The sequence below is a fragment of the Kitasatospora sp. NPDC054939 genome (genome assembly GCF_053610105.1).
Map to the genome: position 1 here is coordinate 1 of NZ_JBSGXP010000043.1, position 54,018 is coordinate 54,018.

Consider the following 54,018-nt stretch of genomic DNA (forward strand, 5'->3'; position numbering starts at 1 on the left):
GGCGCACGGCCGGTGGGCCGCGCGCGGCGCCCGTACGTCCGGGCCCCGCGCGGGGGCGGGGCGGACGCGCTCTACCGCTCGGTGTCCGGGAGGGGCGGGCGGTAGCCGGGCTGTCCGAGGCGGCTGTGGCCGCGGCCGTACAGGAAGTAGACGACCAGGCCCAGGGCCAGCCAGGCCCCGAAGCGCCACCAGGTCTGCACCGGGAGGTTGATCATCAGCCAGATGCAGGCGAGGACCGAGGCGATCGGCAGCCACGGCACCCAGGGGCAGCGGAAGGAGCGGGGCAGGTCGGGGCGGGTGCGGCGGAGGACGATGACACCGATCGAGACCACCACGAAGGCGAACAGGGTCCCGATGTTGACCAGCTCGGACAGCTCCTCCAGCGGGATCAGCCCGGCCAGCACGGTGACCACCAGGCCGAGCAGCAGGATGGCCTTGGACGGGGTCTTGTAGCGCGGGTGCACCGTGGAGAAGACCCGCGGCAGCAGGCCGTCGCGGCTCATCGCGAAGAAGACCCGGCTCTGGCCGAGCAGCATGATCATGGTGACCGAGGTCAGACCCGCCACCGCGCCGACGTTGATGATGTCGGCGAAGACCTCCTGATTGACCGCCTTGAAGGCGTCGGACAGCGGTGCGTCGCTGGACAGCTCGGTGTACTTCTGCATACCGGTGACCACGATCGACACCGCCATGTAGAGCACGGTGCAGATGAACAGCGAGCCGAGGATGCCCCGGGGCAGGTCGCGCTGCGGGTTCTTGGTCTCCTCGGCCGCGGTGGCGACGATGTCGAAGCCGATGAAGGCGAAGAAGACCACGGCGGCGGCGGTGAAGATGCCCATGACGCCGAAGTCGGTCGGGGTGTACCCGAACAACGCCTGTACCAGGGGGCTCTCCCCGCCGGATGCACCGACGGTCTCCTGGGCCGGCGGGATGAACGGCGAGTAGTTGTCGGCCTCGACGAAGAACAGGCCGGCGATGATGACCACCAGCACCGCGGCGACCTTGATCGCCACGATGACCCGGGTGATCTCCGCGGACAGGTGCATCCCGAGCAGGATCACCGCGGTCAGCACCGCGACCAGCAGGGCGGCGGGCAGGTTGAAGCTCCATCCGCCGGTGTCGGCGCCGGTGAGCGCGTGCGGCAGGGTCCAGCCGGCGCTCTCCAGGAGTGACTGCACGTAGCCCGACCAGCCGACCGCGACCACCGCCGCGCCGAGCGTCAGTTCCAGGACGAGGTCCCAGCCGATGATCCAGGCCGGCAGTTCGCCGATGGTGGCGTAGGCGAAGGTGTACGCCGAGCCCGCCACCGGGACGGTGGACGCGAACTCGGCGTAGCAGAGCGCGGCCAGCGCACAGACGATGCCGGCCGCGGCGAACGAGAGGGCGACGGCCGGCCCGGCATTGTTCTTGGCCGCGGTCCCGGTGAGGACGAAGATGCCGGTGCCGATGATCACACCGACGCCGAAGACGGTCAGGTCCAGGGCGGACAGTGAGCGGCTTAGCGAGTGCTCCGGCTCATGGGTGTCGGCGATCGACTGTTCGACCGCCTTGGTGCGGATGAGGTCACGGGTCACTGACCGCGACTCAGGTGTGCTGCTCATACGGGCCTCCGATGGTCATCGGGGTCACCTTTACCCAGGATCGTCCGCTGTCGGCCCGATTTGGCGCAATTGCAGTCGGAAGGCCCTGCGCATGGCGGAGCGCGAGCACTCCGGACGGGCTCCGGACCGTTCGGGCAGGCGCCCCGGACGGGCTCCGCCCGGCTCGCGGGGGAACGCCCCGGACACACCGGAGGGCCGGGCCCGGGAACGCCGGAGGGCCGGGCCCGGACGTGGTGTCCGGACCCGGCCCCGGGTCGGTGCGTGCGCCGCCACGCCGTCGGCGGGTCAGCCCTCCGCGGGCGGCGTCCGGAAGCCCGCCAGGATCCGTTCCGCCGCGAGCGCCGCCGGCAGCGCGCCCTCGCGGACCTGCCGCTCCAGCTCCGGCACGATCGAGCGCACCACGGGATGGGCGTGCAACTGCGCCAGCAGCTGGTCGTGCACCATCGCCCACGTCCAGTCGACCTGCTGGCCGCGCCGCTTGGCCTCCAGCGCACCGGTGGCGTCCAGCACCTTGCGGTGCTGCTGAAGCCGCTCCCACAGCGTGTCGAGGCCGCTGCCGTCCCGGCCGCTGCAGGTCAGCACCGGCGGCGTCCACGGGGCGTCGGGGGCCTGCAGCAGCCGCAGCGCGCCCGCCAGCTCCCGGGCCGCCGCCCGGGCGTCCGTCTCGTGCGGGCCGTCCGCCTTGTTGACCGCGACCACGTCCGCGAGCTCCAGCACGCCCTTCTTGATGCCCTGGAGCTGGTCGCCCGTCCGGGCCAGGGTCAGCAGCAGGAAGGAGTCGACCATGTCGGCGACCGTCGTCTCCGACTGCCCGACGCCCACCGTCTCCACCAGCACCGCGTCGTAGCCGGCCGCCTCCATCACCACCATCGACTCCCGGGTGGCGCGGGCCACCCCGCCGAGCGTCCCGGAGGTGGGGGAGGGGCGGACGAACGCCGCCGGGTCCACGGCCAGCCGCTCCATCCGGGTCTTGTCGCCCAGGATGGAGCCGCCGGTCCGGCTGGACGTCGGGTCGACGGCGAGCACCGCCACCCGGTGGCCGAGACCGGTGAGCATGCTGCCGAAGGCGTCGATGAACGTCGACTTGCCGACCCCCGGCACCCCCGTGATGCCCACCCGCACCGCCCGCCCGGCGTGCGGCAGCAGCTCGATCAGCAGCCGCTGCGCCAGCTCCCGGTGGTCGGGCCGGCTGGACTCGACGAGGGTGATGGCCCGCGCGACGAAGGCGCGCGAGCCCTCCAGCACCCCGTTGACGTACTGGTCGAGATCGATCGTCCGGGCCATGGGTTCAGCGGCTCACAGCTCGTGGCCGAGGTCCGCCGCGAGCGTCCGCAGCAGGTCGTGGGCCGCGTCCGGGATCACCGTGCCCGGCGGGAAGACGGCAGCCGCCCCCGCCTCGTACAGGGCGTCGAAGTCCTGCGGGGGGATCACCCCGCCGACCACGATGGTGATGTCCTCGCGCCCGGCCTCGGCCAGCTCCGCCCGCAGGGCCGGCACCAGCGTCAGGTGCCCGGCCGCCAGCGAGGAGACGCCGACGATGTGCACGTCCGCCTCCACCGCCTGCCGGGCCACCTCGGCCGGCGTCTGGAACAGCGCCCCGACGTCCACCGTGAAACCGAGGTCGGCGAACGCCGTGGCGATCACCTTCTGGCCGCGGTCGTGGCCGTCCTGGCCCATCTTGGCGACCAGGATGCGCGGGCGGCGCCCCTCGGCCTCCTCGAACCGCTCGACCAGGTCACGGGTGCGCTGCACGGAGGCCGACGGCCCCGCTTCGTCTCGGTACACACCGGAGATGGTACGGATCTGGCCCGAGTGCCGGCCGTACACCTTCTCCAGGGCGTCCGAGATCTCCCCGACCGTCGCCTTCGCCCGGGCCGCGTCCACCGCGAGCGCCAGCAGGTTCCCGTCCAGGCCGCCGCCGCGCTGCGGACCCGCCTCGGCGGCCCGGGTGAGCGCGTGCAGGGCGTCCTGGCAGGCCGCCTCGTCGCGCTCCTCGCGCAGCCGGCGCAGCTTCTCGATCTGCCGGGCCCGCACCGAGGAGTTGTCGACCTTCAGCACGTCGATCTGCTCGTCGCTCTCCACCCGGTACTTGTTGACGCCGATCACCGGCTGCCGGCCGGAGTCGATCCGGGCCTGGGTCCGGGCCGCGGCCTCCTCCACCCGCAGCTTGGGGATGCCCGCGTCGATGGCCTTCGCCATGCCGCCGGCCGCCTCGACCTCCTGGATGTGCTGCCAGGCGCGCCGCGCGAGGTCGTGCGTCAGCTTCTCCACGTACGCGCTGCCGCCCCACGGGTCGATCACCCGGCAGGTGCCCGACTCCTGCTGCAGCATCAGCTGCGTGTTGCGGGCGATCCGCGCGGAGAAGTCCGTCGGCAGGGCCAGCGCCTCGTCCAGCGCGTTGGTGTGCAGCGACTGGGTGTGGCCCTGCGTCGCCGCCATCGCCTCCACGCAGGTGCGGGTCACGTTGTTGAACACGTCCTGCGCGGTCAGCGACCAGCCCGAGGTCTGCGAGTGCGTGCGCAGCGACAGCGACTTGGTGTTCTGCGGGTTGAACTCCTTCACCAGCTTCGCCCACAGCAGCCGCGCCGCCCGAAGCTTGGCGACCTCCATGAAGAAGTTCATGCCGATCGCCCAGAAGAACGACAGCCGCGGCGCGAAGGCGTCCACGTCCAGCCCGACGTCCAGCCCGGCCCGCAGGTACTCCACGCCGTCCGCCAGCGTGTACGCCAGCTCCAGGTCGGCCGTCGCCCCGGCCTCCTGGATGTGGTAGCCGGAGATCGAGATCGAGTTGTACCGCGGCATCTTCTGCGAGGTGTACGCGAAGATGTCCGAGATGATCCGCATCGACGGCTGCGGCGGGTAGATGTACGTGTTGCGGACCATGAACTCCTTGAGGATGTCGTTCTGGATGGTCCCCGCCAGCTTCTCCGGCGGCACCCCCTGCTCCTCGGCCGCCACGATGTACAGCGCCAGCACCGGCAGCACCGCGCCGTTCATCGTCATCGACACCGACATCCGGTCCAGCGGGATGCCGTCGAACAGCTGGCGCATGTCGTAGATCGAGTCGATCGCCACGCCCGCCATGCCGACGTCGCCCGTCACCCGCGGGTGGTCGCTGTCGTAGCCGCGGTGCGTCGGCAGGTCGAAGGCCACCGACAGGCCCTTCTGGCCCGCCGCCAGGTTCCGCCGGTAGAAGGCGTTCGACTCCTCGGCCGTCGAGAAGCCCGCGTACTGGCGCACCGTCCACGGCTGGTTCACGTACATCGTCGGGTACGGACCGCGCAGGTACGGCGCGATGCCCGGGTAGGTGCCCAGGAAGTCCAGCCCGGCCAGGTCCGCCGCGGTGTACAGCGGCTTCACGCCGATGCCCTCCGGCGTGTCCCAGACCAGCTCGTCGACGTCCTTGCCGGTGGCCTGCTGCCAGGCCGCCCGCCACTGCTCGCCGGTGGCCCCGGGAGCGGCGTCGCCGTCCAGCCCGATACCGGTGAAGTCGGGGATCATCGCGCCACTCCGATCTCGTCGAGCAGGGCGGCGAGGGCGGCGACGGCGTCGCCCCCCGCGAAGACGAACCCGTCCACGCCCGCCTGCTGGTACGCCTCACGCTGCTCACCGGGCCGCCCGGCGAGCAGCACCTGCTGCGCCCCGGCCGCCTTGAGCGCCCCGGCCACGGCCGCGGCGTGCTCGCCGTACAGCTGGTCGCTGGAGCACAGGCACGCCACCGCGGCCCCGCTCGCGGTGAACTCCCCGGCCAGTGCGGCCGGGTCGGTGCCCTCGGCGGACACCGTCTCGATGCCGCCCGCCTGGAACAGGTTGGCGGCGAAGGCCGACCGCGCGGTGTGCGCGGCGGCCGGGCCCATCGACGCGAGGAACAGCCGCGGACGGGCACCGGTGCCGGCCAGGTGCGCGTCGGAGCGGGCGCGCAGCGCCTCGTACGCCTCGGCGCGCCGGACGCGGGGCAGGCCGCCACCGGGGACCGGCGGGGCGGGCTCGCGGACCAGCGGCTGCTCGGCGAGGTGCGGGAACTCGCTGACGCCGGTGATCGGCTCGCGGCGCTTGGCCAGCGCCCTGGAGCGCTCCGCCCAGGTCGCGGCGATCCGCTCGCCGACCAGGCCGGAGCCCAGCGCGGACTGCTGGCCGCCGGCCCGCTCGATCTCCTGGAACCACGCCCAGGCGGCCCGGGCGAGGTCGTCGGTCAGCTGCTCGACGTACCAGGATCCGCCGGCCGGGTCGACGACCCGGGCGAGGTGCGACTCCTCCAGCAGGATCGACTGGGTGTTGCGGGCGATCCGGCGGGCGAAGGCGTCCGGCAGGCCGAGCGCGCTGTCGAACGGGAGCACGCTCACCGCGTCCGCGCCGCCGACGCCGGCGGCCAGGCAGGCCACCGTCGTGCGGAGCATGTTCACCCACGGGTCGCGCTCGGTCATCATCACGCCGGAGGTCACCGCGTGCTGCCGCTGGCCCGAGGCCTCGGGCGCGGCGCCGCAGACCTGCGCCACCCGGGCCCAGAGCCGGCGCGCGGCACGGAACTTGGCGATGGTGAGGAACTGGTCGGCGTCGGCCGCGTAGCGGAACTCCAGCTGCCCGAGGGCCGCGTCGACCGGCAGCCCGGCGGCGGTCAGCGCACGCAGGTAGGCGACCCCGGTGGCGAGCGAGCAGCCCAGCTCCTGGGCCGGGGAGGCGCCCGCGTCGTGGTACGGCAGGGCGTCGACGGTGAGCGCGCGCAGCCCCGGGTGGGTGCGGCCGCACCGCTCCGCCAGGGCGACGGCCTCGGCGAGCAGGCCGTCGGTGTCCGCCGCCCGGCCGGTGCGGGCCTGCAGGCCCAGCGGGTCGGCGCCCAGGTTGCCCGAGACGGCCGTGGCCGGCACCTCGCGCTCGGCGCAGATCCGCAGGAACTCCTCGGCGGCGGCGGTGAACCCGCCGCCCGCGTCGAGGACCACGGCGGCCAGGTCGAGGTACACCCCGCGCAGCGCGTCGCCGAGCGACTCCGGGGCCAGCCCGCCCGGGCCGACCTCCAGCCAGACCGAGGTGACGCCGTTCTCCAGGTCGGCGAGCACGGACTCGTTGGCCCGCCGGGCGTCGGGATCGGTGTGCCGCTGGCGCACGTCCCAGCCGGAGACCGCCGAGCCCTGCGGGCTGCCGCCCCGGACGAACGGCGGGAAGCCCGGGTAGCCCGCCTCGGCGGACCCCCCGTCGGCGGTGTACAGCGGACGCACCCGGAGGCCGTCCTGGAGTTCGGTGGTGAGCGCGTCCTCGGCCGGTGCACCGGTCGCGTGCTGCACACCAGACTTGCGCAGAACACCGTCGACGAGGCGCTGCCACTGCTCTCGGGTTGCATCCGGGAACTCGGCGGCCAGAGGAAGCCCTTCGGGCAGGACCGTCATGAGGGCAGGTTAGTGGGCGTTCGCATGGTCACAGCAGGTCCTGAGGGTGTGACCTTTCCCTCGCCCCGGCGGTTTCGCTGCACTCGGCGGCGCGCGGAGTGCAGCCGGGGCGGCCCCGGGGGCCGGTAGCGTGCCGTCATGACGATTCCCGTGGCACCCGTGACCGCAGCCGACCTCGAACGGGCCGTACGGCTCGCCGTCGACACCCTCCGGCAGGCCCCGCCGGCCACCGACTGGGACGCCCCGGCCGGCTCCCTGACCTGGACCTGCTGGGAGACGGTCGAGCACCTGGCCGACGACCTGTTCGCGTACGCCGCCCAACTCGGCCCGCGCAGGCCGCCGTTGACCGGCGAGGTGCCGTTCGTCTGGGAGGCGCGCCGACCGGGCGGACCGGCCAACGCGATCCATGCCGACCGCACCGCCGGGCCGGACGGACTGCTGCAGGTGCTGGAGGCGTCCGGCGCGTTCCTGGTGGCCCTGGTGCGCACCACCCCGGCCGAGGTCCGGGCCCACCACGGCTTCGGGAACTCCGATCCCGAGGGCTTCGCGGCCATGGGCATCGTCGAGACGCTGGTCCACACCCACGACCTGGCCGAGGGCCTCGGGCTGCCCTGGGCCCCGCCCGCCGACCTGTGCGCCCCCACCGTCGCCCGGCTCTTCCCCGACGCCCCGGCCGGCGAGGACCCCTGGCGGACCCTCCTCTGGTGCACCGGCCGGGCCGATCTCCCCGGCCGCCCCCGGCCCACCCGCTGGCGCTGGAACGGCGTCCCGGCGGCCGAGCGGGCTGGGGCCGAGCGGGCTGATGCCGAGCGGGCGGAGGCCGTGCGCGCCGACGCCGGGTGAGGCGCTGCCGGGTGAGGTGCTGCCGACGGGGGCCGGGGGCGGGGTTGGTTACGGGGGGGGTGGTTGCGGGGGTGGGGGTCGGGAGTGGGGGCGGGGGGCGGGGGTCGGGGGTCGGGGAGTGGCGCTGCGGGCCGTGGTGCGGGCCGGGTCAGCGGGGGGCGCGCGCGTCGGCGGTGCGGTGGCGCAGGGCCTCCTGGGAGTCGACGTACTTGAGCATCAGCCGGGCGAACTCCAGCCGGTCGCGCTCGGTCCAGTCGGCGGTGATCTGCTCGAAGGCCGCGCGCTGGTGACGGCGGAAGCGGTCCATCAGCTCCGCGCCCCCGGGGCTGAGGTGCAGGACGGTCCGCCGGCCGTCCTGCTGGGAGGCCGCACGGACGAGGTGGCCGGCCGTGATGCAGTCCGACACCATGCGGCTGGCCACCGACGGGTCGACGCCCAGGTGTTCGGCGACGGCGCCGACGGTGACCTCCCGGCCCTCCTCGCGGGCGCCGTCCTCGACGATCCGCAGGACCAGGGTGCGGCTCAGGTCCTTCTGCGGGATCGGGTCCTCGACCTCCAGGAGTGAGGAGCGCCGCAGCTTCCCGAACGCCGGGCCGACGGCGTCCAGCAGTTCCTCGGCCGTTCCCGCCTCGTGCTTCGTCATGGGGCCAGCCTAACCGGATGGCCTCGGGCATGCATGTGTTGACATGAAAACGTGTGCATGTGAGCATGCATATGTCTTCGAACACGGAAACGCATGGAAACCTGCAAGGAGTTCTCCTCATGACGACCCTCGTCACCGGCGCCCGCGGCAAGGTCGGCCGCGCCGTCCTCGACCGCCTGCACGCCGACGGCCACGCCGTCCGCGCCACCAGCGCCGACCCCGCCGGCTTGGACGTCCCGGCCGGCGTCGAGGTCACCGGCCTCGCCCTCGACCGGCCCGACGCCGGCGACGCCCTCACCACCGCCCTCCGCGGCGTCCGCACCGTCTTCCTCTACCCCCAGCCCGCCGGCGTCCGAGCGCTGATCAAGGCCGCCGAGGCCGCCGACGTCGAGCACGTCGTGCTGCTCTCGTCCGCCTCCGTCCTCACCCCGGACGCCGAGCACGACCCGCTGGCGCGCCACAGCCTCCTGGTCGAACGGGCCCTCGCCGACTCCGACCTGACCTGCACCTTCCTGCGCCCGGACGCCTTCGCCAGCAACGCCTTCGGCTGGGCGCACACCATCGGTCGGGGACTGCCGATGCAGCTGCCCCACCCCGACGCCCACCTCGCGCCCATCCACACCGAGGACATCGCCGACATCGCCGTCGAAGCGCTCACCGGCAGCTCGCTCACCGGCCGCAAGGTCGCCCTCACCGGACCCGAGTCGCTCACCTTCCGCGAGCAGATCGCCCTGATCGGCGAGGCCGTCGGCCGCGACATCCCCGTCGAACGGATCAGCCGCGCCGAGGCCGAGCAGCAGCTGGGCGAATACATCCCCGCCCAGGTGCTCGCCTCGCTGCTCACGTACTGGGAGGCGGCCGAGCGGGGCGGCCCGGCCACCGTCGCCGACACCACCCTGACCCTGCTCGGTCGCCCCGCCCGCACCTTCGCCCAGTGGGCCCGTGAGAACGCCGCGGCCTTCGCCGGGCGCTGACCGCCCCTCCGCCCCGCCTGCCCAGGAGCACCCCGTGGAACCCATCGGCTACTGGCTCAACCGCACCGACCGCGCGCTCACCGCCACCATGGACGCCCTGCTCGCGGACTCCGGCCTCACCCGGCTGTCCTGGCAGGTCCTCAACGTGGTCCGGGACGAACCGCGCAGCACCGACGCCCACGTCCTGTCCGTACTGGCCGCCAACGCCCGGCCCGACGCGCTGACCGCCGCCGTCGCGTCGCTGCTCGCCGGCGGCTGGGTCGAACGGCCCGCCCCGGACCGCCTCGACCTGACCGCGGACGGGCGCACCCGGCTCGGCGCGGTCTCCTCCCGCGTCCGCGCCTTCCGCGGGGCCGCGACAGCGGGCATCTCCGACGAGGAGTACCGCACCGCCGTGGACGTCCTCGAACGGATGACACGCAATCTGGAAGGTGCCGGCGGGGCCGACGGCGGCACCCGGGGCGGGGGCGGTACCGGGGGCGGGGGTGGTGGCCGTGGCGGTGCCGGGGACGGCAACGGTGGTGCGGTCGGCGGGGGCGCCTGACGCCCGGTTCGGTCCCGACTCTGGTGGAGCCGTGCGGGGGCGGCCACAATGCGGGCATGCGGAAACGGTTCGCGCTCGGCCCGGCCGTGGTGGCGGCGGCCGTGCTCGTGGCGGTGGCGGTCATGGCGGCGTGGGCGGGGTGCGGTGCAGGGGCGGAACCCCGTGCGAGCGGGCCGACGGCGCCGCCCGAACCGGTGCCGCCGCCGTTCGACCCGCTGGCGGACTGCGTCCTGGGCATCACCCCCTGGCTGCAGTCGACCGTCGGCGGCGGCACCGACCCCGGCGACTACCAGCACATGGGCCTCTCCAGCGCCCAGGGCGGCGCGCTGCGGGAACTCCAGCGGCAGGCCCGCGCGCTCATGGCGAAGGGCCCGCTGCCCTCCGGGTGGGTCGCCACGGAGGTCCAGCGGGCCTGTGCCGCGATCGTCGCGGCCCGGGCCACGGTCGGCGCGAAGCCGACGGGATGGCCGTAGGGCTCGTCTGGTCGTCAGGCCTTCAGATTTTCAGGCCTTCCGGCCTTGTGGTCTTCAGGTCGTCGGATGGTGTCAGTAGTAGTGCCGACGACCGCCCACGGCGTGTCCGACCGCCCCCATCACCCACAGCAGCAGGCCGATCAGCACCAGCACGAGGCCGATGGTCCAGAGCACACCGATGCCCGTCACCAGTCCGATGATCAGCAGGATCACACCAAGGACGATCATGGGGACCTCCTCCGTCCGACGAATCTTCGATTCTGCGAGCGCGTGTGTCCCGGATCCGTCCGCCTAAACACACAGGTGAGGCCGCTGCCTCGGCGAGCAGCGACGGATGGTGGCGGACGGTGTTCGGGGGCGCACGGCGTTCGGCGACCGGACGGCGTTCGGCCACGGCACACCGTGCGTACGGCGCACGGCGTTCGGCGACGCCACACCGTTCGGGTCCCGTACACCGTGCGCCGACCGTACGGCGTACGCAGCCCGCACGCCGCACGTCGTTCGGTCGGCGCACGCCGTGCAGCGTCCGCACGCCGTTCCGCAGCCCGCACGCCGTACGGCGCTCCGCACGCCGTGCGCCCGGCCTCAGTCCGCCAGTGCGCGGTGCAGGGCGGAGGTGAGCCCGGCGATCTGGCGCTGCGAGACCGCCGCGGACATGATGGCCTGCGAGCCGTGGAAGGTGCCCGGCCACTGGTGAAGTTCGACGGACACCCCGGCCTGCAGCAGGCGCAGCGCGTACTCGATGTCCTCGTCCCGGTTGGGGCAGTACTCGGCGGTGGCGATGTAGGCCGGCGGCAGGCCGGAGAGATCGTCGGCCCGGGCCGGGGCGGTTTCGGGGGTGCCGGGTGCGCCGCCCAGGCAGTGGCGCCAGGCGGCGGCGATCTGGTCGCTGTCGCACCACGGCACGTCGGTGAAGTGCCGGCGCGACCAGGTCCTCGGACGGTCGTCCAGGCCGGGCTGGTTGAGCAGTTGGAAGCGGATCGGCGGCCCCTGCCGGTCGCGCGAGCGCAGTGCCAGGGCTGCGGCGAGTCCGCCGCCCGCGCTGTGGCCGCCGACTGCGATCCGGTCCGGGTCGACGCCGAGTTCGGCGGCGTGTCCGGCCGTCCACACCAGGGCGGCCCAGGCGTCGTCCAGTGCCGCGGGGAACGGGTGCTCGGGCGCCAGGCGGTAACCCACCGACACCACCACGGCGTTGGCGTGGTCGGCGATCCGGGCGGCCCACGGGTGCTCGGTGTCGAGGTCGCCGTAGACGCCCCCGCCGCCGTGCAGCCAGACGAGCGCGCCCTGCGCCCGGCGCGGACGGTAGATCCGCACCGGTACGTCGGGCGCGCCCGCCGCGTCCGTGCCCTCCTCCGCGGCGGGAGCGCCGGGTACCGTGTGGTCGGTGATCTCCAGTCCGGCGGTGTCGGGCGCGGGTGCGCCGGCGGCGAGTTCGCCGAAGACCCGGCGCGCGGCGGCGGGGTCGTGCATGTCGATGCGCGGCAGGAAGGGCAGGAACGCTTCGAGTTCGGGATCCATGGCGACCATCGTGGACCGTCGCCGCCCGCCGGGTCGTCCGCCGTCCGTCGCGTACCGCGGGCGGATCGCGCACCGTTCGGCGGGCGCGTCCCGCCCTATCCTTCCGGCATGGAAGCACTGGCCGTGCGGCTCTCCGGACTCGATTCCTACGTGGACGGCGCGATCCGCATCATCGCGTTCTACGACACCCTGATGCGCCGGCGCGTGGACCTGTCGGCGCTGGTCCGGGCCTCGGCGGGGTTGGCCGAGTGCGCGGCCGGGATCCGGCTGCACGGCACCGGGCGGGTGATCCGCTTTGCGCCGGACGGCCGGTCGCCGTCGGGCCCGGAGGTGCCCGCGTCCACGACCACACCGGTCGTGCTCGACGAGGAGGAGATCGGCGCGGTCTGGCTGGAGCGGCCGGGCGCGCCGACCGCGCTCGACGACGTCCTGCTCGACCGGTTGGCGATCGCCGCCGCGACCGCCGTCGAGCGGTACGGCCCGGCCCGGACCACCATGGCCGATCCGGCGCTCGTCGAACTCGCCATCGGCGCCGACACCGACGAGGCCGCCCGGGCCCGCGCCCTGCGACTGCTGGGCTTCGCCGCCGACCGGTCGGTCCAGGTGGTGGCCGTGCGCTCGGAACTCCCGCTCGACCGGATCGGCGCCCTGGTCTGTCCGGGCCGTCCGGTGAAGGCGGCGCCGCTCGCCGGGGTGGGCGTCCTGCTGGCCGGCGCCGTGGACGAGACCCGATTCCCGCCCGGCGCCCGTGCGGGCATCGGCGCGGCCGAGAGCCCCGACCGCTCGTGGCAACAGGCCCGCACCGCCCTGCGCTTCACCACCGGGGGCCGTCCGGTCGTCCGCTTCGACGGGCTCGGGTCGCTGGCGCTGCTCGCCCGGGTGCCGGCGGACGGCCTGCGGGAGAACGCCGATGTCGCGGCGATCGCCCGGATCGCCGCCGGCCCGGACGAGTTGGAGACCCTGGAGGCCTACTGCGCCACCGGTTCGCTGCGCCGCGCCGCCGATCTGCTCCACCTGCACCACAGCAGCGTCTCGCGCCGGCTCGACCAGATCGCCAGGACGCTGGGCTTCGAACTCACCGAGCCCATCGGCCTGGTGCGGGCCACCCTCGCGCTCAACGCCTGGCGGCTGCTCGGCGACTGACGGCCGGTGGCCCACCTGGAAGGTACGGCTCCGGCGGTCGACGGCACAGGGGAGCGCCGACCGCCGACCGCCGCGCGGGCCCCGGCGGGTGTCAGGCCGCGCCGGAGGTGCGGACGAAGAGGCGGCCGCCGAGGTCCAGGCCCGAGACGCGGCCGTCCGCGTCGCGGCTGAAGAAGCCGCGCTGACCGGCCGACCGCCGCCGTCCGCCGTGCACCCCGCGTCCGACCGCTGCGCCGCCCCGCCGCGCACCCCGTGTCCGTGTAGCGGGTACGCCCGGCTCGGACCTGGGGCTCGGGCTCAGACCTGAGGCTCGGACCCCGGGGGCGGGGCGTCGGCGAGCTCCCGTTCGAAGCCGGACAGAAGTGCGTCGAGCGCGAAGTCGAAGCGGGCCGCGGCCCGGTCGTGGCCGGCCTCCCGGGCGGCGGTGACCAGGAGCGGGTACGCCTGCGGGTCCAGTGCGGCCATGCTGCCGGCCCCGTCGACGCGGCCCGCGCGGGCGGCGGCGTGTCCGACGACGAAGCTGGTCAGCGAGTAGAGGACGTCCAGGGCCCTGGGGAGCGGGAAGCCCGCCCCGTGCAGCATGCCCACCACGGCTTCCAGCGTCTCCAGGTTGCGGGGTGTCATGGCGGGCCGGGACAGCAGCACCGGGGTGGCGTGCGGGTGTGCGTCGAGCGCGGTGACCAGCGCGTGCGCGTAGGCGCCGAGGTCCTCGCGCCACGTGGCGGCGCCGAACTCCGGGGGCACGGCCTCGGCGACGACCTGCTCGATCATCCCGTCCAGCAGTGCCGTTTTGTTCGGCACGTGGTGGTAGAGGGTCATCGCCTCGACGCCCAGTTCGGCGCCGAGCCGCCGCATCGACAGGGCCTTGAGCCCCTCCTGGTCGACGAGCCGCAGGGCCGCCTCCAGGACGGCCTGCCGGGTGAGTCCCGCGCGCTGTCCGGGAGTCCTGTGGGCCGCCATGGCGCCCTCCTTCCGTGTCGGGCGCCCGGCCGCGCTCCGGTCGCGCTCCGGGCCGGGGCCCATGCCGTACGCGCGGCGGTTCCGGTCCGACCCGGCTCGACCCGATTGACGATTCTTACGGCGTAAGTATAGCGTCCGATGCAGCCTTACAGCGTAAGAATCGGGCTGCCCGAGAGGGAAGCTGCCCGAGGGGGAAGGGGACGAGAGGGCGATGAGCACCACCGAACTCGCCGAGGCGGGGGAACGGTCCACGCGGGCACCGGACGGCGTTGGTCCCGCCGGGGTCCGGCCACCGCGGGAGAAGGATGCGCGCGGGCTGCTCCGGCCGTACGCGCGGTGGTTCGCCGCCGTGGCGGTGCTGCAGGTGCTCGGCGCGCTGGCGGGGACGGCCCCCCTGCTCGCGGTCGTCGAGCTGGGCCGGCTGCTGCTCGGGCCGGGTCCGGTCGACCACGACCGGGTCCGGCTCGTGGTGGCCGCGGGCGCGGCCGGACTGCTCGTCAAGCTGCTGTGCACGGCCGCGGCGGCGGGGATCGGGCACCTGCTCGACGGACGGGTGCAGCTCGCGCTGCGCCGGCGGCTGGCCGAGCGGCTGGGGCGGATGCCGCTCGGCCGGCTGGCCCGGCACCGGAGCGGGGAGCTGGCCCGGCTGGTGGGCGAGGACGTCGGCGCCGTGCACCCGCTCATCGCCCACACCCCCGGCGAACTGGCCTCCGCCTTCGTGGTGCCACTGGCGTCGCTGGTCTACCTGTTCACCGTCGACTGGCGGCTGACGCTGATCACCCTGGCCCCGGTGCTCGCGGCGGTCGCGCTGGTCCCGCTGATGATGACCCCCGCCCGGCTGCGCGAACAGGCCGCCTTCGACGCGGCGATGGCGCGGATCTCCGGTTCCGTCGTCGAGTTCGTCCGGGGCATCGCGGTGGTCAAGGCCTTCGGCGGGGGCGAGCGCGCCCACCGCGAGTTCCGCGACGCCGCGGACGACTTCGTCGCCGTCTTCCGCCGCTGGGTGCACGGCATCTCCCCGATCGCCGCGGGGATGCAGCTGGTCCTCTCGCCCCCGTTCGTGCTGCTGACCGTCCTGACCGGCGGCGCGGCCCTGATCGCCGGCGGGGGGCTGCCACCGGCCGATCTGCCGCCGTTCCTGCTGCTGGGGCTCGGACTGACCGCACCGGTGGCGGCGCTCGGGCACGGCTTCGACGACATCCAGGCCGCCCGCCGGGCCCTCGGCCGGATCCGCGAGGTCCTCGCGGTGCCGCCGCTGCCGGAGCCCGCCGAACCGGTCGCGCCGTACGGCCACCGGGTGGAGCTGCGCGGCGTCCGCTTCGGCTACGAACCCGGCCGGGACGTCCTGCGCGGGGTCGACCTCGTGCTGGAGCCGGGTACGGTCACCGCGCTCGTCGGACCCTCGGGCAGCGGCAAGTCCACCCTGGTCCGGCTGCTGCCGCGGTTCGTCGACCCGACCGGCGGCTCGGTGCGCCTGGGCGGCGTCGACCTGCGCGAACTGGGCAGCCGAGAGCTGTACCGGCAGGTCTCCTTCGTCTTCCAGGAGGTCCACCTGCTGCGCGCCTCGGTCACCGACAACATCGCGCTGGCGGTGCCGGACGCCCGGCCGGAGGAGGTGGTGCGCGCCGCCTCCCTGGCGAACGTCCACGACCGCATCCTCGCGCTGCCGCGGGGGTACGCGACGGTGCTCGGCGAGGAGGCCGAGCTGTCCGGCGGTGAGGCCCAGCGGATCGCGCTCGCCCGCGCGCTGCTGGCCGACACCCCCGTCCTGGTGCTCGACGAGGCGACCTCCTTCGCCGACCCGCACACCGAGCAGGCGGTACGGCGCGCCCTGGACACGCTGCGGGCGGACCGGACCGTCCTCGTCATCGCCCACCGCCTGGAGACGGTCGTCGGCGCCGACAGCGTCGTGGTCCTGGAGGACGGAGCGGTCGTCGAGCAGGGCAGGCCGCGCGAACTGATCGAAGCCGACGGGAAGTTCGCAGCACTCTGGCGCTCCCGGCAGGCGGCGGACCCGGCGGCGGAGGGCGGGCGGCCGTGACGACGCAGAACCGGGCGGCCGTGGCCATGCACGCCCCGGCGGCCGCGACGCCGTACGCCCCTGCCGCCGTGGCCACGCGCGCCCCCGCGGCCGGCGTGACGTACGCCCCGGACGCACCGCCGGGGATAGCGCCACGCGCCCGCTTCCACCGACGAGGAGACGAACCCCGATGATCCGCACCCTGCTGCGCGTCCTGGGCCGCCGGCACGCCCGGCCGCTGGTCCGCACCCTCGCCCTGATGACCGCGACCGCGATCGTCGAGGGCCTGTCCTACGCCCTGCTGGCCCCCGTGCTGCGGGCACTGCTCGGGGGCACGCCCCACCAGGCCTGGCCCTGGCTGGGCGCGTTCGGGGCCGCGGTGGCCCTCTACGCGGTGCTGCGCTACCTCGGCGACCTCGCCGGGTTCCGCGTCGGCACCGCGCTGCTCCGCGGCGTGTACCACCGACTCGGCGACCAACTGGCCCGGCTGCCGCTCAGCTGGTACGGCGCGGCGCGGGTCGGGGAGGTCTCCGTCCTGGCCGGCCAGGGCGTCCTCCGGGCGATGGGCGCGATCGCGCACCTGCTGGCGCCGTTCGTCTCCGCCGCGGTGACCCCGCTGACGATCGTCGCCGTGATCCTCGCCCTCGACTGGCGGCTGGGCGCGGCCTCGCTGGCCGCCGTTCCCGTCGTGGCGGCGATCCAGGTCCTGACCCGGCGCTCGGCGGCGGCCGCGGACGCGCAGCGTGCCGCCCGCGACCGCGAGGCGACCGGACGGGTGCTCGAATACCTGCAGGCCCAGCCGGTGCTGCGGGCCGGCGGCCGGACCGCCGAACGCTTCCACCTCCTCGACGACGCCCTGCGGCAGGTCCGGTACGCCTCCCGCCGCTCCACGCTCGCCGCGCTGCCCGGTGTGCTCGGCCTGACGCTGACGGTGCAGGCGGTGTTCACCGCGGTGCTGGTGCTGGGCGCGTACCTCGCGCTCGACGGGAGCCTGGGGACCGCCGAGCTGCTGACGATCCTGGTGCTCGCCGCCCGTTGCGCGGATCCGCTGCTCTCGCTCGCCGAGCTCGGCGGCAAGCTCCGCGGTGCGCAGGGCGAACTGGCCAGGATCGACGCGGTGCTGCGGGCGCAACCGCTGCCGCAGGCCGCCGACCCGGTCGAACCGGCGGGCGGCGGGCTGGAGTTCGAGTCGGTCACCGTCCGGCACGGCGGTCGCACGGTGGTCGACGGCCTGTCACTGTCCGTCCCCGAGGGGCAGCGGCTGGCCGTCGTGGGGCCGTCGGGCGCCGGGAAGAGCACCCTGCTGCGGTTGCTCGCGCGGTTCCACGACGTGGACGCGGGCGCGGTGCGCGTCGGCGGGGCGGACGTGCGCGCGGTCCGCACCGAGACGCTGATGGCGCAGTTCGCCGTCGTCTTCCAGGACGTCCACCTCTTCGACGGCACGATCGGGGACAACGTGCGGCTGGGCCGCCCCGGGGCCACCGACGCCGAGGTCCGGGCGGCGGCGAGCGCCGCAGGGCTGGACGAGGTGATCGCGCGCCTGCCGCAGGGCTGGGACACCACCGTGGGCGAGGGCGGCGCCCGCCTGTCGGGCGGCGAGCGCCAGCGCGTCTCGATCGCCCGCGCGCTCCTGAAGGACGCGCCGATCGTGCTGCTCGACGAGATCACCTCCGCGCTGGACCCCGTCAACGAGGCCGCCGTCCACGCCGGCATCGAGAGGCTGACGGCGGGCCGGACGGTGGTGATGGTGGCCCACCGGATGCGCACCGTCCGACACGCCGACCGCATCGTCTTCCTCGACGCCGGCCGGATCGTCGAGGACGGCGGCCACGACGACCTGCTGCGCCGCGGCGGCCGCTACGCCGACTTCTGGAACCTCTCCCAAGCCCTCGCGGCGCCGGCACCGGTGGCGGGCCAGGACGCCCGACCTCATGGGTCGGCACCCGGCGCCCGCGGCTAGGTGCCCGAGCACCCGCGGACGTTCGGCGCCCTGGACAACCTCGGCCACCGGCGGGGCGGGGCCGGGGACCCGGCCGGAGCCGTGGCCGTCCTGGCGGAACCGCTGCGGCGGATGGGCGGAACGACGGCCCCGGACGACCCCGACGTCCGGTCCGTCGAACAGAGCCCGGCGCACTGGCGGTCGGCCGCCCGGGGGTCCGGACCGGGCCGGTTCCGGTCGTTCCTCAGCGCGCGCCGGCGACGGTGAGCTCCCAGCGGACCTCGCCGTCCTGCCACCCGTCGGTGGGGGCGAGTCCGGCCGCCGCGGCGACGACGGAGGAGGCCGCGTGGTCGGGGTGGACGTGCGCGACGACCGTGCACACGCCCTGCTCGCCGAGCCAGGCGACGAGGGCGCGGGCCGCCTCCGCGGCGAGGCCGCGCCGCTGCCAGGCCGCCCCCACGACCCAGGCGATCTCGGCCCGCGAGCCGTGCGGGTCGGCGGTGACGGTCGCCTGGACGGTGCCGGCGAGCCGGTCCTCGGCCCGCAGGTGCAGCACCCAGTTGCACCAGGAGACCGCGGGGTCGGGGGAGCCGGCGACCAGCCGCGCGTAGCGGGCGCGCAGTTCGTCCGGGCCGTCCGGGGCGCCGCCGATGAAGGTGTGCAGGGCGGGGTCGCCGAGTACGCCGGCCATCTCCTCGGCGTGTTCGACCCGCAGCGGCAGCAGGGTCAGTCGTTCGGTGCGGACGGTCCGGGCTTCGAGCATGGTCGGGCTGCTTCCTGGGTGCGGGGGCGGTGGTCGACGGGGCCTACAGCGGGGTGGCGGCCTTGAGGACGAGCAGCAGCGCGATCGTCGCGTTGAACGCGGAGAACGCGGAGGCCGCGGTGCCGGCGGCCGCCATCATCGCGGCGAGTCCGGCGGGGGAGTCGACGGGCGGCCAGCCCGTCGCCGGCGGCGGGGTCCGCAGCAGGGCGGCCACCCGGCGGGGGACCGGCCCGGCCTCGGCGAAGGCGGGGAGTCCGGCGGCGCCCGGGCCGGGACGGGCGACCAGGGCGGCCCGGGCGACCGCGCGGGCGGTCAGCCGGCGGTCGCCGACCGCTGCGGCGGCGTCCTCGTCGGCCCAGCGCTCGGCCCCGTAGACGACGGCGTCCTGCAGCGGGCGCAGGAAGGGGTTGGCGCAGGCGGCGAGCCGGGCGGCGAGCAGGTAGCGGTCGTGGTGGCCGGTCAGGTGCGAGCGTTCGTGGGCGAGCAGGGCGTGCCGCTCCTCGGCGGTCAGGTGGTCGTGCATGCCGGTGGAGACCACGATCCGGCCGGGGCGGCCGGGCAGCGCGAAGGCGTACGGCTGCTCGTCGGGCAGGACGGCGACGTCGGCGCGCGGGTCGACGGAGCGCAGCGCCCGCCGGGCGCGGGCCCGGATCCGGCGGTGGCGCCAGAGGGTGCGCAGGGCGGCCGTCAGCACCGCCAGGACGGCGACCACCGAGGCGGCGCCGATCACCTCGTCGAAGGGGACGGCGTCGCGGACGTCGGGGTCGGCCCATTCGTCCGGCAGCGGGTTGCCCGGGATCAGGGCGGTGCCGACGACGCCGAGCAGGCCCAGGCAGAGGGTGCTGCACAGGGCGAGGGCGGCGCCGATCACGGTGAGCAGGCGGGTGGCGGTGCGCGGGTGCAGGTGCTGTTCGGCGAGGCGGGCGATCGGCAGGGCCGTCAGCGGGAGGACCAGCGGGAGCAGGACGAACAGGCCCACGGGTCAGCCCGTTCGGCCGGGGTGGCGGTCGGGCCGCGCCGGGGCCTCGGCGGCGTCGTCGGTGCGGCGGGCCCGGTGGGGTTCCGGGTACCGGTCGGCGTGCCGGTCCGCGGGGTGGGCGCTCCGGTCCGGGTCGGGCTCCGGAGCGGCCTCGGTGAGCAGCGCGCGCAGCAGCGCCTCGTCGTCGGAGCGGAGGCAGCTGACGAAGCTGGTGAGCACCGCGCCCCGGTCGCTCTCGCCGTCCAGCACCTGGCGCATCCGGATGGCGGCGAGTCCGGCGCCGTCGCCGGCGGCCGACCAGAGATAGCCGCGGCCCTCGCGGACCCGGATCACGGACTGCTTCTCGTACAGCCGGGACAGGATGGTGATGACGGTGCTGTACGACAGGCCGCCGTCCAGCCGGTCCTGCACCCAGGTGACGGTGGCGGGTTCGGCGGCCTGCTGAAGGACCGCCAGCACCGCGGCCTCCAGCTCGCCGTGGGCGCGGCGGCGCGTCCGCGGGACTGCGCCCCCGGTCGGCTCCTGCGGCATCTGCGCTCCCCCTCCCGTCGGCGGCTGCTCGGACACCGGCCAGATCCTACCGGCGCGTCCGGCGGGCGGGCCGCCCCGCTGCGCCCGTTCCGGCCCGCGACTCGGCGCCCGCTCCGGCCTTCCCCGCTCCGCCCGTTCCGGCCCGCCGCGCCGAAGGCCCGCTGGTGGGAGGCCGTAGGATTGCTCTACAGTTTTGTAGAGATAACGCGCAGTCATCCTCGGGGCGGCTGCGCGCGATCCGGCCTGCGCGGCCCCCGCCCCGAACCCGTCCGCTGCCCGCCCCGCCCCCGCCCCCGTCGTCCCTCCCGAAGGAGAGCGTCCATGGTGTTCAACCGGCTGCTCGGCGCCCTCGGCGTCGGCGGCCCCGGTGTCCGTACCGTCCTGGACACGCCCGTGGTGCGGCCGGGCGGGGCGGTGGAGGGCCGGGTCGAGCTGGCCGGCGGCAGTCGCGGGTGCGAGGTCCGGGCGGTCGCCCTGCACCTGGCGGCCCGGGTCGACGACGACTGCGTCGAGACCGGCCCCGGGGGCCTCACCCCGTTCGGGGGCGTCCTCGCCGCCGGTCCGCTGGCGCTCGCGCCCGGCGCGGAGCTGGCGGTGCCGTTCTCCTTCGCCGCGCCGTACGGGTCGCCGCTGAGCGTGTTCGACGGCGGGCCGCTGCCGGGGGTGGCGCTGGGGCTGCGCACCGAGGTGGAGGTGGCCGGCGGCCGCGGCAGGGGCGGCACCGGCCTGCTGCACGTCTCCCCGCTGCCGGTGCAGCAGCGGATCCTGGACGCCTTCCGGGCGCGGGGCTTCCGGCTCCGGGGAGCCGGACTGCGGCCCGGCCACCTGCACGGCACCGGTCAGACGCTGCCGTTCCGCCAGGAGTTCGCGTTCCGTCCGCCGCCGCCGTACGCGGGGGTGTGCGAGGAGGTGGGGCTCACCCTTCTCGCCACGCCGTTCCGGGTGGAGGTGGTGGTGGAGGTCGACGGGCGGGGCAGCCTCCCGGGGCGCGGCGGGGAGCCGCCGAACCGCCACACCGTCGAGCACACGGTGACCGAGGCGGAGCTGTCGGAGCGGATCGACGGCTGGACGGAGCGGGCCCTGCGGCGCGGGACACGGCCGCGCGGCCCCTTCGAAGATCGGGTTTTGCCATTCGTTTACACTTTTGTAGAAGGCGGCCGCCCCGATGGGGCATGATTCGGTCACCGGAACGATCACCCTCTGACGAAGTCTGCAAAGGAGTCGCGGACCCCGCGATGGACGAGCCTCCCAGTTCCACCCGTGCCCACCCCCTCCCGACCTGCCCGCAGCCCGGGACGGGGGTGGCACGGTGACCGAAGTGCTGCTCCTGCTCCTGGCGCTGGCCCTGACCGCCGCCTGTGCGGTGTTCGTCGCCGCCGAGTTCTCCCTGACGACCGTCGAGCGCTCCGAGGTCGAGCGCGCCGCGGCGGCCGGGGAGCGCGGTGCGGCCGGTGCGCTCCGGGCCGTCAAGCGCCTCACCTTCCAGCTCTCCGGGGCCCAGCTGGGGATCACCGTCACCAGCCTGGTGATCGGCATGCTCGCCGAGCCCGCGGTCTCCGCGCTGCTGCGCGGCCCGCTGGAGGGCGTCGGCCTGTCCGCGGGGGCGGCGAGCACCGTCGCCCTGCTGCTCGGTGTCCTGATCTCCACCGTCGTCCTGATGGTCGCCGGCGAGCTGGTACCCAAGAACTGGGCGATCTCCCGCCCGCTGGCCGTCGCCAAGGTCGTGGCCGCCCCGCAGTACGCCTTCTCGGCGGCCTTCTCGCCGCTGATCGGGCACCTGAACAACAGCGCGAACCGGGTGGTGCGCCGCTTCGGCCTGGAGCCCGCCGAGGAACTCGCCTCCGCGCGCACCCCGCAGGAGCTGATCGCGCTCGCCCGGCACTCCGCCCGCGAGGGCGCCATAGAGCCGGACACCGCGGACCTCTTCGTCCGGACGCTGCGCCTGCGCGAGCTCACCGCGGAGAACGTGATGACCCCGCGGATCGACGTCCAGGCCCTGGAGGCCCGGGCCACCGCCGCCGACGTCGCCAACCTCACCCGCGCCACCGGCCTGTCGCGCTTCCCCGTCTACCGGGACAGCCTCGACCAGGTCATCGGCACGGTGCACATCAAGCACGCCCTCGCGGTGCCCGCCGAGGAGCGCTCCCGCCGCCGGGTGTCGACCCTGATGGCGCCCCCGCTGCTGGTGCCCGAGACGCTCACCGTCGACCGCCTGCTCGACCGGCTGCGCGGCGAGGAGACCCTCGCCGTCGTCATCGACGAGTACGGCGGCACGGCCGGCATCGCCACCCTGGAGGACATCGTCGAGGAGGTCGTCGGCGAGGTCAGGGACGAGCACGACCCCAACGAGATGCCCGACCTGCTCCACCTCGGCACCGGCCCCGACGGGCGGACCCACTGGGACGCCGACGGCATCACCCGCACCGACCAGCTGGAGGCGCTCGGCATGCCGGTGCCGGACGGCCCCTTCGAGACGCTGGCCGGCCTGGTCGCCGACCGCCTCGGCCGGATCCCGGTCGTCGGGGACACCGTCGAGGTCGCGGGCTGGCTGCTGCAGGTCCACAGCGTCGCCCACCACGTGGCCGAGCGCGTCCGGGTGACCGGCGCCGCGCCGGGCCGCGAGGACTCCGCCGAGGGCGACGGCCCCGCTCGCGGGGAGCGTGACCGGTGACCGCCGTCCAGCTGTTCATCGGCCTGCTCACCCTGGTGAGCAACGCCTTCTTCGTCGGCGGCGAGTTCGCCCTGATCTCGGTCCGCCGCAGCCAGGTCGAACCGCGCGCCGAGGCCGGCGACCGCCGCGCCCGCACCGTCATCTGGGGCCTGGAGCACGTCTCCGCGATGCTCGCCACCGCCCAGCTCGGCATCACCGTCTCCTCGCTGGTGCTGGGCGCGGTCGCCGAGCCGGCCATCGCCCACCTGCTGGAGCCGGGCTTCCACGCCCTCGGCGTGCCGGACGCGCTGACCCACCCCATCGCGTTCGTCATCGCGCTCACCCTGGCGACCTACCTGCACATGCTGGTCGGCGAGATGATCCCGAAGAACCTCGCGCTGGCCGCGCCGGAGCGCGCCGCGTTCCTGCTCGTCCCGCCGCTGGTCGCCACCACCCGGGCGCTGCGACCGCTGGTGTTCTCGATCAACGCCTTCGCCAACGGCATCCTGCGGCTGCTGAAGGTCGAGCCCAAGGACGAGGTCGGCTCGGTGTTCACCGAGGAGGAGCTGTCCCGCATGGTCAAGGACTCCTCGGACGCCGACCTGCTCAGCGAGCGCGACACCGAACTCCTCCAGGACGCCCTGGAGCTGGGCTCGCGCCCGGTCTCCGAGGTCGTCACCCCCAGCGCGGACGTGGTCTTCGCCCACCCCGGCACCACGCCCGAGCAGCTGGAGGAGCTGGCCGCCCGCACCGGGTTCTCGCGCTTCCCCGTGCTCGGCCCGGACAAGAAGGTCAGCGGCTACCTGCACATCAAGGACGCCCTGGAGGCCGACAGCCAGCGCGACCGGCCCTTCCCGCTGCGCGCCCTGCGGCCGATCGCCCGGGTCTCCGAGCACACCCCGCTCGACGACGTGCTCACCGCGATGCGCCGCTCCGGCACCCACCTGGCCGCCGCGGTCAGCGCCGACGGCATCGCGCTCGGCCTGGTGACCATGGAGGACGTGCTGAAGGAGCTGGTCGGCCCGGCGCCCGCCGCCGGCTGACCCGCCGCCACCGCCCGTGGGCGGGCCCGGACTCCCCGGGCCCGCCCACGGGCGTTCCGGCCCCCGAAGGAGGTCTGGACCACCGCCGGGCGATGGCCGGATCCGACCGCTGCGGACGGGCCCCCGCGGCGCCACCGTGGTGCTCCGTCCGGCCGTGCCGGCCCCCGGCGCCGGCCGTGCCGACGGCCCACCCTCACGGCGGCTGATCCGGCGCCGGCCCCGCGGCCCCGGCCGGCCGATCCGGCAGGAAGGTCACCTGCGGGGCGCCGGTGGCCGGGTGGACGGCCACCTCGGCGGCCACCCCGTAGACCTCGGCCAGCAGCTTCGGGGTGAGCACGTCCCCGGGCCGCCCGGCGGCGGTCAGCGCGCCGTCCTGCAGGACGTACAACCGGTCGCAGAAGCGGGCGGCGAGGTTGAGGTCGTGCAGCGCCACCAGCACGGTCGCGGGCAGCCGCCGCAGCAGGCCGAGGACGTCCAGCTGGTGGCGGATGTCCAGGTGGTTGGTGGGCTCGTCCAGGACCAGCAGGGCCGGCTGCTGGGCGAGGGCGCGGGCGATCAGCACCCGCTGCCGCTCGCCCCCGGAGAGCCGGTCGACCGGGCGGTCCGCCAGCCCGGCCGCGCCCACCGACCGCAGGGCCCAGCGGACGAGCTCGGCGTCCCCGGGGGTGTCCGCGTCGAGCAGCCGCTTGTGCGGGGTGCGGCCCATCGCGACGACCTCCCGGACCGTCAGGTCGAAGTCCGCGCCCGGCTCCTGCACCACCGCGGCCAGCGTCCGGGCCAGCGTGCGCACCGGCAGCCGCCAGGCGTCGGCGCCGTCCACCCGGACCTGCCCGTCCGCCGGGCGCAGCACCCGGTAGACGGCGCGCAGCAGGCTCGACTTGCCGCTGCCGTTGGGCCCGACCAGGCCGACCACCTCGCCCGGCCGGGCGGTCAGCGACACCTCGCGCACCAGGCGGCGGGCGCCGGCCGTGAGGGTGAGGCCGTCGACCCGGAGCTCGGCGGCGCTCATCGGGCCCCCCGGTCCGCGGTGCGGGCGTCGCGCCGCAGCAGCCAGAGGAAGAACGGGCCGCCGCACAGCGCGGTCAGGATGCCGACCGGGATCTCGGTCGGGGCGGCGACCGTCCGCGCGGCGATGTCGGCCCAGACCAGGAACACCGCCCCGGACAGGGCTGCGGCGGGCAGCACCCGGCGGTGGTCGCCGCCGACGAACAGCCGGACCACGTGCGGCAGGATCAGCCCGATGAAGCCGATCGGCCCGGCCGCCGCGACCAGCACACCGGTGACCAGCGACAGCAGGACGAACATCCGGGCCCGGAAGCGGGCCACGTCCAGCCCCAGGGTGGTGGCCGACTCCTCGCCGGCCAGCAGCAGGTTCAGCGAGCGGGCCTGCAGCAGCAGGACGCCGGTGCCGAGCAGCAGGGCGGCGCCCGGCAGCCAGAGGGTGGCCCACTGCACGCCGCCGATCCCGCCGAGGGTCCAGGCGAGCACGGCCCTGGCCTCGTTGCCGCGGTCGGCGGTGAGCAGCAGCAGGTCCGTCACGGCGGTGAGGACCGCGGCGCAGGCCACCCCGGCCAGCACCAGCCGCACCGGGGTGATCCGTCCGCCGGCCCGCGCAGTGGCGTAGACCAGGAGCAGGGTCAGCAGCGCGCCGGTGAACGCGGCGGCGGACAGCGAGAGCGGCCCGAGCAGGCCGACCCCGAAGACGATCACCGCCACCGCCCCCAGCGAGGCGCCCGAGGACACCCCCAGCAGGTACGGCTCGGCGAGCGGGTTGCGCACCAGCGCCTGCAGGGCGGTGCCGACCACGGCCAGCCCGGCGCCGGTGACCGCGCCGAGCAGCACCCGCGGGGCACGCACCTCCAGGACGATCGTCTCGCGGGCCCGCGACCACGAGGGCTCGACCCAGTCGGCGCCCAGGGCGCGGGTGACGATCCCCCAGACCTCGCCGGCGGGCACCGGCACCGAGCCGATGGCGAGCCCGGCCGTCAGCGAGAGCAGCAGCAGTGCCCCGAGCGCCGCCAGCGCCAGCGGGAACGGCACGCGGCCGCCCCGGCCGTCCCCGTCGGGCGCCCCGCGCGGGGCTCCGCCGCCCGCAGGGTCGGCGGGCGGCGCGTCCGCGGGGGTGCGGGCGGGGGTGCCGGCGGTCACCGGAACCGCTCGGGGTGCAGGCCCCGGGCGAGGTCCTCCACCGCGTAGGGCGGCCGGACGCCGACCAGGGTGGCGGTGAGCGGCAGCACCACGAACCGCTTGTTGCGGATCGCGGGGACGTCCGCCAGCGCCGGCTGGGCGAGCAGGAAGTCCTGCTTCTGCTGCACGGTGCCGGCGTCCGCGTAGTCGTAGACGGCGATCACCTCGGGCCGGCGCTCGACGACCTGCTCCCAGGAGGCGTCGCCGAACACGTCGTCGAGGTCGGCGAAGACGTTGCGCCCGCCGGCCAGCCGGATGATCTCGGTGCCCAGGCTCCGGCCGCCCGCGGTGAACGGCGCCTTCTCCCCGCTGTCGTAGACGAACACCGGGACGGCCGGTGCTCCCTGGACGGCCTTGCCGGCCGCGTCGATCCGGGCCCGCAGGTCGGCGACCAGCCGGTCGGCCCGTTCGCGCACCCCGAAGATGCCGCCGACGGTGCGGATCTCCTCGTAGGCGTCCTCCATCGTGACCCGCTGCTTCCCGCAGTACTCGCGGTTGAGATGGGTCCTGATCCCGGCGTCCTGGAAGGCCTTGCGGGACCGGCCCTCCTTCTCGGCGAACGCGCTGCCGTAGCCGCCGTACACGAAGTCCGGCTCGGCGTTGAGCACCGTCTCGAAGGAGGGCTCCTTCGGTGCGAGCTGCCGGATGCCCTTGAAGTCCTTCTCGTGCTGCGGCAGGACGGCGGAGTCGGGGAAGGCCGTCCCGACGATCCGGTCCCTGAGGCCCAGCGCGAGCATCAGCTCGGCCGGGTGCTGGTGGATGGTGACCACCCGGGCGGGCGGCCGGTCGTAGGTGGTGGTGACCCCGCAGTTCTCGACGGTCACCGGGAAGCCCGGGGCCGGGCCGGTGCCGGCCGCGCCGTCGGCGGCGGTGCCGGCGCCTCCGCAGCCGGCGATCAGGACCAGTGCGGCCGCGGCGACCGCGGTCCGGGTGCGGCGGTGCGGTGCGGGCGGGGGAGAAGGGAAGCCGGGCAGGCCGACGCTCACGTGATGCCTCCTGGGGAGTCCGCGCTCCTCGGAACGGGCCCGCGACAGGGCAGTGTCCTGACTCCCAGGTGCGGCGCCGCCGCCCCTGCCGTGCCGGGCACGCGGGGCGTCGGAGGGCCGCACTCCGGTCACAGTGGCGGGACCGTGCCGGATTCGCACCGGCTTCCTGATCTCCCGTCGCGGCGATGACGCGGTGATGCTACTTTTCGCCGGCCGTCCGGGGAAAGGGCGTGCGGATCAACGCCGCGCGCCCCCTGACGTGCCGTCACTCCTCCCGGACGGCCCGGACGATCAGCCGTTCGGCGTTCTCGTCGTACGGGCGGCCGTCGAAACCGCCGAACACCTCGATGCCCGCGAACCCGGCTCCGGCGAGCATCGCCCGCAGCTCCACCGCGCTGTAGACGAACCACACCAGGCTCGTCGGCGGCGCCGCGCCGGGGCAGGCGGAGGACGGCCACGCCGAGCACGCGGGATGGCCTGCCGCACCGTCGACCCAGTCCGCGGGGTCACCGTGACGAGCGCGTGCGGTCCCGCACGCGCGCAGTGGCAGGTCTTCGAACTCGCGGGCGCGGCCCCGGACGGGGGCCTCCTACCGGCCGTCGCTTCCCGGGACGGGCCCAGTGCTGAAGACGGCTGTCGTTCCCACTCACCGCTGCGGGACAGTCCCGGATTCGCACCGGGTTCCCTCTTGCGACGCGCCGCGGCGGGGCGGCGCGAACCGACTGCAGGGCCCAGCGTAGGCGCACGATCCGGGCCGCGACAGGGGGCGGAGCGCGGTTGGCCGGTTCTGGCCGGGACACGTCAATGGTCCAACCGTCGTGCGGTGGCCCGGAGTTCACCGGAGTCCCCGGGCGGGCACCCAACCGGAGGCATCGGCCCGCGTGCCGCCCGGCAGCCGGGCACCGCGCCGGTAGCTTGATCGGGGACCGGGGGCAGGCGACGACGGGACGGACCCACATGAGCAGCGGGCAACTCGATCTCACCGGACTGCGGCGGGTCTACGGCCGCCCGGGCAGCCGGCTCTTCTACGGACTGGTGTGCCGCAACGCCCGGCACTGGGGCTGGACCGAACCCGGCCAGTCCAAATGGCGCTGCTGGCGCGCCCAGCGCCGACTGGAGGACGTCCTCGGACGCAAGCTCGCGCTGCCGGTCGGCGCCTCCGTCCTCGACCTGGGCTGCGGCTCCGGCGTGGTCGCGCAGGCCATGGCCGCCCGCTTCGGCCTCCGGGTCACCGGGGTCGACGTCCTCGACTTCCACCTCGCCCAGGCCCGCCGGCTCGGCAGCCGCTCGGCCCTGGACGAGCGCACCAGCTTCCACTGGGGGGACTACCACGACCTGGAGTTCCCGGACGGCTCCTTCGACGGCGCCTACTCGATGGAGACGCTGGTCCACTCCTACGACCCCGAGCGGGCACTGGCCGAGTTCTTCCGGGTGCTCCGCCCGGGCGGCCGGCTGGTGCTGCTCGGCCCGATCGGCCGGCCGCCGGAGACCATGACCCCGCACGGACGGGCCGTCATCGAGCGCTACCTCGACGACATGGCCTTCCCCGGCCCCCGGCGCTACCACACCGGGAACCTGGGGCAGCTGCTGGAGGCCGCGGGCTTCCGGGTCGAGGAGGAGCTCGACGCGACCGACCGCTACCTCCCGACCGCCGAGGCGCTCCACGCGTACTTCCTCCTCCCGTACGCCCTGCTGGACGCCGTCGGAAGGGCCGACCGCTGGCTCGGCCTGCGCTCGGTGGTCGAGATGTACCGGGTGAAGGAGCACATCTCCTGGTACGTCCACACCGCCGTCAAACCGGGCTGACGGCGCACCGCCCCCCGCGGACCGGAGGGTGCGCGGAGGGCGGTGCGGGTGTGGCGGTGGTGGTGCCGGTCGGGCGGCCCCGGTCAGGTGGCCGAATCGGTCGGGCAGGGCGGCAGGGTCGACGGCCCGGGACCGGTCGCACAGGTCGGGGTCGCCGTCCGGGGCACCGTGGTGGTCGCCGTGGCCGCCGTCGTCGCGGTGGTCGCGGTGGCCGGGGCGGTCGCCGTGGTGGTGGTGGTCGTGGTCGTCGTGGTGGTGGTGGCGGTCGTGGGCGTGGTGCCGGTCGGCGTGCCGGTCCCGGTGGACGGCGCGGTGGTCGTCGTGGTGGTCGTGGGCGTGGTGCCGGTCGGCGTGCCGGTCGTCGTGGTGGCGCTGCCGCTGGTCGGCCCGGTCGACGTCGCACCCGAGGTGGTGCTCGTCCCGGTCGCGGAGCCCGTCCCGGAGGTGGTGCCCGTCCCCGAACCGGTCCCGGAGGTGCTGCCCGGGGCGGAGGCCGACGTGGTGACCGGGGTCATCGGCGCGGCCGGCGGGATGCCGGGCGTCAGCGGCTCCTTCGGGGCCGGCACGGTCTTGTCGACCACCTCGACGGTCGCCGTCAGCCGGGCGAAGAAGCCGCCGGTCTGGACGTTCACCAGGATCAGCTCCTTCACCGGAGCGGGCGCCGGGGCCACGATGATCAGCGAGGTCGGCTTGAAGCCCGTCCAGGCCTTCCCGGTGTACTTGGCGTCCGACACCAGCTTCGGCGGCCCCAACGGGTTGCCGCACCCGCACCGCACCCGCGGCACGCCCTGGGCGTCGACCAGGACGGCGGTGCCCGCCTGCAGGGCGGACTGGTAGCCGACCGCCGCACCGCTCTTGTAGCTGTGGTTGGTCACCCGGGTGTCGACCCGCAGGTACGCGGTGGTCAGCGAGCGCATGTACGAGGGCACCTCCGACTGCTGGATGCCCTGCGCGGACGCCCACGCCTGGCCCTTCGAGCCGGTCGACGTCTGGCTGATCAGCCGTTCGGTGTCACAGCTGGGCCGCTCCATGGTGCCCGCGTAGAGCCCGTTGGACGAGCCCTCGACGGTGCGGATGCCGGCCGCCGTCGTGGTGGTGGCCGCCCCGGGGGTGGTGGGCCCGGACGTCGGAGCGGTGGACGCCGGGGGAGCGGTCACGGCCTGGGTCTCCACCGAAGGGGTGAACGGGTCCGGACCGGCGTCCGAGGAGCTCTGCAGCGCGATCTCGTTGGCGGCGGGGATGGCGTCGCCGTCCTTGCTGCCGCTGTTGACGATCAGCACCGTGCCCACGGCGGCCAGCACCGCGACGGCGGTGACCCCGCCGATCCACCGCCAGGAGCGCCACCAGGGCGTGCGCCCGCCGGGCCCGCCCGGCGGGGGGCCTCCGGTCGGGGGCGGACCCGAGCGGGGACCCGACGGCGGTCCGGACAGCGGTCCCGAGGGCGGGCCGTACGGACGGCCGGGCCCCGACGGCGGTTGGGAACTCATGGGGACTCCGTTTCGCAGACGGTCGGCGGACGCGGCCGGAACCGGCCGCCACCGGTACTCCTTTCTGCCCCGGCTCCCCAGCGGCCGCAACAGCAGGCGCAGTTGCCCCGCACCGGCCGCGCGGACCCCGGCGGGCGCCCGGAGGCCGCCCGCCGGGAGCGGCGGCGCGGCCCCGCACCGGCGGAACCCGGCACCCCGGCACCCCCCGTCCGGGCGAACGGGACCGCCCGCGGACCGCGCACCGGCCCGTCGTGGGCGAGGCTGGGACCGGAGGGGGAACCACCGGCGGAGACCCAGGAGCCCGCATGCGCCAGGAGCCCCCCAACGAAACGGCCCGGATCGGGGCGGCCGACCCCCGCCGACCCGCAGGCACCGCCGCGGTGCCCGGCCCGCCCGGGTTCGTCCGCGGCTGGCTCGACGCCCTCGCGGTGGTCGCCGCCGGATTCGCCGCCATGGCGGCCGTCGCCGCCCTCGGCCTCTGGCTCGCCGACGCCGACCGGCTCCCCGCCGGCTCGTTCCCGTCCGTGCTCGCCGCCGTCCTCGCCCTCGCCGTCGGCGGCTCCGTCCAGCTGGACGGCGGGGCCGGCTTCTTCGCCGAGGTCGACGCCGGGATCACCGCCATGCCGCTGACGGTCAGCCTGGTCGGCGCCCTGGCGACGGTCGAGGTGTTCCTGCGCCAGCTGCGCTTCCGCGCGGTCGCCCACGGCACCGAGCTGCTCGGCCGCATCCTGCGGATCGCCGTGCTCTGGCTGGTCGCCCTCGCCCTGATCACCGCCGCCGCCCGGCGCACCTTCGTCGTGCAGCTCGGCAACGAACTCGTCGACACGCTCGGCACCGCCCTCGGCCTCACCCCCGAGATCGGCTTCCACGCCGACCCCGCGACCACCCTCGGACTCGGCCTGCTCTGGCTGCTGGTCGTCCTGGCCCTCGCCTTCGCGGTGTCCCGGCGCGCCCCGCTGCCGCCCACCCTGCTGCCCTACCAGCAGGCCGTCCGGCCGGCCGCCTCCGCCCTGCTCGCCGTCCTGCTCGCCTACGTGCTGATCGGGCTGGTCGCCGGCCTGGTCGCCGCCGGGGTGCGCGGCAACGCCCGGGAGACCGTCGCCGTCCTCCTGCTCGCCCTGCCCAACCTGGCCTGGCTCGGTTTCGGCGTCGGCCTCGGCGCCGAATGGCAGGGCCACCTCAGCGGGGCGATCGGCCTGCCGATGCCGCCGGTCCTCTCCGAGGTGCTCCGGACGGAGGACGGCCGGGAGGTGACGGTGAGCCTCGGCACCCTCGCCGAGCAGGACGCCCGGGCCTGGTGGCTGCTTCCCGTCGCGGCGGTGCTGATGCTCGGCGCCGGCGTCCTGGCCGCCCGCCGCTCGCCGTACGGCCTGCCGCTCTGGCGGCACGCCGTACGGGTCGGGCTGGCCGCGGCCGTCGCCATGCTGCTGGTGGGCGTCTGGTCACGGGTCTCGGCCGACTACGGGCTGTCGGTGCTGGGCGTCGGCACCGGTGAGGACGAAGGCGAACTGGCCGACCTGCTCGGCCTGTTGCCCGGCGGCAACACCGCCACCGGACTGGCGAACGGCTCGCTGTCGCTGCAGCCCCGGCTGCTGCTCGCGGTCCCGCTGGCGGCCGGCTGGGGGCTGCTGGCGGGCCTCGTCGGCGGTGCGCTGGCGGGCCGCAGCGGCCCGCGCGGCGAGGTCCCGCCCGCGGACCGGCAGCCGTAGGGCGTGTCTGACAATTCGCGCCCGGCGGGAATCGTCAGACACGCCGTAGGCCGCGCGGCGGCCTCACCAGGCGGGCGGAGTGGAGCTCGGGCGTATCGACGCGGGGTCGACCACCGGCGCGGCCCAGTCCGGCACCCCCGGCAGGCCGCGGGGCGCCGCGCCCACGCCGGCCGCCACGCTCGGCACCGGCTCGGTCGCCGGCCCGCCCGCCTGCCACGGCGCGGGGTGCCGGTGCCCCGGCGCGAGCGCGGCGCGCAGCTCGTCCACGAACTGCAGGCAGCTGTCGAAGCGCTGGTCCGGCTCCTTGGCCAGCGCCCGGGCCACCACCGCCTCGACCGACTCCGGCAGGCCGGGGCGGTGCGCGCGCAGCGAGGGCGGCGGGTCGTTGAGGTGGGCCCAGAGGATCGCGAGGTCGCTCTCGCGCTGGAACGGCGGCCGGCCGGCGACCATCTCGAAGACCACGCAGGCGAGGCTGTAGAGGTCGCAGCGGCCGTCCACCGGCTTGCCGGAGATCTGCTCCGGGGCCGCGTAGTCGAGGGTGCCGACGATCTGGCCGACCGTGGTCAGGCCGCTCAGCGACAGCGACTTCTTGGTGAGCCCGAAGTCCGTCAGGTAGAGGTGCTCGGGGTGCTCGCTGTCGGTGCCCGCGGCGACCAGGATGTTGCCCGGCTTCACGTCCCGGTGGACCAGCCCGTGCAGGTGGGCGGCGTCCAGCGCGGAGGCCACCTGCTGGGCCAGCCGGGCCGCCCGGTCCACCGGCAGCGGACCGTCCCGGCCGATCAGCGCGCGCAGGTCCCGGCCCTCCACGTAGCGCATCGCGATGAACAGGATGCCCTCGCTCTCGCCCGCCTCGAACACCGGGATGATGTGCGGGTGGTCGATCGCCGCGGCGGCCTCCGACTCGTGCACGAAGCGCTGGCGGAACACCTCGTTGCGGGCCAGCTCGGGCGCCAGCAGCTTCATCGCGACCGTCCGGCCGAGCCGCAGGTCCTTCGCCCGGTAGACCACCGCCATGCCGCCGCGGCCGATCTCGCCCTCCAACCGGTAGCCGGCCAGCTTGCGGCCGACCATGCCGGACGGCAGCCCGGGGAGCGGCTGCGGCTCGGTGGCGGGCGTGTCCCCGGTGGCCGCGGCCGGTGGCGGTGGCGGCGGGGGCGGGGTCTCGGCGGGCACCACGGTGACGGGCCGCGGCGGTGGCGGTGGCGGGGGTGGTTCCTCGGGGGTGACCACGGCGGTGGGCGGCGGCGGCGGTGGGGGCGGGGCGTCGGGCGTGACCACGGCGGTGGGCGGTGGCGGCGGGGCCGGTTCCTCGGGGGTCACCACCGCGGTGGGGGGTGGCGGTGCGGGTTCGGGCGGTTCCTCGGGGGTGACCACGGCGGTGGGCGGCGGGGCTTCGGGCGTGACGATGGCGGTCGGGGGTGGCGGTGGGGGCGGGGCGTCGGGGGTGACCACGGCGGTGGGCGGCGGCGGAGGGCCGGGGGCGACCACGGCGGTCGGCGCCTCGGGCGGGGTGTCGCGCGCGGGCGGCCGGTCGTCCTCCTCCGGCGGGCCCGGGGTGGTGGGCGGGTCCTCGGGGTCGGGCTCGGGGCGGATCACGGCTCGACCACCTGGGTGGCCTCGTACGCGTGCGGGGAGTCGTGGGGCGCGGGGCCGGGTCCGTTCGAGGTCGGCCGGGCGGTGGCGGCGTACGTCTGGAGCTGGAGCCCGTCGCAGTAGCACCACCGGTCGTGCACCGGGTCGAACACCCACAGCGAGTCGCCGTCGATGGCCAGGCCGATCCGCAGGCCCCGGGTGCGGTCGCGGAACGCCTCCAGGTCGGTGCCGCCCGCGGCGAGGTCCTCCAGCAGGGCCCGGTAGCGGCCGAGCGCCCGCTCGACCTCCGCCAGGGCCGGCCGGGGGTCGGCGGTGCGGCCGCGGGGCTGGGTGGCGGTGGTGGGCTCCTCGGGGAGCGAGACGAGCAGCCGGCCGTCCACCCATGCCGACCAGCCGTTGGCGCACATGATGTGCCCCCAGTCGCCCTCCCGGCCGATCAGCTGGACGGGCAGCAGCGGGTCCAGCCGGGTGGAGGGCTGCATCGGGTCGGGGGCGGTCCAGGTGGGCAGGCCGTCCCGGGGCGCCACGTGTGTGGGGCGGAAGTCGAACTCGGTCATCGGCGGGCTCATTTCCGCATGATCGCGGGCTCGTGGCGGCGCAACAGGTTGAGGATCGCGAGGCCCAGGAGGACGGAGATCCCCACCAGGATGGCCATGCTGCGCAGCCAGAGCCCGCGGTCGTGGCGGAAGAGCGGGTCGGCGGTGATGGAGTTCGGCAGGATGGCGTGCAGGTCGACGGTGCCGGCCATGGCGGCCAGGCCCCAGCGGGACGGGACCAGCCAGGCGAACTGCTCCAGCCCGGGCACCGCGTACAGCTTGAGCATCGCGCCGCTGAAGACGATCTGGACCACCGAGAGGAGGACCAGCATCGGCATGGTCGCCTCCTCCTTGGCGACCATGGCGGAGACCAGCAGGCCGAGCATCATCGCGCTGAAGGACAGCATGGCGACGGCGAGGATCAGTTCGGGGAGCGCGGGTAGGAAGACGCCGCTGTCGACGGCCACGCTCAGGTCCACCCCGAACAGGCCGACCGTGGTGAGCACCGCGGCCTGGACGACCGTGATCACCCCGAGCACCACCACCTTGGAGACCAGGTACGCCGATCTGGACAGGCCGACGACGCGTTCTCGCTGGTAGATGGCGCGTTCCTTGACGATTTCGCGGACCGCGTTGGCGGAGCCGGTGAGCAGGCCGCCGATGCAGAGGGTGAGCAGGCAGTTCAGCGCGTTCTCGGGGGTGAGCCGGCCGCCGGTGATCACCCGGCACATCGCGCCGACGATGAACGGCAGCGCGACCATGACGGTCAGGAACAGCTTGTCGGCGGCCAGCACGGCCGAGTAGCGGCGGATCAGGGTGCCGAGCTGCGAGCCCCAGCTCTGCGGCTTGGCCGGCCCGAGGTACGCCTCGCCTCCCGGGGCCGGCTGCGGGACGGGGGACTCGGTCGCCGCGGCGACGTACTGCTCGTACTGGGGGGACTCGCGGAACCGGCGCTGCCAGGTCTCGTGGTCCTCGTTCTCGAAGGCCTCGAAGGCCTGCGGCCATTCGGTGAACCCGAAGAACGGCAGCGCCTCGTCGGGCGGACCGTAGTAGGCGGTCCGGCCGCCCGGGGCGAGCACCAGCAGCCGGTCGCAGACGTCCAGGCTGAGCACGCTGTGGGTGACCACGACGACCGTGCGGCCGTCGTCGGCCAGGTCCCGCAGCATCTGCATGACGGAGCGCTCCATGCCCGGGTCGAGGCCGGAGGTCGGCTCGTCGAGGAAGAGCAGGGACGGCTTGGTGAGCAGTTCGAGGGCGACGCTGACGCGTTTGCGCTGGCCGCCGGAGAGGCTGGAGATCACCAGGTCGGCGCGCTTCTCCAGGCCCAGTTCGTGGATCACCTCGGTGACCCGGGCGGCCCGTTCGGAGGCCGCGGTGTCGCCGGGGAAGCGCAGTTCGGCGGCGTAGGTGAGGGCCCGCCGGACGGTCAGCTGGGTGTGCAGGATGTCGTCCTGCGGCACCAGGCCGATCCGCTGGCGCAGTTCGGCGTAGTCCCGGTAGAGGTCGCGGCCGTCGTACAGGACGGTGCCCTCGTCGGCGGGCCGCAGCCCGGTGAGGGCGTTGAGCAGCGTGGACTTGCCGGCGCCGCTGGGGCCGGCCACGGCCAGCAGGGCCTTCTCGGCGAGCGGGAAGGAGACGTCGTCCAACAGGACCCGCCGGTCCTTGCCGACCCGTACGAACAGGCCCTGCACGTTGAGCGAGATCTCGCCGGTGTCGACGTACTCGACGAGCCGGCCGTCCACCAGGCAGAGCGCCGAGTGCCCGATGCCGACGATGTCGGCGGGCCCGACGACGGCCTGCTGCACGGGGCGGCCGTTGAGGTAGGTGCCGTTGTGGCTGCCCAGGTCGACGATCTCGTGGGCGCCGTCCGGCAGGCTGCGCAGCTCGGCGTGGTGGCGCGAGACCACCAGGTCCTGGAGGACCAGGTCGTTGTCGGGTGCGCGGCCGATCCGGACGGTCGGGGCCGCCAGCGGCAGGACGGCGCTCGGCCGGCGGAAGATGCCGGAGCTCGCCGGCGCCACCAGCGACGGCCGCTCCCGCGGGGGCTCCGGCAGCACGGCGAAGCTGGCGCTCGGGCCGTCCGCGGAGTTCCCGAAGCGGATGCGGGTGCCCGGGCCGATGTCCTCGCGCCGGATGCGCCGACCGTCGGCGTAGGTGCCGTTGGTGCTGCCGACGTCCTCCAGCAGCCAGTGCCCGGAGTCCGTCAGCAGCACGGCGTGGTGCCAGGACACCCGGGGGTCGTCGAGGACGATCTCGCTGGTCGGGTCGCGGCCGACGTGATACTCCCGACTCGGGTCGATCAGCTGCGAGTCGGTGTCGGTGACGAGAACCAGTGGCGGCGCGGCGGGCGCGCCAGAGCGCTCTCCCATAGTCCGATCTTATCGCCGGGTGCCCCGACCGGCTGGACGAGACCGCGCGCCGGGTCCGCCACCGGCCGGCGGGGTGCCGCGGCCCGGGCGGGTTCCCGGGATGCCGCCGGTGAACAGGAAGGCGGCGGCGGCGATGGCGCTGCAGGCCAGCACCGCGGCCTTCAGCCCGTCGATCTGCGCGTCCCGGTAGTTCTCCACCAGGGCCGCCGCCTCGTCCGGCGGGACGTCCCCGCGCGCGGCCAGCGCGTCGGCCAGCTGGTCGGCCGGGACGAAGGAGATGCCCGCCTCGATCCGCAGGCCCGCCTGCTCCTGGACGGACTGCGAGATCCGCGGGTCGTCCTCGATGTTCGAGGTGACGGCCCCGGCCAGGGCGCCGATCAGGATCGCGCCGATCAGTGCCGTCCCGACCGAGGAGCCGAGGTTCTGCGCGGTGTACTGCAGCCCGCCGGCCGCGCTGCGCTCGGCCGCCGTCACGCTGGACTGCACCACGTTGCCGAGCTGGGAGGCGAGCAGGCCCATCCCGAGGCCGAGCGCGGCCATCGACCCGGCGAAGGACGCCCCCTGCAGCTCGGGCCCGATCGCCGTGATCAGCCAGACCGTGGCGCCCAGCAGGACGAGCAGCCCCGCCCGGACGACGGTGCGCGGCGAGGCGATCCGGAGCAGCAGCGAGCCGCTCATCGAGGCCAGAAGCATCGTCACCGACACCGGCAGCAGTTCCAGGCCGGTCTCGAAGGCGTCCATCCCCTGGACGGCCTGGAGGTAGAGCGGGATCACGAAGAACAGCCCGAGCAGCACGGTGTTCTGGTTGAACAGCGTGGTCAGACCGGACCGCAGGGTCCGGTTGGCGAACAGGTCCAGCGCCAGCAGCGGGTCGCCGCCCCGGGTCTCGTACCGGCGCTCGTGCAGCCGGAACAGGTTGAGCAGCGCGGCCCCGAGCGCCACCACGAACAGCGTCGGCGAGAAGCCCAGCACGGTGAACGGCGGGTTCCGCGGCGCCACCCAGCCCCAGGTGCCGCTCTGCAGCACGGCCAGCACCATCAGCGCCAGCCCGCAGGCCGACAGCGCGGCGCCGGTGACGTCCAGCGGGTTCCGCCGGGCCGGGGCCTCCTCGCGCGGGATCCACCCCATCGCCAGCAGGATCGCCGCCACCAGGACCACCTCGCCGGCGAACACCAGCCGCCAGGTCAGGTAGGTCGTCACCCAGCCGCCCAGCAGCGGCCCGACCGCGATCCCGGCGCCCGCCAGGCCGCCGATCACCCCGTACGCCACCGCCCGGTCGCGGCCGGTGTACGAGCCCGCCACCAGCGCGGCCAGCGCCGGCAGCACCAGCGCCGCGCCCAGGCCCTCGATCACCGACCAGCCCAGCGCCAGCACCCCCACGGTCGGCGCCACGGCGGTCAGCGCGGAGCCGCAGCCGTACACCCACAGGCCCACCACGAAGACCCGGCGGCGGCCGTAGCGGTCGCCCAGCTTGCCGCCGGTCAGCATGAAGGCCGCCATCACGAGGGTGTACAGCGTGATGACGGCCTGGATCGCGGTGACCTCGGTGTCGAAGTCCTCGACCAGCTGGCTGATCGACACGTTCATCACCGAGGCGTCCAGCACCATCAGGAACTGCGCGGTCCCCAGGACGGCCAGGGCCTTCCAGCGGTTCACGGTGCCTCCCGGGCGCGCGGCGGGTGCGGACGGTGCGCACCCGGTGCGCTGGCCCGAATCTAGGCCGACGGCGGGCCCGAGGCGTGCGGGGCGGGCCCGCCGGGAGCCGTTCGGGTGAGGGGACGCCGGGGGCCGGGCGTGGCGCACCCGACCCCCGGCCTCCCTCAGACCTCCTCAGGCCCCCTCGTCCAGGCCCCCTCAGGCCCCGGCGCCCTCCGTGACCGGCGGGACGCCGTCGGCGAGCTCCCGCAGCGCCGCCGTGAACGCCCCGACCCAGCCGGTGACCGTCGCCCGGCGGAACAGGTCGGTGCTGTATTCGAACCGGATCCGGATGCCGTCCGGGCCCGGCTCGATCCGGACGTAGAGCTCGGTCCGCGCTACGCCGGCGCTCTCCAGGCCGTGGACCTCGGTCTTCACGCCCGGCAGCTCGACCGCCGGCCGGTCGGGGTCGACCACGGTCAGCATCACCGCGTCGTACGGCCTGCGGTCGCGGCCCGGTCCGCGGTCCGCCGGTCCGCCGCCGGGCCCCGGGGCGTCGCCCGCGGTCGCGACGATCACCTCGTCCCATGCCAGCGCCTGGTGCCCGAGCGCGTCGAACAGCGCCCGCGTGGTGCGGTCGAGGGCCGCCTCGAACGGCACCCCCGGATCGGCCGCCACCCGCAGCGGCACCGGCCCGCCGACCATGCCGACGGTGCCGAAATGCGCCGGATCGGTGCGGTTGGCACTGGACAGGGCGAGCACCAGGTCGGACTGGCCGCAGAGCCCGCCGAGCCAGCGGGCGCACACCGTGGCCAGCAGCGCCGGCAGGGTGCTGCCCCGCTCGGCCGCCAGCCGCCGCAGCCGGTCCGCCGGCCCGGGCGGCAGCGCCGCCCCCACCACCGCCCCGCGCCCGGACGGCTCGGCCGGGCGCGGGCGGTCGACGGGCAGCCGCGGCCCGCTCGGCTCCCCGGCCAGCGCGTCCCGCCAGAACCGCTCCAGGCCCGCCCGGCCCGCACCCGTGGTCAGCCGGGCCTGGTCCGCGACGTACGCCCGGTACTGCGGCGCCGCGGGCAGAACAGGTTCGGCGCCGGCGCAGGCCGCCTCGTAGAGGGCGGGCAGCTCGCCCAGCAGCAGTCCCAGGGACCAGGCGTCGATCACCAGGTGGTGGAAGACCAGGACCAGCGCCCAGGAGCCCTCGCCGAGCCCGGCGAGCCCGGCCCGCCACAGCGGCGCCCGGTCCGGGGCGAACGGCCGCCCCGCCAGCTGCGCGCACCAGGCGTCCAGCGCCTCCGGGTCCACCTGCTCCGTCCGGACCTCCGGTGACAGCTCGGCGACCACCTCCTGGCGCGGCCCCCCGGCGGCCCCGGTGATCCGGCTGCGCAGCGCGTCGTGCCGCCGGGCCAGCAGCCCGAGGGCGGCGGCGAGGGCGGCCGGGTCGAGGTCCCCGGTCAGGTCGAGGCGCACGCTCGCGTTGCACACCTCCGGGAGCGGGTGCTCCCGGTGCCGGCGCCACACCCGCCGCTGCACCCCGGACAGCTCGAAGCCGTCCTCGGCCGGGGGCGGCAGCCGGCGGGCCAGCGCCCGGACGGTCGGCTGCCGGAAGAACTCGGTCAGCGTGCACTCCAGGCCCAGCTCGGTACGGAGCCGGCCGAGCAGCCCGACCGCGGCCAGCGAGTGGCCGCCGGCGGCGAAGAAGGACCGCTCCACCGGGACGGAGCCGACGCCCAGCTCCGCGCACCAGAGCGCGTGCACGGCCCGCTCGGCGGCCGTCACCGGGCCGTCCGCCGGGTCGGCACCGCCCGTACCGGCGTCCGGGGTAGAGCCGGTCGCACGGTCGGGCTCGGGCAGAGCACGCAGGTCGTGCTTCCCGGAGGCGTTGAGCGGGATCCGGTCGAGCAGCACCCAGGCACCCGGGACGAACTGCGGCGGCACCCGCTCGGCGAGCCCCGCGAGGACGTCCGCCGCCGCGGCGCCGGGATCGAGCACCAGGTACCCGACCAGCCCGGGCCCGCCGTCCGGGCCGCTGCGCACCACGACCGCCGCGTCCCGCACGCCCGGCAGGCCGAGCAGCACCCGCCGGGTCTCGGCGGGCTCGACCCGCACGCCCCGGATCTTCACCTGCTCGTCGCGCCGGCCCAGGTACTGCAGCGCACCCGCGGCGGTCCAGCGGCCCAGGTCGCCCGTCCGGTAGAGCCCGGCGGATGCGGCCGGGTTCTCGGCGGCCGGGTCCTGGGCGAACGGGTCCGCGACGAAGGCGGCCGCCGTCTCCCGCGGCCGGCCCAGGTACCCCAGGGCGGGTGCGGCGCCGCCCGCGTGGATCTCGCCGACCGCGCCGAGCGGTACCCGCCGCCCGTCACCGTCGAGCAGCCGGACCGCGACCCCGGCCACCGGGCGGCCGACCGGCGGAGCGTCGTCCAGCGGGTCCACCCGGTGGGAGGTCACCATCATCGACGCCTCGGTCGGGCCGTACTCGTTGAACAGCGCGCAGTCCGGGTGCGCGGCCAGGAAGCGGCGCAGCGCCGGGGTGGGCAGCAACCGCTCGCCGACGGAGACGAGTTCGCGCAGCTCGGGCAGCTCGGGACCGGTCTCCACCAGGTGGGCCAGGGCGCTCGCGGTGAGGCAGAGCCGCTGCACCCCGTGCGCGCGCACGGCGGCGGCGACGGCCCGGGGGTCGTACCGGGCCTCGTCGGGCAGCAGGACCAGGGCCCGGCCGCTGCCGAGGGTGGTGAGGAGCTCGAACAGGGCGAGGTCGAAGCCGGCGGACGCCCACTGCAGGGTCCGCAGCGCGGGGCGGGTCCGGTGGAACCAGCGGAACAGGTTGACCGGGCCGCGGTGCGGCAGCAGCACGCCCTTCGCCCGGCCGGTCGAGCCGGAGGTGTAGAGGCAGAGCGCCGGGTCGTCGGGCCCGGCCGCGGCCGGCGTGCCGGTGTCTCCGGCTGCGGCGTCCCGGTCGGCGGTGTCCGGTTCTGCGCCGTGTGCGGGGGTGGTGCCGGGTGCGGCGTCCGGGTCGAGCAGCCGCAGGCCGGGCAGGGCGGTGCGGACGTCGGCGGGCTCCGCCCCGGCGGTGGTGACCAGCAGCACCGCCCCGCTGTCCGTCAGCAGTTGCACCAGCCGGGCGGCGGGCTGGGCCGGGTCCAGCGGCAGCAGGACGGCGCCGGCCTTGAGCACGGCCGGCACGGACGCCACCGCGGTCACCCCGCGCGGCAGGCAGACGGCCACCACCTTCCCGGCCACGTCCGCCGCCCGCCGCAGCCGGTCGGCGAGGCGGTCGGCGGCGAGGTCCAGCTCGCGGTAGCCGACGGTGCGGTCGCCGTCGACCACGGCCGTCGCCGCGGGCACCCGGCGGGCCTGCCGTTCGAAGGCGTGGTGCAGCAGCTCCGCCGCGCCGTCCTGGTCGGCGGCCCGCGCCGGGCCCTGCTCCAGCGCCGCCAGGGCGCGGGCCTCGGCCGCGGGCGGCGCGGTGAGTTCCGACAGCCGCCGGTCCGCCGCGGCCCCGGCGGCCGATGCCAGCACCTGTTCGACGTACGCCAGCAGGCGCCGCACGGTCTCCCGCTCGAACAGCGCCGCGTCGAAGTGCGCCAGGCAGTGCAGCAGGCCGTCGCGGTACGACAGGCAGAGGCTGAGGTCGAACGGTGCCCGTGCGCTCGGCAGGTCGACCACCTCGCCGCGCAGCGCGCCCGCCGTGAAGCCGGACGCCGCGGCCCCCTCGTACTCCACCATCACCTGGAACAGCGGGTTGCGGCCCGAACCGCGCTCGGGGTTGACCGCGCGCACCAGCTCGTCGAAGGGCACCGCGTGGTCGTAGGCCTCGGCGGTGAGCGACCGGACCCGGCCGAGCAGCTCGGCGAAGGTCGGGTCCCCGGCCAGGTCGAGGCGGAGCGGCACGGTGTCCACGAAGAACCCGACGGTGTCCGCGCAGCCGGGCGGGCGGTTGCCGACGGCCGTTCCCAGGACCAGGTCGTCCTGTCCGCCGAACCGGCCCAGCACGGTACCGACGGCGGCCAGCACCGCCATGAACGGGGTCGCGCCCTGCCCGCGGGCGAAGCCGTCCAGGGCCTGCCGGACCGCGGGCCCGAAGGTGTGGGCGAGCCAGGCGCCGACCGGGGCCCGGTCGGTGCGCGGCCGGTCGGTGGGCAGCTCCGGCACCGGGGCGTCCCCGAGCCGTTCGCGCCAGTGGGCGAGCCGGGCCGGATCGGCCGGGCCCGTGGGCGCCGGCGGTACGGGCGGCAGCGCGGCCTGCGGGGCGGGCGGGTGCGACCCGGGGTGCAGCCCGGCGGCCAGCTCCCGGCCGAGGACGTGCAGCGAGCCCGCGTCGAAGACCAGGTGGTGGGTCAGGAGCAGCAGGACGTGCCGGTCGGGGGCCGACCGCAGCAGCCGGGCCCGTACCAGCGGGGCACGGGTGAGATCCAGCGGCTCGTCGCCGAGTTCGGCGAGGTGGGCGGCGACCGCCTCCTCCTCGGGGCGGTCGGTGCAGTCCACCAGCGGGCAGTCCAGGACCGCCTGCGCCTGCACCGCCTGGCGCGGTTCGCCGTCGTGCTCGTGGAAGGCGGTGCGCAGGGCCGGCTGCCGCCGCACGGCCCGGTCGAGCGCCGAGCGCAGCGCCGCCGGGTCCAGCGGGCCGTCGAAGCGGATCGCGCGCGGCTCCAGGTAGTCGCCGCTGCCGGGGGAGAGCTGTTCCAGGAACCAGACCCCGCGCTGGGCGGGGGTCAGCGGCAGCACGGTGTCGGCGGCGGGTTCGGGGGCGGGTCCGGCAGCGGCGCTTGCGGCACGGGGTTCGGCGTTCTCGGTGGGTTCGGTGGTTTCGGTCGGCAGGGGTGCCCCCGCCGGGGCGAAGCGGCGGCGGAGCTCGTCCAGCGGGACCAGCCCGTCCAGCACCTGCCCGCGGCTCAGCCCGAAGTCGACGAAGCTCGCGATCTCGTCCGCCCCGGCGGCCAGCAGCCGTTCCACCACCGGCACGGCGTCGTCCACCGAGCCGATCAGCGCCCGGCCCGCGCAGTACTGCTCGTACGCCCGGTGCAGCAGGAAGTCCAGGTCCTCGGGCGGGGTGCGCTCCAGGTCGGCGGCCAGTCCGAGGCTGTTGGCGAAGGGTCCGAGCAGCGCCATCGACGACCGCAGGTAGGCGCAGAACGGGTCGCGGGCGGCCGCCCGGGCCCGGCCCCCGTCGTTGCCGAGGTAGGTGTGCACCAGCACCACCACCCGCCCGGCGTCCGGGTCGAGCCCGGCCTCGGCGCGGGTGCGTCGGTACAGGGCGATGTTCGCGGCGAGCTGCTCCACGCTCTGCGCCATGAGATTGGTGACGACGCCCAGCCCGTTGCGGGCGGCGGCCCGGTAGCTGTCCGGGTTCTGGGCGACCGCGACGAACAGCGGCGGCATCGGCTGCACCGGCCGGGGGTACAGCGCGAGGTCGACCGGCCGGCCGTCCCCGGCCGTCGCGGCGACCGGCTCGCCGGCCCAGAGCGCCCGGACCGTCTCCAACCGCTCGTACATCAGCTCGCGGTGCCGGCCGAAGGACTCCGGTGCCAGGGCGAAGTCGCGGGCGTGCCAGCCGGAGGCGACGCAGAGGCCCGCCCGGCCGTCCGAGAGGTTGTCGACCACGGACCACTCCTCCGCCACCCGGACCGGATGGTGCAGCGGGAGGACGACCGAGCCCGCGTGCAGCCGGATCCGGGAGGTGCGGGTGGCGAGTGCGGCGGCCAGCACCGAGGGGTTGGGGAAGAGGCCGCCGAAGGAGTGGAAGTGCCGTTCGGGCAGCCAGGCGGTGTGGAAGCCGTGCTCGTCGGCGAAGGCGGTGGCGTCCAGGATCAGGTCGTACTTGTGCCGGCCCTCCTGCTCGGGGTAGTCGCCGAAGAAGTAGAGGCTGAAGTCGCAGTGCCCGGTGGGGACTTCGGTCCGGTACGGCATCGGGGCGGGGGTCGGAACCGGCGCCGTGGCCGGTGCGGACACCGGTATCGGGGCCGGTGCGGGGACAGCGGCGGGCGGGGGTGCGGGGAGTGCCGTCCGGCCGTCCAGCAGGGCGAGTTGGCGTTCGACCAGCTCGGTGACCCGCTCGGTGAGCCGCAACTGCCGGTCGACGAGGGCCTGGACGGGATCGCCCGCCGGGGCCGCCCCGGTGTGTGGCGGGGACCCGCTCGGTGTCGGTGTCGGTGTCGGTGGCCCGGCCGGGCGGCGCGCGTGCAGGGCGGCGGCCAGCTTGCGGGGGGTGTCCAGGGATTCGAAGAGGTCGCGCAGCGGCACCGCCGTGCCGAACCGCTCCGCCAGCTCGCGGCCCATCGCGGCGAGCGAGAGCGAATCCGCCCCCAGCGCCACGAAGGTGCCGTCAGGGGCCACCTCCTCGACCGGGCAGGCGAGCTGACGGGCCGTCAGATCCACCACCTCGGCGAGCACCGCGTCGGGGAGCTCGTCGCCGGGGCGCTCGCCGTCCAGGAGTCGGACGTCGGGGAGCGGGCGGGCCACCGGGCCGGGTGCGGCCGGTCCGGCCGGTTCCGTCCCGCCGCGTGCTCCCGGACCGACGGCGACGGCGTACGGGACGTCCGTCCGCCGGAACGGGTAGCGCGGCAGCGGCTCGGCGGGCAGCGCGCCCTCGCGCGGCAGCCGGACGGGCGCGCCCAGGCAGTACAGCTCGGCCAGGGCCAGTGCGTCGCCCGCCTCGGCCGGGAGCGCCCGCCGCTGGGTGGCGGTCCACGGGTGCCCGCCCGTCGTCCGCCGGCCCAGCCGGCTCAGCTCCTCGTCGGGCCCGATCGCGACGTGGGCCCGGCAGCCCGCCTCCGTCAGCGCGTGCAGTGCCTCCCGGAAGCGGACCGGGCCGCGCAGCTGAGCGGTGAGGTGGTCCGCGCCGACGACGGTCCCCGGCGGCAGGAGCGTTCCGTCCAGGCCGGAGGCGAACGGCAGCCGGAGCGGACGGAAGTCGAACCCCGCGGCCGTGCGGCGGAACTCCGCCACGATCGGGTCGAGTGCGGCCGAGTGGAACGCCCGGTCCACCGGGAGCCGCCGCCAGGCCACGCCCTCGGCGTCGAGCAGGGCGCCGGCCCGCTCCGCGTCCTCGACCCGGCCGGCGAGCACCTGGCTGTCGGCCGCGTTCTCGGCGGCCAGACAGAGCCCGGCCGCGGCGGCGATCCGCTCGGCGCGTGCGCGGTCGGCCCGGACGGCGAGCATCGCGCCGGGTGCGGTGGCCTGCATCAGCCGTCCGCGCAGGGCGGTCAGCCGGAGGGCGGCGGTGGTGTCGAGGCCCCCGGCGGCCCAGAGGGCGGCGTACTCGCCGACGCTGTGGCCCAGGACGAAGTCCGGATGCAGCCCGCGGGCCGACCAGAGCGCGGTGGCCGCGGCCTGGGTGGCGAACAGTGCGGGCTGCGCCAGCTCGGTGCGGAGCGGGCCCTCGGGCGCCCCGGCGAGGCCGGCCAGCAGCCCGGTGCCGGTGAGCCGGTGGTACTCCTCGTCGCAGGCGGCCAGGACGTCCGCGGCGGCCGGGTGCGCCCGGAGGAAGGGCAGCAGCGGCCGGGGGTCGGAGCCCTGGCCCGCGTAGGCGAAGGCGGTGGGGCCGTGGCCGGCCGGGGCCGCGCTGCCGTCCCGGCCGTCGACGGCGGTACCGGTGCGCAGCCAGGTGTCCAGCGCGTCGGCGAGTGCGGGGGCGGTGCGGCCGGTGAGGGCGAGCCGGTGGGTGCGGCGGGGGCGGCGGGCCAGTTCGGCGGCCACGGCCGCCACCGGCTCCGCGGGCCGCTCGCGCAACCGCCCCGCCAGGGCGGCGGCCAGCTCGCGCAGCGCCTCGGGGTGCTCGGCGGACAGCGCCAGCACGGCGGGGCCTGCGGCTGCCGCCGCGGTCGTCGCGCCGGTCGCCCCGGGTGCCGCCGGCGGCTGCGCAGCGGGTGCCCCGGGGGCCTCCTCCAGGACGACGAAGGCGTTGGTGCCGCCGACGCCGAGGGCGCTGACCCCGGCGCGCCGCGGCGTCGGGCCGGCCGGCCACGGGCGGGTGCCGGTGGCCAGGACGAACGGGCTGCCGGCCGGGTCGACGGCGGGGTTCGGCTCGGTGAGCCCGGGCGTGCCGACCAGGGTGCGGTGGCGCAGCATCAGCACCGTCTTGAGCAGCCCCGCCATACCGGCGCAGGTGTCCAGGTGGCCCAGGTTGGCCTTGACGGACCCGAGCGCGCAGAAGCCGGTCCGGCCGGAGGGGCTGCGCAGGGCGGCGGAGAGGGCGGCGAACTCGACCGGGTCGCCCAGCGGGGTGCCGGTGCCGTGCGCCTCCACGTGGCCGAGGCTGTCGGCGGGCGCCCCGGCCCGGGCGAGCGCCCGCTCGACGGCCTCGGTCTGCCCGGCGACGCCGGGCGCGGTGAAGCCGATCTTGCCGGACCCGTCGTTGGTGACGGCCGATCCGGCGATCACCGCGAGCACCCGGTCGCCGTCCGCCAGCGCCCGGTGCAGCGGTTTGAGCAGGACGACGGCGACCCCGTTGCCGCCGACCGTGCCATCCGCGGCGGCGTCGAAGGGGCGGCACCGGCCGCTCGGCGAGAGCACGCTGCCGGGGTGCAGCCGGTAGCCGGAGTGCTGCGGCAGGTGGACCGCGGCGGCGCCGGCGAGGGCCAGGTCGGCGTCGCCGTCCAGCAGGGCCTGAACGGCGAGGTGGACGGCCACCAGCGCGGACGAGCACGCCGTCTGCACCCCGACGGCGGGCCCGCGCAGGTTCAACCGGTAGGCGACCCGGGAGGCCAGGAAGTCGGGTGCCGCGCCGAGCGAGGCCTGCATGGCGACGCCGAGGTCCTCGGGTAGCCGACCGGCCTGGTTCTGGTAGTCGTACAGGTTCATGCCGGCCCCGGCGTAGACGCCGATCCGCTCGCCCCGGGCGGGGTCGGCGTAGCCGCCGTCCTCCAGGGCGTGGTGGCTGCACTCCAGGAACAGGCGGTGGGCCGGGTGGGTGAGTGCCGCCTCGTGCGGGCTGATGCCGAAGAAGCGGTGGTCGAAGGCGGTAACGTCGTCCAGCACCGCGCCGAAGGGCCGCAGCCCCGGATCGGCGGCGTCCTCGGGGGCGACGCCGGCCGCGGCGAGGTCGTCCGCACCGAAGGCGGAGATCCGGGAGACGCCGCCGCGCAGGTCGGCCCAGAGGCCCGCGAGGTCGGTGGAGCCGGGGAAGCGGAAGGCCGTGCCGATGATCGCGATCCGCCGGTCGTCGCCTGCGGCGGGGCCTGCGGTGGGGTCTGCGTCCGCCGCCACCGCGGGCGTCGGGGTCGGGGCCGCGGTGGCGCCACCGGCCGCGGTGGGCCGGTCGAGGGCGGCGGCGAGGGCGGCGGGGGTCGGGTGCTCGAAGAGCAGTGTCCGGGGGAAACCGCGGCCGAGGTCGCGCTCCAGTTCGGCGTGCAGCCGCACCAGTGCGACCGAGCCGAGCCCCAGTTCGTGGAACGGCGTCGCGTCGCCGGGGCCGCCGGTGGACGGGCCGGGGCGGTCGGCGAGGACCGTGCGGACGGCCCGGCGGACCGCTTCCAGGGTGCGTCCCGGCGCCGGCCGCGGGACGGGGGACGCGGTCGGGAGGTCCGCCGCGCCGGGGGAGAGCAGGAGCTCCCGGGCGGCCCCGCGCAGGACCTTGCCGCTGGTCGTCCGGGGGAAGTCCGCGGGGGCCACCGGGCGGACGGCCGCCGCGGTCAGCCGCAGCCGGGCGAACAGCGTCCGGCGCAGCTCCCGCGCCACCGCGGCGGCGTCCCGCTCGGGGCCGTCGGTGGCGAACAGCACCCCCAGCACCTCGGTGCCGCTCTCCCCGTCGGGCAGCCCGCAGGCCGCCACCGCACCGGCCAGCACGCCGTCGACGGAGGCCGCCACCTCCTCGATCTCGTGGCAGAGATGGTTGTGGCCGTTGAGGATCACGACGTCCTTGCTGCGCCCGGTGATCACGAGCTCGCCGTCCGCGAGGAAGCCGAGGTCCCCGGTGTCCAGCCAGCTGCGGGGCGCCCAGTCGCCGGTCGGGAAGGCCCGGCGGTCGGCCTCGGCGTCGTCGACGTAGCCCGGGGTGACCCGCGCCGAGCTGACCTGGAGCGTGCCGATCCGGCCCTCGGGCAGGACGGTGCCCCGGTCGTCGACGATCCGCAGGGTGGCCCCCGGGGCGGGGCGACCGACCGCGACGAGGTCCAGGCAGTCGTCGTCCGGCACCTCCGGCCCCGCGTACGCCACGTCGCCGGCCAGGCTGGAGCGGTGGATCCGGTGGGTGCTGCCGGGGGCGCCGAACCGGCCCACGGTGATGCCGGTGCAGGTCTCCGCCATGCCCCAGGCGGGACGGAAGGTGTCGGCCGCGAGCCCGAAGCGGGCGGTCTCCGCGAGGAATCCGCGGACCAGCCCGGGGGTGATCTGCTCGCCGCCGCTGACCAGGGTGCGGACGGCCGACAGGTCGACGTCGGTGTCAGGGTGCCCGGCGAGCGCCCGGCGGACCAGTTGGTAGCCGAAGGCGGGGGCCCAGGTGTGGTGCACCCGGTAGGTGTCGAGGAGGTCGAGCCAGCGCAGCGGGTCGGCCAGGACCGGATCGGTGGGCACCTGGACCTGGGTGGCGCCGGCGTACAGCGGGAGCAGGTGGTACAGCAGCAGGGCGCCGCTGTGGTCGGTGGGGAGCCAGTTGAGGGTGACCTCGCCGGGCCGCCAGTCGAGCAGTCGGCGCGAGCCGTGGCCGAACTCGGCGAGTCCGCGGTGGGTCAGCCGGGCGGCCTTCGCGGTGCCGGTGCTGCCGGAGGAGAGCATCAGGAGGGCGGTGTCGCCGTCCCGGGGGCGGTGCGGTTCGGCGGCCGGGCCGTCGGTGAGCGAGGCGGGATCGATCACCCGCACCGCGGCGCCGGGTCCGGATCCGCGTAAGGTGCCGGGTCCGGCTCCGGAGCCGGTGAGGACGGCGGCGGTGGCGGCGTCGGCCAGCACCGGGGGCTGCCCGAGCAACTGCCAGGCCCGGGCGAACCGGCCCTCGCCGACGGCCCAGCGGGCGGCGTCCACCGGTTCGTCGACCGCCAGTGGTTCGAGTCCGCCGAGCAGGCAGGCCCAGAGCGCGGGGAAGAAGGCGCCCGGCGGCAGCGCGGCGAGGATCACCCGGTCGCCCGGACCGAGGCCGTGCCGGTGCAGGCCGCCGAGCATCCGGCGCGCGGTGTCGAGCAGCTCCGGGTAGTGGACGGTGCGCGCCCCGCCCCGCCGGTCGAGCGTCACCAGCCCGGCCGTCGGGTGGCGTTCGGCCGCCTGCCGGAGCAGCTCGGGCAGGGTGCGCGGTTCGTCGGGTGCGAGCTTCACGGGCCCCCCGTGGCTCAGCGCGAGCGGTTTCCGGATCATCCTGTCCCCCCGTGTCCATGCCAATGACCATGATGACAACACGGCTCCCACCCGGGGGACAACCCTCCCCGATCAAGGGGTCGGTGCCGGCGCCCGCGTGCCGCCGACCCGTCAGTGTGGAGGCCGGGGGCGGGCGTCGGCGGAGGCGGCCGTATGCGAGAACGTCATGGAACGGCCCCCCACCGGTTACACGGGCGACCCCGGCGGTGTGTCATGCTCCCGTTAACACAACGTCAACACGCGTAGATCGTCGCGGCCCGCCCCCACCGGATCCGCGGGCTTCGTCACGCGTCGACCAGGAAAGGGACAGCCCCTCATGTCCGTTTCGTCCATACGCAGATGGAAGGCGCTGGCGGCCGCCGTCTCCGCCGTTCTCCTCGGCGTCGGTCTGCCGGCCGTCACCGCCGCACCCGCCAACGCCGCCGGGCCGTACGACAGCACGTACTACAAGAACGCGGTCGGCAAGACCGGAGCGAGCCTCAAGTCCTCGCTGCACACCATCATCGGCACCGGGCAGACCCGGATCTCCTACGACGCCGTCTGGAACGCCCTCAAGGTCCTCGACCAGGACCTCGGCAACACCAACAACGTCGTCCTGCTGTACAGCGGCACCTCGCGCTCCAAGTCCCTCAACGGCGGCGCCGTCGGCAACTGGAACCGCGAGCACGTCTGGGCCCAGTCCCACGGCGACTTCGGCACCTCGGCCGGCCCCGGCACCGACCTGCACCACCTGCGCGCGGCCGACGTCCAGGTCAACAGCATCCGCGGCAACAAGGACTTCGACCGGGGCGGCAGCGCGGTCAGCGGCGCGCCCGGCAGCTACACGGACGCCGACTCCTTCGAGCCGCGCGACTCCGACAAGGGCGACGTCGCCCGCATGATCCTCTACATGGCCGTCCGGTACGAGGGCGACGACTCCTGGCCCGACCTGGAGGCCAACGACTCGATCAACGGCAGCACCCGCTTCCACGGCCGGCTCTCCGTGCTCAAGCAGTGGAACGAGCAGGACCCGCCGAGCGCCTTCGAGCAGCGCCGCAACCAGATCATCTTCGACACCTACCAGAAGAACCGGAACCCCTTCATCGACCACCCGGAGTGGGTCGAGGAGATCTGGTAGTCCGCACGCCCGACCGGGCCCCCGCCCCGCAACCCGGGGCGGGGGCCCGGCCCTTCGGCTACGGTCGCCCGCGCCCGCGCCCGCGCCCGCGCCCGCGCCCGCGCCCGCGCCCGCGCCCGGGCCCAGGCCCGGACCGGAGCTCGGCGAGCCAGGGGTGCCCCGGGTGCACCCGGTCGAGCAGGCGGGCCAGGGTCCGGCGGCGGGCGGCGTCCAGCCGGGGGAGTGCGGCGGCGAAGTCCTGCCGGTCCTTCGGGCGCTCCCCCTTCGCCTTGAACAGCAACGCCAACTCCGGTGCCAGGTACGGGACCCCGTCCGCCGTCCGGCAGACCACCGCCCGGTACGGCAGCCGTATCGACGGGTCGCGCCGGCAGATCCAGGTCGCGCCGTCGTGGGGCTCGCGGAACACGTCCACCCGGTAGTCGCCGGTCGCCGGATCGCGCAGCCAGGTCTGGTGACTCAGCTCCCACACCTCGGGCCCCGGGTCCTCCCACAGCCGTCCGGACGCCACGATGTCGCAGGCCAACTCCGGGAAGAAGGAACGGAGTTCGTCGAAGCGGCCGGCCGGAACCGCGATCTCCAGGTCGCCGTGCGGCCTGGTCGGCCCGCCCAGGAACAGATCGACGGCCCAGCCCCCGGCCACGTACCAGGGCACCTGCGCCCCCGCCAGCCGGGCGGCGACCTGCGTCGGCGTCCACGCGCGCGCCCACCGGACCGCGGCCTCGTCCTCGGTCAACCCGACCCCGCCCGGGGGAAGTCCATCGGTCATCCGGCCAGCCTAAGACCGACCACTCCCGCCGGGCGCACGGCGCGAAGCGTCGGACGTGCCCCGGTGCCTCCGCCGGCGGAGGCGCTGCCGAACCGAGCAGGATCGGAGAAGCGCCGGGCGGCACGCGGCCGCTAGCGTTGCGGCCATGGACATCACCATTCACACCACCGCCCTCCCGCACGACGACCCGGACGCCTCCGTCGCCTTCTACCGGGACGTCCTGGGCTTCGAGGTCCGCAGCGACGTCGGCCAGGGCCGGATGCGCTGGATCACCGTCGGCCCGGTCGGCCAGCCCGGCACCTCCATCCTGCTGGCCCCGCCCGCCGCCGACCCCGGGATCACCGAGGCCGAGCGGCACACCATCACCGAGATGATGGCCAAGGGCACCTACGGCTGGATCCTGCTCGCCGCCCCGGACCTCGACGCCGTCTTCGAGAAGGTCCAGGCCGGTGACGTCGAGGTCGTCCAGGAGCCGACCGACCAGCCCTACGGCGTCCGCGACTGCGCGTTCCGCGACCCCGCGGGCAACCTGGTCCGCATCCAGGAAGTCCGCTGACGCCGGGACGTCCCCGGAGCGCCCGGCCGTCCCCCGCCGTCCCCCGGCGCCGTCGAGGCGCCGGGCCGGCCCCGCACCTCCCCCTCGGTGGGCGCCGCGGCCGGCGGTCCGGCGCCCACCGGCCCGACGAGAGGATCCCCTCGTGTGCCACCCCGCCTGGGCGCGCGCCCGCGTCGCCGCGCAGCACCTGAACGAACTGGCCCGGCTGCGCCGGGTCCGTGACCGGATCGACCGCGAGTACGCGCAGCCGCTGGACGTCGAGGCCCTCGCCCGGGAGGCGGGCCTGCCGGGCGGACTGCTCGCCCGCCGCTTCCGCCTCGCCTACGGGCTCTCCCCGTACGCCTACCTGACGCGGCGGCGGATCGGGCACGCGCTCGCGCTGCTGCGCCGGGGCGGCCTCGGGGTCGCCGAGGTGGCCGCGGCGGTGGGCTGTGCCACCCCGGGGGTCTTCGGCGCCCGCTTCACCGAGCTGGTCGGCCGCTCGCCCGCCGACCACCTCCGCGGGGCCGCCGGAGCGGGCCGGGCGCCGGCGGGCCCCGTGCCGCGGCTGCCCTTCCCGTCCGCGGGGAGTCGTGACTCCCGGGTGGGCGTGCCGCAACCCGCGTGAAGCGTGAAGCGTGAAGGGGTGGGCCCGGCGCGGTCGGCCGATCGCGTTCGGCGGCAGCGCCGGGCCCTTCCCCGCCCCCGACGGGTGCGTGTGGGAGGCTGCTCCCGCGCCGCCTGTCGCGCCCTGACGGGACGTCCGCCCGGGGTGAGGCCGCGTCAGGTTCCTCCACGGAGGAGGGACGTCCCCACGACACCACCGGAGGACCGCATGACCGAGGCAGCACCGCGCGAGCTCGACGAGCGGCTGCGGGACACCCGCGCCCGGCTGGAGGACGACGTCGACCTCTGGGTGGCCACGGCGGGCCCCGCGGGCCCGTACCTCGTCCCGCTGTCGTTCCTCTGGGACGGTGACGCGTTCCTGATATCCACCGCCGAGGCCACGATCACCAGCCGCAACCTGCTCGCCGACGGCACGGTGCGGCTGGCCCTCGGCCCGACCCGGGACGTCGTCCTGGTGGATGCCACCGCCGAGCCGGTGGCTCCCGCCGACCTCGACCGGGCGACGGGCGACGCGTTCGCGGCGAAGACCGGCTTCGACCCGCGCACGCTCGACCAGCCCTACCAGTACTTCCGGATCCGCCCCAGTCGCGTCCAGGCCTGGCGCGAGGTGAACGAGCTCCGGGACCGCGTGCTGATGCGCGACGGCGACTGGCTCGGCTGACGCCGCCCGGCCCGGGCGCGGGCCCCTCCCCGCGGGCCTGCCCGACGGCCGGCACCGTACCGCTCACCACCCGCACGGAAGGGAGCCAGCCATGGCGACCACGAAGAAGACCGCCAAGACCGCCGAGAGCTCCACGCCGGCCAGGGCCGCGAGGACTGCGAAGACCGCGAAGAGCGCGGAGACCGCGAAGGCCACCAGGACGGCGAAGACCGCCGGGACCGCAAAGCCTGCCGAGGCTGCCGACGCCACTGACGCCGGCTACGAGGGCTTCACCGCGGACGAGCGGGCGGCGATGAAGGAGCGCGCCAAGGAGCTGAAGGGCTCCGCGCGGCGCGGCTCCGGCAAGGCGAAGGCGGACCCGGAGGCCGAGGTCCTGGCGAAGATCGCCGAGATGGAGGAGAACGACCGGGCGCTCGCCACGGCGCTGCACGCCATCGTCCGCGAGAACGCGCCGGACCTCGCCCCCAAGCTCTGGTACGGCATGCCCGCCTACGCCCGCGCAGGCAAGGTGGTCTGCTTCTTCCAGAGCGCGCAGAAGTTCAAGACCCGGTACGCCACCCTCGGGTTCAGCGACCTGGCGCGCCTCGACGAGGGCACGATGTGGGCCAACGCCTACGCGCTGACCACCCTCACCGCCGACGACGAGCAGCGCATCGCCGAGCTGATCCGCCGCGCCGCCGGCTGAGGTACCGTCCGGCGCCCGCCCGCCCGCCCGCCCGCCCGCC

40 protein-coding genes and 2 riboswitches are annotated in these 54,018 nt (G+C 75.8%); of the genes, 17 read left to right on the forward strand and 23 right to left on the reverse strand.

What is annotated here, in order from left to right:
* Nucleotides 1-71: 71 nt before the first annotated feature.
* From ACWGB8_RS14925 to mutA, 4 genes are all read right to left on the reverse strand, one after another.
* Entirely contained in the window at nt 72-1,601 is a 1,530-nt protein-coding gene (locus tag ACWGB8_RS14925; RefSeq protein WP_452213705.1) for an amino acid permease, read from the reverse strand.
* A 285-nt stretch (nt 1,602-1,886) separates the two neighbouring features.
* On the reverse strand, nt 1,887-2,885 hold the full coding sequence (gene meaB, locus ACWGB8_RS14930) for a methylmalonyl Co-A mutase-associated GTPase MeaB (protein ID WP_452213707.1): 999 nt from the start codon (nt 2,883-2,885) through the stop codon (nt 1,887-1,889).
* Between the two features lie 12 nt (nt 2,886-2,897).
* Nucleotides 2,898-5,102, reverse strand: a complete 2,205-nt coding sequence (gene scpA / locus ACWGB8_RS14935) for a methylmalonyl-CoA mutase (protein WP_452213709.1) — start codon at nt 5,100-5,102, stop codon at nt 2,898-2,900.
* Complete coding sequence (gene mutA / locus ACWGB8_RS14940) at nt 5,099-6,982, reverse strand: methylmalonyl-CoA mutase small subunit (protein WP_452213711.1); 1,884 nt, start codon at nt 6,980-6,982, stop codon at nt 5,099-5,101. Before mutA ends, scpA begins: the two co-directional genes overlap by 4 nt.
* 138 nt (nt 6,983-7,120) lie before the next feature.
* Between mutA and ACWGB8_RS14945 the strand changes: the two genes are divergently transcribed.
* Complete coding sequence (locus ACWGB8_RS14945) at nt 7,121-7,825, forward strand: hypothetical protein (RefSeq protein WP_452213713.1); 705 nt, start codon at nt 7,121-7,123, stop codon at nt 7,823-7,825.
* A gap of 148 nt (nt 7,826-7,973) precedes the next feature.
* Here ACWGB8_RS14945 and ACWGB8_RS14950 read toward each other — a convergent pair whose 3' ends face one another.
* Complete coding sequence (locus ACWGB8_RS14950) at nt 7,974-8,468, reverse strand: MarR family winged helix-turn-helix transcriptional regulator (RefSeq protein WP_452213715.1); 495 nt, start codon at nt 8,466-8,468, stop codon at nt 7,974-7,976.
* A gap of 119 nt (nt 8,469-8,587) precedes the next feature.
* Here ACWGB8_RS14950 and ACWGB8_RS14955 point away from each other — a divergent pair, with 119 nt between their 5' ends.
* From ACWGB8_RS14955 to ACWGB8_RS14965, 3 genes are read left to right on the forward strand one after another with little or no spacing between them, the layout of a single operon-like run.
* Nucleotides 8,588-9,442, forward strand: a complete 855-nt coding sequence (locus tag ACWGB8_RS14955) for an SDR family oxidoreductase (RefSeq protein ID WP_452213717.1) — start codon at nt 8,588-8,590, stop codon at nt 9,440-9,442.
* A 34-nt stretch (nt 9,443-9,476) separates the two neighbouring features.
* Nucleotides 9,477-9,986, forward strand: coding sequence for a MarR family winged helix-turn-helix transcriptional regulator (locus ACWGB8_RS14960; protein ID WP_452213719.1), 510 nt, complete (start codon nt 9,477-9,479; stop codon nt 9,984-9,986).
* A gap of 56 nt (nt 9,987-10,042) precedes the next feature.
* The gene (locus ACWGB8_RS14965; protein WP_452213720.1) at nt 10,043-10,459 is read left to right on the forward strand and encodes a hypothetical protein; all 417 of its coding nucleotides are present in this window, start codon (nt 10,043-10,045) and stop codon (nt 10,457-10,459) included.
* Between the two features lie 72 nt (nt 10,460-10,531).
* On the opposite strand, the gene ACWGB8_RS14970 is transcribed toward ACWGB8_RS14965, so the two are convergent.
* Complete coding sequence (locus ACWGB8_RS14970; protein WP_452213722.1) at nt 10,532-10,687, reverse strand: DUF6131 family protein; 156 nt, start codon at nt 10,685-10,687, stop codon at nt 10,532-10,534.
* A gap of 357 nt (nt 10,688-11,044) precedes the next feature.
* Nucleotides 11,045-11,977, reverse strand: a complete 933-nt coding sequence (locus tag ACWGB8_RS14975; protein ID WP_452213723.1) for an alpha/beta hydrolase — start codon at nt 11,975-11,977, stop codon at nt 11,045-11,047.
* A 108-nt stretch (nt 11,978-12,085) separates the two neighbouring features.
* Here ACWGB8_RS14975 and ACWGB8_RS14980 point away from each other — a divergent pair, with 108 nt between their 5' ends.
* The gene (locus ACWGB8_RS14980) at nt 12,086-13,120 is read left to right on the forward strand and encodes a helix-turn-helix domain-containing protein (RefSeq protein ID WP_452213725.1); all 1,035 of its coding nucleotides are present in this window, start codon (nt 12,086-12,088) and stop codon (nt 13,118-13,120) included.
* A gap of 91 nt (nt 13,121-13,211) precedes the next feature.
* Here ACWGB8_RS14980 and ACWGB8_RS14985 read toward each other — a convergent pair whose 3' ends face one another.
* Together ACWGB8_RS14985 and ACWGB8_RS14990 are read right to left on the reverse strand one after the other, a co-directional pair.
* Nucleotides 13,212-13,334, reverse strand: a complete 123-nt coding sequence (locus ACWGB8_RS14985) for a hypothetical protein (protein WP_452213727.1) — start codon at nt 13,332-13,334, stop codon at nt 13,212-13,214.
* A gap of 83 nt (nt 13,335-13,417) precedes the next feature.
* Entirely contained in the window at nt 13,418-14,080 is a 663-nt protein-coding gene (locus tag ACWGB8_RS14990) for a TetR/AcrR family transcriptional regulator C-terminal domain-containing protein (RefSeq protein ID WP_452213729.1), read from the reverse strand.
* 211 nt (nt 14,081-14,291) lie between these two features.
* Here ACWGB8_RS14990 and ACWGB8_RS14995 point away from each other — a divergent pair, with 211 nt between their 5' ends.
* The gene (locus ACWGB8_RS14995; protein ID WP_452213731.1) at nt 14,292-16,121 is read left to right on the forward strand and encodes an ABC transporter ATP-binding protein; all 1,830 of its coding nucleotides are present in this window, start codon (nt 14,292-14,294) and stop codon (nt 16,119-16,121) included.
* Nucleotides 16,122-16,290: 169 nt separating this feature from the next.
* Nucleotides 16,291-18,060 carry an ABC transporter ATP-binding protein gene (locus ACWGB8_RS15000; RefSeq protein ID WP_452213732.1) on the forward strand — a complete coding sequence of 590 codons (1,770 nt, stop codon included), beginning with the start codon at nt 16,291-16,293 and terminating at the stop codon, nt 18,058-18,060.
* A 223-nt stretch (nt 18,061-18,283) separates the two neighbouring features.
* Here the strand turns inward: ACWGB8_RS15000 and ACWGB8_RS15005 are convergent, their stop codons facing one another.
* The 3 genes from ACWGB8_RS15005 to ACWGB8_RS15015 are packed head-to-tail and all read right to left on the reverse strand — an operon-like array spanning nt 18,284 to nt 20,348.
* Nucleotides 18,284-18,802 carry a GNAT family N-acetyltransferase gene (locus tag ACWGB8_RS15005; protein WP_452213734.1) on the reverse strand — a complete coding sequence of 173 codons (519 nt, stop codon included), beginning with the start codon at nt 18,800-18,802 and terminating at the stop codon, nt 18,284-18,286.
* A gap of 43 nt (nt 18,803-18,845) precedes the next feature.
* Nucleotides 18,846-19,781 carry a M56 family metallopeptidase gene (locus ACWGB8_RS15010; RefSeq protein WP_452213735.1) on the reverse strand — a complete coding sequence of 312 codons (936 nt, stop codon included), beginning with the start codon at nt 19,779-19,781 and terminating at the stop codon, nt 18,846-18,848.
* Between the two features lie 3 nt (nt 19,782-19,784).
* Nucleotides 19,785-20,348 carry a BlaI/MecI/CopY family transcriptional regulator gene (locus ACWGB8_RS15015; protein WP_452213736.1) on the reverse strand — a complete coding sequence of 188 codons (564 nt, stop codon included), beginning with the start codon at nt 20,346-20,348 and terminating at the stop codon, nt 19,785-19,787.
* Between the two features lie 285 nt (nt 20,349-20,633).
* Between ACWGB8_RS15015 and ACWGB8_RS15020 the strand changes: the two genes are divergently transcribed.
* The 3 genes from ACWGB8_RS15020 (at nt 20,634) to ACWGB8_RS15030 (ending at nt 24,005) form a co-directional block, all read left to right on the forward strand.
* Entirely contained in the window at nt 20,634-21,488 is an 855-nt protein-coding gene (locus ACWGB8_RS15020) for a sporulation protein (RefSeq protein WP_452213737.1), read from the forward strand.
* 133 nt (nt 21,489-21,621) lie between these two features.
* Nucleotides 21,622-22,983 carry a hemolysin family protein gene (locus ACWGB8_RS15025; RefSeq protein WP_452213738.1) on the forward strand — a complete coding sequence of 454 codons (1,362 nt, stop codon included), beginning with the start codon at nt 21,622-21,624 and terminating at the stop codon, nt 22,981-22,983.
* On the forward strand, nt 22,980-24,005 hold the full coding sequence (locus tag ACWGB8_RS15030; RefSeq protein WP_452213740.1) for a hemolysin family protein: 1,026 nt from the start codon (nt 22,980-22,982) through the stop codon (nt 24,003-24,005). The genes ACWGB8_RS15025 and ACWGB8_RS15030 overlap by 4 nt, the downstream gene beginning before the upstream one ends.
* Before the next feature lie 193 nt (nt 24,006-24,198).
* Here ACWGB8_RS15030 and ACWGB8_RS15035 read toward each other — a convergent pair whose 3' ends face one another.
* From ACWGB8_RS15035 to ACWGB8_RS15050, 4 genes are all read right to left on the reverse strand, one after another.
* Nucleotides 24,199-25,014, reverse strand: a complete 816-nt coding sequence (locus tag ACWGB8_RS15035; protein ID WP_452213742.1) for an ABC transporter ATP-binding protein — start codon at nt 25,012-25,014, stop codon at nt 24,199-24,201.
* Nucleotides 25,011-26,045, reverse strand: coding sequence for a FecCD family ABC transporter permease (locus ACWGB8_RS15040; RefSeq protein ID WP_452213769.1), 1,035 nt, complete (start codon nt 26,043-26,045; stop codon nt 25,011-25,013). The genes ACWGB8_RS15035 and ACWGB8_RS15040 overlap by 4 nt, the downstream gene beginning before the upstream one ends.
* Before the next feature lie 104 nt (nt 26,046-26,149).
* Nucleotides 26,150-27,178, reverse strand: coding sequence for an ABC transporter substrate-binding protein (locus tag ACWGB8_RS15045; protein WP_452213743.1), 1,029 nt, complete (start codon nt 27,176-27,178; stop codon nt 26,150-26,152).
* Between the two features lie 32 nt (nt 27,179-27,210).
* Nucleotides 27,211-27,380, reverse strand: a riboswitch (cobalamin riboswitch).
* A gap of 63 nt (nt 27,381-27,443) precedes the next feature.
* Complete coding sequence (locus tag ACWGB8_RS15050) at nt 27,444-27,590, reverse strand: hypothetical protein (RefSeq protein WP_452213745.1); 147 nt, start codon at nt 27,588-27,590, stop codon at nt 27,444-27,446.
* 116 nt (nt 27,591-27,706) lie between these two features.
* Nucleotides 27,707-27,917: riboswitch (cobalamin riboswitch) on the reverse strand.
* Nucleotides 27,918-28,135: 218 nt separating this feature from the next.
* Here ACWGB8_RS15050 and ACWGB8_RS15055 point away from each other — a divergent pair.
* Nucleotides 28,136-28,984 (forward strand): class I SAM-dependent methyltransferase, encoded by an 849-nt coding sequence (locus ACWGB8_RS15055; RefSeq protein ID WP_452213746.1) that lies wholly within the window; start codon nt 28,136-28,138, stop codon nt 28,982-28,984.
* 83 nt (nt 28,985-29,067) lie between these two features.
* On the opposite strand, the gene ACWGB8_RS15060 is transcribed toward ACWGB8_RS15055, so the two are convergent.
* Nucleotides 29,068-30,471, reverse strand: a complete 1,404-nt coding sequence (locus tag ACWGB8_RS15060) for a DUF6777 domain-containing protein (protein WP_452213748.1) — start codon at nt 30,469-30,471, stop codon at nt 29,068-29,070.
* Nucleotides 30,472-30,776: 305 nt separating this feature from the next.
* Here ACWGB8_RS15060 and ACWGB8_RS15065 point away from each other — a divergent pair, with 305 nt between their 5' ends.
* Nucleotides 30,777-32,180 (forward strand): streptophobe family protein, encoded by a 1,404-nt coding sequence (locus ACWGB8_RS15065; RefSeq protein ID WP_452213750.1) that lies wholly within the window; start codon nt 30,777-30,779, stop codon nt 32,178-32,180.
* Nucleotides 32,181-32,243: 63 nt separating this feature from the next.
* Here the strand turns inward: ACWGB8_RS15065 and ACWGB8_RS15070 are convergent, their stop codons facing one another.
* The 5 genes from ACWGB8_RS15070 to ACWGB8_RS15090 all read right to left on the reverse strand — a co-directional run bounded on the left by ACWGB8_RS15070 (nt 32,244) and on the right by ACWGB8_RS15090 (nt 49,548).
* Nucleotides 32,244-33,251, reverse strand: a complete 1,008-nt coding sequence (locus tag ACWGB8_RS15070) for a serine/threonine-protein kinase (RefSeq protein ID WP_452213771.1) — start codon at nt 33,249-33,251, stop codon at nt 32,244-32,246.
* 521 nt (nt 33,252-33,772) lie between these two features.
* A complete protein-coding gene (locus ACWGB8_RS15075) occupies nt 33,773-34,342 on the reverse strand; it encodes a hypothetical protein (RefSeq protein ID WP_452213752.1) in 570 nt (189 codons plus the stop codon).
* Entirely contained in the window at nt 34,339-36,678 is a 2,340-nt protein-coding gene (locus tag ACWGB8_RS15080; RefSeq protein ID WP_452213754.1) for an FHA domain-containing protein, read from the reverse strand. The genes ACWGB8_RS15075 and ACWGB8_RS15080 overlap by 4 nt, the downstream gene beginning before the upstream one ends.
* Nucleotides 36,679-36,687: 9 nt before the next feature.
* Nucleotides 36,688-38,334, reverse strand: coding sequence for an MFS transporter (locus ACWGB8_RS15085; RefSeq protein ID WP_452213756.1), 1,647 nt, complete (start codon nt 38,332-38,334; stop codon nt 36,688-36,690).
* 198 nt (nt 38,335-38,532) lie between these two features.
* Entirely contained in the window at nt 38,533-49,548 is an 11,016-nt protein-coding gene (locus tag ACWGB8_RS15090; RefSeq protein ID WP_452213758.1) for a MupA/Atu3671 family FMN-dependent luciferase-like monooxygenase, read from the reverse strand.
* Between the two features lie 355 nt (nt 49,549-49,903).
* Here ACWGB8_RS15090 and ACWGB8_RS15095 point away from each other — a divergent pair, with 355 nt between their 5' ends.
* Nucleotides 49,904-50,704 carry an endonuclease I family protein gene (locus ACWGB8_RS15095; RefSeq protein ID WP_452213760.1) on the forward strand — a complete coding sequence of 267 codons (801 nt, stop codon included), beginning with the start codon at nt 49,904-49,906 and terminating at the stop codon, nt 50,702-50,704.
* Nucleotides 50,705-50,762: 58 nt separating this feature from the next.
* Here the strand turns inward: ACWGB8_RS15095 and ACWGB8_RS15100 are convergent, their stop codons facing one another.
* Nucleotides 50,763-51,470, reverse strand: a complete 708-nt coding sequence (locus ACWGB8_RS15100; protein ID WP_452213762.1) for a nucleotidyltransferase domain-containing protein — start codon at nt 51,468-51,470, stop codon at nt 50,763-50,765.
* A 145-nt stretch (nt 51,471-51,615) separates the two neighbouring features.
* Here ACWGB8_RS15100 and ACWGB8_RS15105 point away from each other — a divergent pair, with 145 nt between their 5' ends.
* The 4 genes from ACWGB8_RS15105 (at nt 51,616) to ACWGB8_RS15120 (ending at nt 53,978) form a co-directional block, all read left to right on the forward strand.
* Nucleotides 51,616-52,026 carry a VOC family protein gene (locus ACWGB8_RS15105; RefSeq protein WP_452213764.1) on the forward strand — a complete coding sequence of 137 codons (411 nt, stop codon included), beginning with the start codon at nt 51,616-51,618 and terminating at the stop codon, nt 52,024-52,026.
* Nucleotides 52,027-52,168: 142 nt separating this feature from the next.
* The gene (locus ACWGB8_RS15110) at nt 52,169-52,633 is read left to right on the forward strand and encodes a helix-turn-helix transcriptional regulator (protein ID WP_452213765.1); all 465 of its coding nucleotides are present in this window, start codon (nt 52,169-52,171) and stop codon (nt 52,631-52,633) included.
* A gap of 207 nt (nt 52,634-52,840) precedes the next feature.
* Complete coding sequence (locus ACWGB8_RS15115) at nt 52,841-53,293, forward strand: pyridoxamine 5'-phosphate oxidase family protein (protein ID WP_452213767.1); 453 nt, start codon at nt 52,841-52,843, stop codon at nt 53,291-53,293.
* A gap of 292 nt (nt 53,294-53,585) precedes the next feature.
* A complete protein-coding gene (locus ACWGB8_RS15120; protein WP_452213773.1) occupies nt 53,586-53,978 on the forward strand; it encodes an iron chaperone in 393 nt (130 codons plus the stop codon).
* The last annotated feature ends 40 nt before the right edge of the window (nt 53,979-54,018 follow it).

Coding starts and splice junctions, on each gene's coding strand:
- ACWGB8_RS15120 (WP_452213773.1), top strand. CDS start 53,586: ATGAAGGAGCGCGCCAAGGAGCTGAAGGGCTCCGCGCGGCGCGGCTCC.
- ACWGB8_RS14975 (WP_452213723.1), bottom strand. CDS start 11,977: ATGGATCCCGAACTCGAAGCGTTCCTGCCCTTCCTGCCGCGCATCGAC.
- ACWGB8_RS15115 (WP_452213767.1), top strand. CDS start 52,841: ATGACCGAGGCAGCACCGCGCGAGCTCGACGAGCGGCTGCGGGACACC.
- ACWGB8_RS15100 (WP_452213762.1), bottom strand. CDS start 51,470: ATGACCGATGGACTTCCCCCGGGCGGGGTCGGGTTGACCGAGGACGAG.
- ACWGB8_RS14980 (WP_452213725.1), top strand. CDS start 12,086: ATGGAAGCACTGGCCGTGCGGCTCTCCGGACTCGATTCCTACGTGGAC.
- ACWGB8_RS14955 (WP_452213717.1), top strand. CDS start 8,588: ATGACGACCCTCGTCACCGGCGCCCGCGGCAAGGTCGGCCGCGCCGTC.
- ACWGB8_RS14950 (WP_452213715.1), bottom strand. CDS start 8,468: ATGACGAAGCACGAGGCGGGAACGGCCGAGGAACTGCTGGACGCCGTC.
- scpA (WP_452213709.1), bottom strand. CDS start 5,102: ATGATCCCCGACTTCACCGGTATCGGGCTGGACGGCGACGCCGCTCCC.
- ACWGB8_RS15035 (WP_452213742.1), bottom strand. CDS start 25,014: ATGAGCGCCGCCGAGCTCCGGGTCGACGGCCTCACCCTCACGGCCGGC.
- meaB (WP_452213707.1), bottom strand. CDS start 2,885: ATGGCCCGGACGATCGATCTCGACCAGTACGTCAACGGGGTGCTGGAG.
- ACWGB8_RS15000 (WP_452213732.1), top strand. CDS start 16,291: ATGATCCGCACCCTGCTGCGCGTCCTGGGCCGCCGGCACGCCCGGCCG.
- ACWGB8_RS14965 (WP_452213720.1), top strand. CDS start 10,043: ATGCGGAAACGGTTCGCGCTCGGCCCGGCCGTGGTGGCGGCGGCCGTG.
- ACWGB8_RS15065 (WP_452213750.1), top strand. CDS start 30,777: ATGCGCCAGGAGCCCCCCAACGAAACGGCCCGGATCGGGGCGGCCGAC.
- ACWGB8_RS14995 (WP_452213731.1), top strand. CDS start 14,292: ATGAGCACCACCGAACTCGCCGAGGCGGGGGAACGGTCCACGCGGGCA.
- ACWGB8_RS15020 (WP_452213737.1), top strand. CDS start 20,634: ATGGTGTTCAACCGGCTGCTCGGCGCCCTCGGCGTCGGCGGCCCCGGT.
- ACWGB8_RS15060 (WP_452213748.1), bottom strand. CDS start 30,471: ATGAGTTCCCAACCGCCGTCGGGGCCCGGCCGTCCGTACGGCCCGCCC.
- ACWGB8_RS15070 (WP_452213771.1), bottom strand. CDS start 33,251: ATGGTCGGCCGCAAGCTGGCCGGCTACCGGTTGGAGGGCGAGATCGGC.
- ACWGB8_RS14970 (WP_452213722.1), bottom strand. CDS start 10,687: ATGATCGTCCTTGGTGTGATCCTGCTGATCATCGGACTGGTGACGGGC.
- ACWGB8_RS15055 (WP_452213746.1), top strand. CDS start 28,136: ATGAGCAGCGGGCAACTCGATCTCACCGGACTGCGGCGGGTCTACGGC.
- ACWGB8_RS15005 (WP_452213734.1), bottom strand. CDS start 18,802: ATGCTCGAAGCCCGGACCGTCCGCACCGAACGACTGACCCTGCTGCCG.
- mutA (WP_452213711.1), bottom strand. CDS start 6,982: ATGACGGTCCTGCCCGAAGGGCTTCCTCTGGCCGCCGAGTTCCCGGAT.
- ACWGB8_RS14925 (WP_452213705.1), bottom strand. CDS start 1,601: ATGAGCAGCACACCTGAGTCGCGGTCAGTGACCCGTGACCTCATCCGC.
- ACWGB8_RS15105 (WP_452213764.1), top strand. CDS start 51,616: ATGGACATCACCATTCACACCACCGCCCTCCCGCACGACGACCCGGAC.
- ACWGB8_RS14945 (WP_452213713.1), top strand. CDS start 7,121: ATGACGATTCCCGTGGCACCCGTGACCGCAGCCGACCTCGAACGGGCC.
- ACWGB8_RS15075 (WP_452213752.1), bottom strand. CDS start 34,342: ATGAGCCCGCCGATGACCGAGTTCGACTTCCGCCCCACACACGTGGCG.
- ACWGB8_RS15095 (WP_452213760.1), top strand. CDS start 49,904: ATGTCCGTTTCGTCCATACGCAGATGGAAGGCGCTGGCGGCCGCCGTC.
- ACWGB8_RS15080 (WP_452213754.1), bottom strand. CDS start 36,678: ATGGGAGAGCGCTCTGGCGCGCCCGCCGCGCCGCCACTGGTTCTCGTC.
- ACWGB8_RS14990 (WP_452213729.1), bottom strand. CDS start 14,080: ATGGCGGCCCACAGGACTCCCGGACAGCGCGCGGGACTCACCCGGCAG.